The sequence below is a fragment of the Streptomyces minutiscleroticus genome (assembly GCF_014650875.1).
Classification (GTDB): Bacteria; Actinomycetota; Actinomycetes; order Streptomycetales; family Streptomycetaceae; genus Streptomyces; species Streptomyces minutiscleroticus.
Genome location: NZ_BMVU01000054.1, coordinates 1 through 44,168, shown reverse-complemented (window position 1 = coordinate 44,168; position 44,168 = coordinate 1). Strand labels below are relative to the sequence as shown.

Annotated in this window: 34 protein-coding genes; 16 read left to right on the top strand and 18 right to left on the bottom strand. The window is 71.8% G+C overall.

What is annotated here, in order from left to right; genetic code table 11:
• The 5 genes from IE271_RS33155 to IE271_RS33135 form a co-directional block, all read right to left on the bottom strand.
• Positions 1–357, bottom strand: a 357-nt coding sequence (locus IE271_RS33155; protein WP_190194193.1) for an adenylyl-sulfate kinase, incomplete at its 3' end; no start/stop codon positions are given.
• Positions 354–1,607 carry a glycosyltransferase family 4 protein gene (locus tag IE271_RS33150; protein WP_229919714.1) on the bottom strand — a complete coding sequence of 418 codons (1,254 nt, stop codon included), beginning with the start codon at positions 1,605–1,607 and terminating at the stop codon, positions 354–356. The genes IE271_RS33150 and IE271_RS33155, both read right to left, overlap by 4 nt.
• On the bottom strand, positions 1,604–2,038 hold the full coding sequence (locus tag IE271_RS33145) for a hypothetical protein (protein WP_190194192.1): 435 nt from the start codon (positions 2,036–2,038) through the stop codon (positions 1,604–1,606). Before IE271_RS33145 ends, IE271_RS33150 begins: the two co-directional genes overlap by 4 nt.
• Complete coding sequence (locus tag IE271_RS42500; RefSeq protein WP_229919713.1) at positions 2,035–2,310, bottom strand: sulfotransferase; 276 nt, start codon at positions 2,308–2,310, stop codon at positions 2,035–2,037. The genes IE271_RS33145 and IE271_RS42500 overlap by 4 nt, the downstream gene beginning before the upstream one ends.
• A 433-nt stretch (positions 2,311–2,743) precedes the next feature.
• A complete protein-coding gene (locus IE271_RS33135; protein WP_190194191.1) occupies positions 2,744–2,947 on the bottom strand; it encodes a DUF5999 family protein in 204 nt (67 codons plus the stop codon).
• Positions 2,948–3,255: 308 nt separating this feature from the next.
• Here IE271_RS33135 and IE271_RS33130 point away from each other — a divergent pair, with 308 nt between their 5' ends.
• Positions 3,256–3,726, top strand: coding sequence for a DUF6299 family protein (locus IE271_RS33130; protein WP_190194190.1), 471 nt, complete (start codon positions 3,256–3,258; stop codon positions 3,724–3,726).
• Positions 3,727–3,827: 101 nt separating this feature from the next.
• Here the strand turns inward: IE271_RS33130 and IE271_RS33125 are convergent, their stop codons facing one another.
• Together IE271_RS33125 and IE271_RS33120 are read right to left on the bottom strand one after the other, a co-directional pair.
• The gene (locus IE271_RS33125; RefSeq protein WP_190194189.1) at positions 3,828–5,357 is read right to left on the bottom strand and encodes a helix-turn-helix domain-containing protein; all 1,530 of its coding nucleotides are present in this window, start codon (positions 5,355–5,357) and stop codon (positions 3,828–3,830) included.
• Between the two features lie 63 nt (positions 5,358–5,420).
• Positions 5,421–5,618: a DUF4236 domain-containing protein gene (locus tag IE271_RS33120; RefSeq protein ID WP_190194188.1), complete on the bottom strand. Its 198-nt coding sequence runs from the start codon at positions 5,616–5,618 to the stop codon at positions 5,421–5,423.
• A gap of 288 nt (positions 5,619–5,906) precedes the next feature.
• On the opposite strand from IE271_RS33120, the gene IE271_RS33115 reads away from it, so the two are divergent.
• On the top strand, positions 5,907–8,756 hold the full coding sequence (locus tag IE271_RS33115) for an aconitate hydratase (RefSeq protein WP_229919712.1): 2,850 nt from the start codon (positions 5,907–5,909) through the stop codon (positions 8,754–8,756).
• A gap of 91 nt (positions 8,757–8,847) precedes the next feature.
• Here IE271_RS33115 and IE271_RS33110 read toward each other — a convergent pair whose 3' ends face one another.
• Both IE271_RS33110 and IE271_RS33105 read right to left on the bottom strand, forming a co-directional pair.
• On the bottom strand, positions 8,848–9,780 hold the full coding sequence (locus IE271_RS33110; protein WP_190194186.1) for an FG-GAP repeat domain-containing protein: 933 nt from the start codon (positions 9,778–9,780) through the stop codon (positions 8,848–8,850).
• 503 nt (positions 9,781–10,283) lie between these two features.
• Positions 10,284–14,090: a GH92 family glycosyl hydrolase gene (locus IE271_RS33105; RefSeq protein WP_190194185.1), complete on the bottom strand. Its 3,807-nt coding sequence runs from the start codon at positions 14,088–14,090 to the stop codon at positions 10,284–10,286.
• A 506-nt stretch (positions 14,091–14,596) separates the two neighbouring features.
• On the opposite strand from IE271_RS33105, the gene ngcE reads away from it, so the two are divergent.
• The 9 genes from ngcE (at position 14,597) to IE271_RS33060 (ending at position 26,922) form a co-directional block, all read left to right on the top strand.
• Positions 14,597–16,054 carry an N-acetylglucosamine/diacetylchitobiose ABC transporter substrate-binding protein gene (gene ngcE, locus IE271_RS33100; RefSeq protein ID WP_190194184.1) on the top strand — a complete coding sequence of 486 codons (1,458 nt, stop codon included), beginning with the start codon at positions 14,597–14,599 and terminating at the stop codon, positions 16,052–16,054.
• Between the two features lie 56 nt (positions 16,055–16,110).
• The gene (locus IE271_RS33095; RefSeq protein ID WP_190194183.1) at positions 16,111–17,037 is read left to right on the top strand and encodes a carbohydrate ABC transporter permease; all 927 of its coding nucleotides are present in this window, start codon (positions 16,111–16,113) and stop codon (positions 17,035–17,037) included.
• Positions 17,037–17,960 carry a carbohydrate ABC transporter permease gene (locus IE271_RS33090; protein ID WP_190194182.1) on the top strand — a complete coding sequence of 308 codons (924 nt, stop codon included), beginning with the start codon at positions 17,037–17,039 and terminating at the stop codon, positions 17,958–17,960. Before IE271_RS33095 ends, IE271_RS33090 begins: the two co-directional genes overlap by 1 nt.
• A gap of 227 nt (positions 17,961–18,187) precedes the next feature.
• Positions 18,188–19,387, top strand: a complete 1,200-nt coding sequence (locus tag IE271_RS33085) for an ROK family transcriptional regulator (protein ID WP_190194181.1) — start codon at positions 18,188–18,190, stop codon at positions 19,385–19,387.
• Between the two features lie 133 nt (positions 19,388–19,520).
• Complete coding sequence (locus IE271_RS33080) at positions 19,521–20,630, top strand: ABC transporter substrate-binding protein (RefSeq protein WP_190194195.1); 1,110 nt, start codon at positions 19,521–19,523, stop codon at positions 20,628–20,630.
• A gap of 205 nt (positions 20,631–20,835) precedes the next feature.
• Complete coding sequence (locus IE271_RS33075; RefSeq protein WP_190194180.1) at positions 20,836–21,624, top strand: ATP-binding cassette domain-containing protein; 789 nt, start codon at positions 20,836–20,838, stop codon at positions 21,622–21,624.
• Positions 21,621–22,916, top strand: a complete 1,296-nt coding sequence (locus IE271_RS33070) for a sugar ABC transporter permease (RefSeq protein WP_190194179.1) — start codon at positions 21,621–21,623, stop codon at positions 22,914–22,916. Before IE271_RS33075 ends, IE271_RS33070 begins: the two co-directional genes overlap by 4 nt.
• A gap of 360 nt (positions 22,917–23,276) precedes the next feature.
• The gene (gene dxs / locus IE271_RS33065; RefSeq protein WP_190194178.1) at positions 23,277–25,244 is read left to right on the top strand and encodes a 1-deoxy-D-xylulose-5-phosphate synthase; all 1,968 of its coding nucleotides are present in this window, start codon (positions 23,277–23,279) and stop codon (positions 25,242–25,244) included.
• Between the two features lie 160 nt (positions 25,245–25,404).
• Positions 25,405–26,922: an amino acid permease gene (locus tag IE271_RS33060; protein ID WP_190194177.1), complete on the top strand. Its 1,518-nt coding sequence runs from the start codon at positions 25,405–25,407 to the stop codon at positions 26,920–26,922.
• A 75-nt stretch (positions 26,923–26,997) separates the two neighbouring features.
• Here IE271_RS33060 and IE271_RS33055 read toward each other — a convergent pair whose 3' ends face one another.
• The gene (locus tag IE271_RS33055) at positions 26,998–27,378 is read right to left on the bottom strand and encodes a PIN domain-containing protein (RefSeq protein WP_190194176.1); all 381 of its coding nucleotides are present in this window, start codon (positions 27,376–27,378) and stop codon (positions 26,998–27,000) included.
• Positions 27,379–27,447: 69 nt separating this feature from the next.
• Between IE271_RS33055 and IE271_RS33050 the strand changes: the two genes are divergently transcribed.
• Positions 27,448–28,467 carry a PLL family lectin gene (locus IE271_RS33050; RefSeq protein WP_190194194.1) on the top strand — a complete coding sequence of 340 codons (1,020 nt, stop codon included), beginning with the start codon at positions 27,448–27,450 and terminating at the stop codon, positions 28,465–28,467.
• Between the two features lie 325 nt (positions 28,468–28,792).
• On the opposite strand, the gene IE271_RS33045 is transcribed toward IE271_RS33050, so the two are convergent.
• The 5 genes from IE271_RS33045 to IE271_RS33025 all read right to left on the bottom strand — a co-directional run bounded on the left by IE271_RS33045 (position 28,793) and on the right by IE271_RS33025 (position 36,160).
• The gene (locus IE271_RS33045) at positions 28,793–30,922 is read right to left on the bottom strand and encodes a 3-hydroxyacyl-CoA dehydrogenase NAD-binding domain-containing protein (protein WP_190194175.1); all 2,130 of its coding nucleotides are present in this window, start codon (positions 30,920–30,922) and stop codon (positions 28,793–28,795) included.
• On the bottom strand, positions 30,919–32,136 hold the full coding sequence (locus IE271_RS33040) for a thiolase family protein (protein WP_190194174.1): 1,218 nt from the start codon (positions 32,134–32,136) through the stop codon (positions 30,919–30,921). Before IE271_RS33040 ends, IE271_RS33045 begins: the two co-directional genes overlap by 4 nt.
• 573 nt (positions 32,137–32,709) lie before the next feature.
• Positions 32,710–34,002, bottom strand: coding sequence for a ribonuclease D (locus IE271_RS33035; RefSeq protein WP_190194173.1), 1,293 nt, complete (start codon positions 34,000–34,002; stop codon positions 32,710–32,712).
• Positions 34,003–34,084: 82 nt separating this feature from the next.
• On the bottom strand, positions 34,085–34,747 hold the full coding sequence (locus tag IE271_RS33030) for a response regulator transcription factor (protein ID WP_190194172.1): 663 nt from the start codon (positions 34,745–34,747) through the stop codon (positions 34,085–34,087).
• 747 nt (positions 34,748–35,494) lie between these two features.
• Positions 35,495–36,160 carry a DUF3000 domain-containing protein gene (locus tag IE271_RS33025; protein WP_190194171.1) on the bottom strand — a complete coding sequence of 222 codons (666 nt, stop codon included), beginning with the start codon at positions 36,158–36,160 and terminating at the stop codon, positions 35,495–35,497.
• Positions 36,161–36,375: 215 nt separating this feature from the next.
• Between IE271_RS33025 and hemE the strand changes: the two genes are divergently transcribed.
• Complete coding sequence (gene hemE / locus IE271_RS33020) at positions 36,376–37,455, top strand: uroporphyrinogen decarboxylase (protein ID WP_190194170.1); 1,080 nt, start codon at positions 36,376–36,378, stop codon at positions 37,453–37,455.
• 101 nt (positions 37,456–37,556) lie between these two features.
• Here hemE and IE271_RS33015 read toward each other — a convergent pair whose 3' ends face one another.
• A complete protein-coding gene (locus tag IE271_RS33015) occupies positions 37,557–38,375 on the bottom strand; it encodes a rhomboid family intramembrane serine protease (RefSeq protein WP_190194169.1) in 819 nt (272 codons plus the stop codon).
• Positions 38,376–38,474: 99 nt separating this feature from the next.
• Between IE271_RS33015 and IE271_RS33010 the strand changes: the two genes are divergently transcribed.
• The gene (locus tag IE271_RS33010; protein WP_190194168.1) at positions 38,475–38,840 is read left to right on the top strand and encodes a hypothetical protein; all 366 of its coding nucleotides are present in this window, start codon (positions 38,475–38,477) and stop codon (positions 38,838–38,840) included.
• 9 nt (positions 38,841–38,849) lie between these two features.
• On the opposite strand, the gene IE271_RS33005 is transcribed toward IE271_RS33010, so the two are convergent.
• Positions 38,850–40,241: an FAD-dependent oxidoreductase gene (locus IE271_RS33005; RefSeq protein ID WP_190194167.1), complete on the bottom strand. Its 1,392-nt coding sequence runs from the start codon at positions 40,239–40,241 to the stop codon at positions 38,850–38,852.
• Positions 40,242–40,341: 100 nt separating this feature from the next.
• Complete coding sequence (locus IE271_RS33000; RefSeq protein WP_190194166.1) at positions 40,342–41,514, bottom strand: DUF4349 domain-containing protein; 1,173 nt, start codon at positions 41,512–41,514, stop codon at positions 40,342–40,344.
• 226 nt (positions 41,515–41,740) lie between these two features.
• Between IE271_RS33000 and hemG the strand changes: the two genes are divergently transcribed.
• On the top strand, positions 41,741–43,237 hold the full coding sequence (gene hemG / locus IE271_RS32995) for a protoporphyrinogen oxidase (RefSeq protein WP_190194165.1): 1,497 nt from the start codon (positions 41,741–41,743) through the stop codon (positions 43,235–43,237).
• A 4-nt stretch (positions 43,238–43,241) separates the two neighbouring features.
• Entirely contained in the window at positions 43,242–43,973 is a 732-nt protein-coding gene (gene hemQ, locus IE271_RS32990) for a hydrogen peroxide-dependent heme synthase (protein WP_190194164.1), read from the top strand.
• The last annotated feature ends 195 nt before the right edge of the window (positions 43,974–44,168 follow it).

Below are 44,168 nucleotides of genomic sequence, written 5' to 3'. Positions count from 1 at the left end.
GACGGGGGTGGCGACGTGGATCTCCAGGTAGGCGGTGCCGCTGGCCTGGTGGCGCTTGCGCACGGCCTCGCGGCTGTCGGCGTACGGCGCGATGACGAGGACGACGCACAGCACGCCGTTGCGCGCGAGCACCTCGGCGACCAGGCCGATGCGCTGCACGTTGGTGTCGCGGTCCTCGCGGCTGAAGCCCAGGCCCGCGGAGAGGAAACGGCGGATCTCGTCGCCGTCGAGGACCTCCACCCGGTGCCCCTCGGTGCGCAGCCGCCCGGCGAGGACGCGGGCGATGGTCGTCTTGCCCGCGCTCGGCAGCCCGGTGAGCCAGATCGTGGCTCCCTCGGCCCTTGGCGTGCTGGTCATGCGTGCTGTCCTTTCGCGGCACCGGCGGCGCCGCCGTGCCGCCGGTGGTGGAGTTCGGTGAAGAGGGCCTCCCAGCGCGGGTGCACGGCGTCGGGGCCGTACGAGGAGGCGGTGAGGACGGCGGCGACGCCCATCTCGGCGCGCAGCGCCTCGTCGCCCATCAGCCGTCCCGTGGCGTCGGCGAGGGCGTCGGGGTCCTCGGGCGGGACCAGCAGGCCGTCCACGCCGTGCGTGAGCACGTCGGCGGGGCCGGTCGGGCAGTCGAAGCCGACGACCGGCAGCGCGTGGCTCATCGCCTCGATCATCACCATCGGCAGTCCCTCGAAGCGCGAGCTGGGCACGTAGAAGGAGGCCTTGGCGAGCTCGTCGTCGAGGCGGTCGGTGTGGCCCATCAGGAACACGTGGTTGTAGAGGTGGTGCTCCTCGATGAGCCGGCGCAGCTCCGCCTTCCTCTCGCCGCTGCCGTAGATCCACAGCTGCCAGTCGGGGTGGGCCCCGACGAGCTTCGCCCACGCGGGGATCAGCAGGTCGAAGCCCTTCTGCGGGGCGAGCCGCCCGGCGGCCACCGCGATCTTCGCGCTGTGGTCGGTGGGCACCTGGTCCAGGGAGTGAACGGCGTTCGGGATGCGCACGACCCGGGTGCCGGGCAGCAGCCGCGCGTACTCCTCGCGGTCGCGCTCGGTCAGCACGGCCACGGTGTCGAACCGCGGGTAGCAGGCGCGGATGCGCCGCTGCACGTCCGGCCGGTGCGTGCCGTGGTTCATGTGCTCCTGCGCGACGCGGACCACGCCGTTCGTCGCGTGCTCGGCCGCGAGGAGGTTCAGCGCGGGCCGGGTGGTGACCAGGATGCCGTCGCGCAGCCCGGACAGGTACGCGACGAGCTGCCGCTCCAGCCACCGGCTGAAGCAGCGGTAGCCGAACTCGCCCGCGGGGACGAGCCGCGCGGGCTGCTCCAGCAGCCGGGCGCGGCGCCGCTCCTCCCAGCGCCCGCGCAGTCCGGGGGGCGGGGTGTACGCGCCCTCGCGCAGGTCGACGACGGTGGACACGGCCACCCGTTCGTCGAGCGGGAACTGCAGGTCGTCCCGGCGGCGCACCGCGCTCACCAGTTCGACGTCCCAGCCCGCGGACGCCAGGGAGTTGGCCTGGTTCATCACGGTGCGGATGGTGCCGCCACGGCCGTAGGCGTGCAGCAGCAGGTAGCGGACCTTCGGGCGGGCGGGGGCGCCCGCGGTCCGGGGCGGCGGGGTCACGAGGGACCTCCCGCCCGGCACTCCAACGACAGGTTGTCCTTGACCGTGTAGTACGGCCGTACGCGGAAGCCACCGGCCTCCGGGACGCTCTGCTCGGGGAAGACCATGATCTTCTTCTTGCCGCGGATGTCGTCCAGCCGACGTCCGGCGCGCAGCCTCACCGTGCCGTCGGTGAGGTGGACGTCCCACTCCGCGACCGCGGCGGTCCCCGCCGTGCCGGCCGCCGCCAGGTCGGTGACGGGCAGTTCGCCCTCGAAGCGTCCGCCGCGCACGCGCACGGGGTGGCTGAGGCTGCGGCCCGTGTCGTCGCGGCGGACCAGCAGCAGCTCCCAGCCGCCGGCGGCGGGTCCGGTCAGGCCGTGGAACCGGCCGACCAGGCGGATGCGCCCGTCGCGCGGCCAGACCTCGTCCATCTCGGCGTGCGGCTTCACGAGGCGTGGCCCCAGGAGACGCACATGGGGCGGAGCAGGTCGGGTATCTCGTCGTCCTCCGGCAGCTCGCGCCCGGCCTGCACCCGGCCGGTGCGGATCTTGTCGCGCCAGTCGCCGAGCCCCTTGACCACCTGCGAGTCGTCCTTCCGGCCGTAGTCGAGCATCGACGGCTCGAAGCCGACCTCCAGGCGGCGGATGTGCAGCTCGTGCGGGGAGTGCAGCTCGGAGTGGGCGTCGAGGAGCATGCGCAGCAGGGTGGAGCCGGAACGCACGGGCGACATGATGAAGACCGGCCGCCGCAGCAGCCGGTCCGTGGCGAGCTCCTCGGGGCCGGGACACCGGTACGCGGGCGTGGCCTTCTCGGCGGGCCTCGGCGCCGCGGGCTTCGTCGCGGGGGGGTGCGGCGGGCGCGGCCTTCCGCACCTGCAGGCCGGTGGTCGCGGTCAGCGCCCGGTTCAGATTGCGCAACAGACTCATGCGCCCCGACGCTGAGCAGGGATTGTGAGAAGAGGCCCGGGGGAACCTGAGCGTTTACTTAGGCACCCCATGAGCAGCGGGAATCACATCGCGCAGCGTCGCGGCGTCTTCGCGCAGCGTTGCGTCCACGCTCCCGACGGCACCGGTACACCTGCGGAGACGGCCGGTTCCGCCGGTTCCGCCGTGCTCGTCGGCACCGGCGGTTCCGCGCCCCGCCGTGACGGTGCCTCAGGCGGCGACGGCCAGGTCCTCGGCCGGCACCCGGTGCGGCGCGACCACGCTGCCGTCGGGCAGCAGCGCCCCGGTGTCGTCGAAGAGGACCGTGCCGTCGGACAGCAGGTACCAGCCCTGCTCGGGGTGGGCGGACACGATGTGCGCGGCGCCGCGGGCGGCGTCGTCGGCGGACGGGCGCGAGATCCGGTGGGAACACATGGCGTACCTCCACGGGCGTGGGATCCGGGCGGCCGGTCCGCCGCCCCGCTGACACCTGTCCTCGACGATGCTCCCGCCGCCCGCGTGCCGCCAAGGGCCGTCCGCCGGATGTGACAGCACGCGGACACACCGGCGACACCGCCGCGACGCACGCCGCCGGACGCCGCGCCTCCGTGACGGGGCACCGGTACCTCCGGCGTCCTGTCCGCTCCTCCGACTCGCCCCGAAGGGGTGAGGGTCGCGCCCGCCGGGGACCCCGGCCGGTACCTGTGGGAGCCCAGCCCGAACCCCTCGATGGAGGTACTCCGATGTCCCTGCGCACGAGCCGCGCGCTGACCGGCGCGACGGCCGCCGCTGCCGCCCTGCTGACGCTGGCCGCGCCGTCGGCCGCGGCCGGCTCCGGCCCGTACGACCCCGCCGAGTCCGGCTCCGACCACGTCACCGTCGACGGGACCGGCCGGATCGCCCGGGACGGCACCCTCACGCTCTCCGGCGCCTACCGCTGCGCGGGCGGCTCCGGGCCGGTCTTCGTCGGCTCCAGTCTGCAGCAGGGCCGGGGCTCCTTCCGGCACGGCATCGGCGGCACCCGCGCGGTCTGCGACGGCGAGACGCACCGCTGGACGAACAGGGGCCGCCCCGGCGGTGACGAGGAGCGCCCCTTCAAGGCCGGTCCGGCCCGCGTGGAGGCGACCCTGATGGAACTGCGCACCACCGACGGCCTGCCCCTGCCCCGCCCGCGCGCGTCCCACAGCGAGGAGATCACGCTGACGGAGCGGTAGCCGGACGCCGGGCACGGGACCCGGGCACGCGGCGCCGCCTCCCGTTCGGCCGTGGGTACGGCACGGCGGGAGGCGGCGCGCGGAGCCGGCGGGGCCGGGGCCTAGATGTCCCGGAAGATCTCGATCTGCGCTCCCACGGAGTTCAGCCGCTCCGCCAGGTCCTCGTAGCCGCGGTTGATGACGTAGACGTTGCGCAGGACCGACGTGCCCTCGGCGGCCATCATGGCCAGGAGGACGACCACGGCGGGGCGCAGGGCCGGCGGGCACATCATCTCGGCGGCGCGCCAGCGGGTGGGGCCCTCCACCAGGACCCGGTGCGGGTCGAGGAGCTGGAGCCGGCCGCCCAGGCGGTTCAGGTCCGTCAGGTAGATCGCGCGGTTGTCGTAGACCCAGTCGTGGATCAGCGTCTTGCCCTGCGCGGAGGCGGCGATGGCGGCGAAGAAGGGGACGTTGTCGATGTTCAGGCCGGGGAACGGCATGGGGTGGATCTTGTCGATGGGCGCCTCCAGCTTGGAGGGCCGGACGGTGAGGTCCACCAGGCGGGTGCGGCCGTTGTCCGCGAAGTACTCCGCCGAGCGGTCGTGGTCCAGGCCCATCTCCTCCAGGACCGCGAGCTCGATCTCCAGGAACTCGATCGGCACGCGGCGGACGGTGAGCTGCGACTCGGTGACCACGGCGGCGGCGACGAGGCTCATGGCCTCCACCGGGTCCTCGGAGGGCGAGTAGTCCACGTCGACGTCGATGGTCGGCACGCCGTGCACGGTGAGCGTCGTGGTGCCGATGCCCTCGACCTTGACGCCCAGCGCCTCGAGGAAGAAGCACAGGTCCTGGACCATGTAGTTCGAGGAGGCGTTGCGGATGACGGTCGTGCCGTCGTGGCGCGCGGCCGCGAGCAGCGCGTTCTCGGTCACCGTGTCGCCGCGCTCGGTCAGCACGATCGGGCGGTCCGGGGCCGCCTTGCGGTCGACCTGGGCGTGGTAGAGCCCCTCGGTCGCGGCGATGTCCAGGCCGAACCGGCGCAGCGCGATCATGTGCGGTTCGATCGTTCGCGTGCCCAGGTCGCAGCCGCCCGCGTACGGCAGCTTGAACTGGTCCATGCGGTGCAGCAGCGGGCCCAGGAACATGATGATCGACCGGGTGCGGCGGGCCGCCTCCGCGTCGATGGCGGCCATCTCCAGCTCGGCCGGCGGCACGATCTCCAGGTCGACGCCGTCGTTGATCCACCGGGTACGCACGCCGATGGAGCCGAGCACCTCCAGAAGGCGATACACCTCCTCGATGCGCGCGACGCGGCGCAGCACTGTGCGCCCCTTGTTCAGCAGAGAGGCGCACAGCAGGGCCACGCAGGCGTTCTTGCTGGTCTTGACGTCGATGGCGCCGGACAGGCGGCGTCCGCCGACCACGCGCAGGTGCATCGGACCCGCGTATCCGAGCGAGACGATCTCGCTGTCGAGCGCCTCACCGATTCGAGCGATCATCTCAAGGCTGATGTTTTGATTGCCCCGCTCGATACGGTTGACAGCGCTCTGGCTGGTGCCGAGTGCTTCGGCGAGCTGCGACTGTGTCCAGCCGCGATGTTGACGGGCGTCACGGATGAGCTTGCCGATGCGTACGAGGTAGTCATCTGCCATGAGGCGAGGTTATCTCACATATGAGATTGCGCACCCCGGGGGGTTTGGTCGAGTGACACCTCCTCAGCGGCGCCTGGCGGTACGGGTGCGACGCCAGCCGAAGGGGCCGGGCAGGTCCATGGAGGTCGTGCGGCGCCCGGTGCTGCTGTGGGTGTGGCGCGGACCGTTCGCCCCGCCCGTGGTGATCGACCACGAGCGGCGGTTGATGTTCAGCCGCACCCCGGGAAGGATGCGGAAACTCTTGCGGAACGTCAGGGGCATGGAGGTCTCCTTCGGGTGTCTCCTTCCGGTGCCCGACGGGTACCCGGGACCGTGCGGGACATGGCCGGCGTGCGGCCGCCGGGCGGGAGTGGCCGGAAGTCGCCGCCGTCGCCGAAGGGAGCCGGGGCATGACCCGTCGGCCCTGATGTACTAGAGTTATCTCGACATCGAGATATCTGCCGAGGCGCACCGAAAGCCGCCACCCCGGTAAGGCTTACCTAACTTAGCCTTACCTTAGCGGATCGTCGAGACGCCGTGGCGGCACGATGCGGTGGTAAGCGCACATATATGAAGGAGACTGTCGTGTCGGCGAACAGCTTCGACGCCCGCAGCACGCTGCAGGTGGGCGACGAGTCGTACGAGATCTTCCGGCTGGACAAGGTGGAAGGCTCGGCGCGCCTTCCCTACAGCCTCAAGGTCCTGCTGGAGAACCTGCTCCGCACCGAGGACGGCGCGAACATCACCGCCGACCACATCCGCGCCCTCGGCAACTGGGACTCTCAGGCCCAGCCCAGCCAGGAGATCCAGTTCACGCCGGCCCGCGTGATCATGCAGGACTTCACCGGTGTGCCCTGCGTCGTCGACCTCGCCACCATGCGCGAGGCCGTCAAGGAGCTCGGCGGCGACCCGGCGAAGGTCAACCCGCTCTCCCCGGCCGAGCTGGTCATCGACCACTCCGTCATCGCCGACAAGTTCGGTACGCACGACGCCTTCGCGCAGAACGTCGAGCTGGAGTACGGCCGCAACCGCGAGCGCTACCAGTTCCTGCGCTGGGGCCAGACCGCCTTCGACGACTTCAAGGTCGTCCCGCCCGGCACCGGCATCGTCCACCAGGTGAACATCGAGCACCTGGCCCGTACGGTCATGGTCCGGGGCGGCCAGGCGTACCCCGACACCCTCGTCGGCACCGACTCGCACACCACCATGGTCAACGGCCTCGGCGTGCTCGGCTGGGGCGTCGGCGGCATCGAGGCCGAGGCCGCCATGCTCGGCCAGCCGGTCTCCATGCTCATCCCGCGCGTCGTCGGCTTCAAGCTGACCGGTGAGCTCAAGCCCGGCACCACCGCCACCGACCTCGTCCTCACGATCACCGAGATGCTGCGCAAGCACGGCGTCGTCGGCAAGTTCGTCGAGTTCTACGGCGAGGGCGTCGCCGCCACCTCCCTCGCCAACCGCGCCACCATCGGCAACATGTCGCCGGAGTTCGGCTCCACCGCCGCGATCTTCCCGATCGACGGCGAGACCCTGAACTACCTCAAGCTCACCGGCCGCTCCGAGCAGCAGGTCGCGCTCGTCGAGGCGTACGCCAAGGAGCAGGGCCTCTGGCTCGACCCGGCCGCCGAGCCCGACTTCTCCGAGAAGCTGGAGCTCGACCTCTCCACGGTCGTCCCGTCCATCGCCGGCCCGAAGCGCCCGCAGGACCGCATCGTGCTGGCCGAGGCCGCCGAGCAGTTCAAGGCCGACGTCCTCAACTACGTCGAGGCCGGCGTCACCGGCGGCGACGACCGCAAGCCGGGCGTCCCGCAGCAGGAGCAGCCGCACGGCGTCGAGTCCTCGGTGGACGAGGCCGGCGCCGAGTCCTTCCCGGCCAGCGACGCCCCGGCCTACGGCCACGACGACAACGGCGCCGGCGCCCCGCAGCACTCGGCCGTCGTCCCCGGCGCGGGTCCGTCGAACCCGGTCACCGTCACCGCCCCCGACGGCTCCACCTACGAGCTCGACCACGGCGCCGTGACGGTCGCGGCCATCACCTCCTGCACCAACACCTCGAACCCGTACGTCATGGTCGCCGCCGCCCTGGTGGCCAAGAAGGCGGTCGAGAAGGGCCTGACCCGCAAGCCGTGGGTCAAGACCACCCTCGCCCCGGGCTCCAAGGTCGTCACCGACTACTTCGACAAGGCGGGCCTGACCCCCTACCTGGACAAGGTCGGCTTCAACCTCGTCGGCTACGGCTGCACCACCTGCATCGGCAACTCCGGCCCGCTGCCGGAGGAGGTCTCCAAGGCCGTCAACGACCACGACCTCGCCGTCACCTCGGTGCTCTCCGGCAACCGCAACTTCGAGGGCCGGATCAACCCCGACGTCAAGATGAACTACCTGGCGTCCCCGCCGCTGGTCGTCGCGTACGCCATCGCGGGCTCCATGAAGGTGGACATCACCACGGAGGCGCTCGGCACCGACCAGGACGGCAACCCGGTCTTCCTGAAGGACATCTGGCCCTCCGAGGCCGAGGTCAACGACGTCGTGGCGAACGCCATCGGCGAGGACATGTTCAGCAAGTCCTACTCCGACGTCTTCGCCGGCGACGCCCAGTGGCAGTCGCTGCCGGTCCCGACCGGCGACACCTTCGAGTGGGACACCGAGTCCACCTACGTCCGCAAGCCCCCCTACTTCGAGGGCATGCAGATGGACCCGGAGCCGGTCGGCGACATCTCCGGCGCCCGCGTGCTCGCCAAGCTCGGCGACTCGGTCACCACCGACCACATCTCCCCGGCCGGTGCGATCAAGGCCGACACCCCGGCCGGCAAGTACCTCACCGAGCACGGTGTGGAGCGTCGTGACTTCAACTCCTACGGCTCGCGCCGAGGCAACCACGAGGTCATGATCCGCGGCACGTTCGCCAACATCCGCCTGCGCAACCAGATCGCGCCGGGCACCGAGGGCGGCTACACCCGCGACTTCACGCAGGAGGGCGGCCCGGTCTCCTTCATCTACGACGCCTCGCGCAACTACATCGAGCAGGGCATCCCGCTCGTCGTGCTCGCGGGCAAGGAGTACGGCTCCGGCTCGTCCCGCGACTGGGCCGCCAAGGGCACCGCGCTCCTCGGAGTCAAGGCCGTCATCGCCGAGTCCTACGAGCGCATCCACCGCTCGAACCTCATCGGCATGGGCGTCCTGCCGCTGCAGTTCCCCGAGGGCCAGAACGCCGAGTCCCTCGGCCTGACCGGTGAGGAGACCTTCTCCGTCTCCGGCGTCACCGAGCTGAACGACGGCACCACCCCGCGCACCGTGAAGGTCACCACCGACACGGGCGTGGAGTTCGACGCGGTCGTCCGCATCGACACCCCCGGTGAGGCGGACTACTACCGCAACGGCGGCATCATGCAGTACGTGCTGCGCAGCCTGATCCGCAAGTAGGCGGCGGCGCACAACGGTCGAGGGCCGCACCCCCGTTCCCGGGGGTGCGGCCCTCGCGCGTGCCCGCCTCGAAGAGGCGTCGCGTACGCCCTTAGAACATCAGGCGGTACGTGTTCCAGCCGCCGCTGCCGATCTTCACCCGGGACCCGTACGGGGCGGCGGCGTTGCCGGTGCCCTTGTACAGGTACAGCGCGCCGTTCTTGTCGCGCGCCACCAGGTCGGGGGTGCCGTCGATGTCGATGTCGCCGACAGAGACGATGTTGTTGTACGTGTTCCAGCCACCGCCGATGCGGGTGCGGGAGGAGAACGGCGCCTTGTAGTCGCCGGTGCCCTTGTAGAGCCACAGCACGCCGGATGTGTCCTTGGCGACGATGTCGTCCTTGCCGTCACCGGTCAGGTCGCCCTTGCCGGTGATGTGCGTGTAGGCGTTCCACCCGCTGCCCACCCTGTAGCGCTGGGTCAGCTCGCCGTTGCCGTAGCCGAGGTACAGCCACAGCACGCCGGAGCTGTCCCGGGCGAGCAGGTCGTCGGCGGCGGCGCCACCGACGTTCGCGGGCGAGAAGACCTGGTTGTAGATCTTCCATCCGTTGCCGATGAAGATGTGCTCGTCGTTGTTCCAGGGGCCGTAGTAGAGCTGGCCCTCGGACGTGACGTGCCAGATGCCGTCCGAGAAGCCGTCGGCGTCCTGGTCGACCTGCGTCATGGCACGGGCGGTCTGCCAGCCGTATCCGGCGTTCCAGCGAGCGTCCAGTCCGCCTTCGAAGTCGGGTTCGTAGCTCCACAGGTCGCCCGCGCTGTCCACACCGAACAGCGGGTTGATCTGGGCGTCCCCGGGCAGGGCGGTGACGCTGAACTTCTCTGTGCCCGACGGCTTGACGTCGAGGTGCGGCCGGGACGCGGTGGGTCCCGGCTCGTCGGCGGCGACGGCGGCGCTGGTACCGGTCGCCACCAGTGCGGCGGTGAGCGCCGCAGCCGTGGCACGCGCCAGGGCGCGACGCGTGTTCAGGCCGGAGCTTATGGCCACGTGGGTCCTCCATTGGTCATGCGGAAGGGATCGCGGAGCGAGGTACGGCGCACAGCAAGATCCCGATAACTCCGTGATCCTTACACATGGCCTTTACATGTCAATTGGATTACATGAAATTGATACGGGAAGGCATCGCAAACACACCGAAAAGGCAAGGAAGTCGCCTCAGTCGGCCCTCCGCGCACGCGCCGCGACCAGGGCGGCGAACCGCCCCCAGGTCGCCCCCGCTTCGCCGCGCACCGTGTCCACGAGCTGCCCGGGCCGGGATCGTGAGCTGGGCCGGTGCCGCCGTCGCGAACGGGGACCCGCCGCCGTCAGCGCCCTGTGACCAGTCCCGTGACGCGTGTGCCGGCCGTCCGCGCGTGCTCCCCTGGCGACGCGTGACGCGCCCCCGGCGGCACCCGCCGGGCCGGCGCATGCCCCGGCCCGGGGGACGGGGCGGCACAGAAGGGCGGCGGGTTTCGGCCGAGGCCCCGACCCGCCGCCCGCCCGTCGTCCGCCTACGCCAGCAGCTCCACCTCGGCGAGGGCCGACTCGCCGTCGAGGACCAGCCGGTAGTGCCCGTACGCCTTCGGCGACTTCACCGAGAACGCCCGGGTCTGCCGGTCCCAGGCGAAGGACTCACCGGAGCGCTTGTCCAGCGTCTTCCACTTCTTGCCGTCGGACGAGCCCTGCAGGGTCCAGCCCTTGGGCGCCTTGGTGCGGTCCGACGAGGTCAGCGTGTACTGGACCGCCTTGACGGCCTTCGCGACCGGCAGCTCGACGGTGGCCGCGGTGGCGGCGGTCGCCGAGGTGTCGTCGAAGAGCGCGCCCTCGCCCTCGATCGCGTCGGAGCGCGGCGAGGGGACCTTGTCGTCCTGCGTGATGGAGACCGGCGCGTCCTTCTTCCCGGTGCCCCACGAGGACGGCTTCGCGCCCATGTCGAACTCCAGGACCCCGCCCTTGGCGATCAGCGCGTGGGGCAGCGAGGTGGAGGTCCACTTCTTGCCGTTGACCCTCAGACCCTGCACGTAGATGTTCTTCGCGCTGTTCTTGGGGGCCTTGACCACCAGGTCGCGGCCGTTCTCCAGGTGCACGGTGGCCTTGGTGAACAGCGGGGAGCCGATGGCGTACTCGCCGCTGCCCATCACCAGCGGGTAGAAGCCGAGCGAGGAGAAGAGGTACCAGGCCGACTGCTCGCCGTTGTCCTCGTCGCCGTGGTAGCCCTGCCCGATGTCGCTGCCGGTGTAGAGGCGGGAGAGCACCTCGCGGACCTTCTCCTGCGTCTTCCAGGGCTGCCCGGCCGCGTCGTACATGTACGTCACGTGGTGGGCGACCTGGTTGGAGTGGCCGTAGTTGCCCATGCGCACGTCGCGGGCCTCGGTCATCTCGTGGATGACGCCGCCGTAGGAGCCGACGAACTCCGAGGAGGCCGTCTCCGGGGTGGAGAAGTACGTGTCCAGCTTCTGGGCCAGGCCCGACTTGCCGCCGTAGAGGTTGGCGAGGCCCCGGGAGTCCTGCGGGGCGGTGAAGGCGTAGCCCCAGCCGTTGGTCTCCGTGTAGTCGTAGCCCCACACGCGCGGGTCGTACTTCGAGGACTCCACGCGCCACTTGCCCTTCGCGTCCTTGCCCTGGAAGAAGCCGGCCCCGGAGTCGAAGAGGTTGACGTAGTCCTGCGCGCGGTTGAGGAAGTACTCGGACTCCTCCTTGTAGCGCTTCTCGCCGGTCTTCCTGTGGAGCGCCTTGCCCATCTGGGCGATGCCGTAGTCGTTGAGGTAGCCCTCCAGCGCCCACGACAGGCCCTCGTGCGTCTCGGAGCTGGTGTAGCCGAGGAACGGCGAGGTCGCCATGCCCTTGCGGCCGACGCCCGAGGACGGCGGGACGACGGTGGCGTTCTTCACCGCCGCGTCGTAGGCGGCCTCCGCGTCGAAGTCGACGCCCTTGACGTAGGCGTCGGCGAAGGCGACGTCCGAGGAGGTGCCGGTCATCAGGTCCGCGTAGCCGGGCGAGGACCAGCGCGAGGTCCAGCCGCCGTCCTTGTACTGCTGGACGAAGCCGTCGACCAGCTCACCGGCCTTCTTCGGGGTGAGGAAGGAGTACGCGGGCCACGTGGTGCGGTAGGTGTCCCAGAAGCCGTTGTTGACGTACACCTTGCCGTCGACGATCTTCGCGCCGGTGTGCGTCGGGGTGTCCTGGCCGGTCATCGCCGTGAAGGGCGAGGCGTACTGGTACTTGTTCCCGACCTTCTCGAAGCCGGAGTTCGGGTACAGGTACAGCCGGTACAGGTTGGAGTAGAGCGTGGTCAGCTGGTCGGGGGTCGCGCCCTCGACCTCGACCTTGCCGAGCAGCTTGTCCCACTGCTGCTGGGCGCGCTTCTTCACCGTGTCGAAGGACGTGCTCCCGGGGATCTCCTGGCGCAGGTTGTCCTTGGCCTGGTCGACGCTGATCAGCGAGGTGGCCAGGCGCAGGGTGACGGTGCGGTCGGAGCCGGCGTCGAAGCGCAGGTGGCCCTTGACGCCCGAGGAGGCGCCGTCCTTCACCGGCGCGTCGAAGACGCCGTAGACGAAGAGGCGGGTGGCACCGGTGGACAGGCCCGACTTCACGTCGGAGTAGCCGGTGAAGGTCCCGTTCTCCTTGTCCAGGGTCAGGCCCGCCTGGTCGGTGACGTTGTCGAAGATCACGCTCGCGTCGTCGCCGGGGTAGGTGAAGCGCATCACCGCCGCGTGGTCGGTGGGCGCCATCTCCGCCTTGAGGCCGTTCTCGAAGGTCACGCCGTAGTAGTACGGGCGGGCCGTCTCGTTCTCGTGGCGGAAGGCCAGCTCACGGGCGTCGCGGCCGGTGTCGGGGGTGCCGGACGCGGCCGACGGCATGACCTGGAAGGTCTGCCGGTCGCCCATCCACGGGCTGGGCTCGTGGCTGGCGCTGAACGCCTGGACGGTGGGCAGGTTGTCCGCGTTGTTGCCGCGCGCGTAGTCGTACAGCCAGCTCAGGGAGCCCGCGTTGGTGGCGGGGGTCCAGAAGTTGAAGCCGTTGGGCACGGCCGTCGCGGGGATGTTGTTGCCGCGCGAGAAGCCGCCGGTGGAGTTGGTGCCGCGGGTGGTGACCGCGTAGTCCGACAGGTGTGCCTTGGGCTTCTCCGGCGCGACCTGCCTCAGCGCGACGTCGTCCACCCAGCCGCGGAACTTCGCCGGGCCCTTGGGGGAGTCGTACGCGACCAGGATGCGGTCGACCGTCCTGCCGGCCGCGACCGAGCCGATGCGCGAGGCGACGCTGTTCCACTGGTTGACGTACAGCGTCTTGGCCGCGCCCTGGCCCTGCGGGGTCAGCGGGAAGCCGTGCTGGTCGGTGGCGCGCAGGTCGCTCAGGTAGGTGCCGTCGGTGAAGGCGAGGTCGACGGAGACGTTCGTGGCGTCGTAGTCGAGGTCGCCGTCCGCCATCGACGGGAAGACCTTGTAGGACAGCTCGGTGTTCCGGCCGACCGCGACGTCGACGTCGAAGACCTTGTTGTACGAGTAGGCGCGGCCGTCGGCCTTGTGCGAACCGGCGTAGCGCAGCGCCCGCTTGCCGGTGAAGCCCGCGCCCGCCTTGGCGGTCGGCGAGCCGCTCGGGCCCTTGTCCACCAGCGACAGCATGTCCGGCGGCGTGGTGTCGCCGCCGTCGTCGCCCGTGGAGAACTGCACGTCGGCGAGTTGGGTGGCGTCCGAGGCGCCGTTGTTCTTCGTGAACTCGATCCGGAAGTGCCGGTACTCGGCCGGTTCGGCGAGGTCGTACGTCTTCGTCTCGAACCGCTTGGCGAAGGTCTCGCCGCTGCGGCTGTCGACCGTCGTCCAGTTCTCGCCGTCGGACGAGCCCTTGAGCACCCAGTCCCTGGGGTCGCGCTCGTCGTGGTCGTTGGCCGAGGTGAGCGCGTAGGTGGCCAGCTTCACCGGTGCGTCCAGGTCGAACTCGACCCAGCCGGTGGACGCGAAGGTGAGCCACTTGCTGGTCGGCTCGCTGTCGACGAGGTTCTCCTTGACCTCCCCTGAGCCGGAGTTCTCGCCGCTGGCCCGGACGTCGGTGACGTGGTCGGTGACGCCGCCCGGGATGCCGCTGCTGTAGCCGCCGTCCACGCCGGAGGCGCGCTTGGCGCCCTTGCGGTCCGTGTCCACGGTGCTGAGCCAGTCCGGTGCGGGGTCGTCCTCCTCGAAGGAGGAGGCGAACTCCCGCTCAGGGGCCTTCGCCTGCGCGGGCAGGGCGACGGCCGCGCCCTGCGACCCCACCGCCAGGGCGAGTGCGGCCGCCCCCAGCACCGTCGTGGACTGCCATCTGTGCCTTGCTCTGTGCCGCATGCGCCAGCACCCTCCCATGCGCGTGGACAACGTTGTCAGATTTGTTGCGCAGGTTAAGTAGGGGTCAAGTAAACGGCAGTGTCAAGGGTGTTGGGTGGGGCAGGAAACGACAAAAGCCGCATGGCGGGCGATCGGGTGGCCGTGCGACTCCGGCCGGAACGGGTCGTCCGGACGGAAAGGGAATGCACGGCCGCCGCATATTCCCGCCAGGTCTCAACTCGGAAAAGACCCTTGGTGAACCCTGTATTCGATCTTGCCCAGTCGGCCGGAAGTGGACTATACCTGTCGGCGTCCGTGAAGCCGTTCAATCCGGCCGCGGACAGGCCCGAGGAGGGGCGGAAAGAGGTGGTGCGGTGTGCCACCCGCACCATTCCGCGCGTATTCCACATGATCCCGGAACCTCCCGCACGGCGCTTTTCTTCACGCACGACCCCAGCTTGACCGAACGCGGTGCCGGGGAGGTTCCGGTGCACCGCATGAGTCCTGGAGAAGGCGAGGACTTGAGCATGGGATCCACTTCCGCCGAGCACGACGGTCCGCGCGGCACCGGCCGGCGCGATCTGATCAAGCGTTCCGCGGCACTCGGACTCATTTCCGTGCCGACGATGAGTTTCCTCGCCTCGTGCGCGAGCGGCGGCGGGGGCGGTGACGAGGACAAGGCCGAGGCCGGGAAGAAGACCGCGAAGAACCCCCTCGCGGTCAACGAGACCGCGCAGCTGGAGTTCGTCCTCTTCGACGGCGGTTTCGGCAAGGAGTACGCCACCGACGCGATCAAGATCTACGAAAAGAACTTCCCGAAGGCCCCCGGGGTCAAGTTCTCCGCCACCCAGAAGATCCAGTCGACCCTCCAGCCCCGATTCAACCAGGGAAATCCGCCGGACCTGATCGACAATTCCGGTGCCGAGCAGATGGACATGGGCGTCCTCGTCGGCAAGAAGCAACTCGCCGACCTCACCCCGCTGCTCGACGCCCCCTCCTACGACGACCCCGCGAAGAAGGTCCGCGACACCCTGCGCCCCGGCATCGTCGAGATGGGGCAGTTCGACGGCGACAAGGTGTGGATCCTGTACTACGCCTACACGGTGTACGGCGTCTGGTACTCGCGCAGGCTCCTGGACTCGCTCGACGCGCGGTACCCCGAGACCTGGGACGAGATGCTGGCGGTCTGCGAGAAGGCCAGGAAGAGGGGCATCGCGCCCTGGACGTACGCGGGCAAGTACCCGTACTACATCCCCTTCTCGCTCTACCCGATGATCGGCAAGGTGGGCGGCCGCGAGGTCCTCGACGCCATCGACAACCTGGAGCCGAACGCCTGGAGGCACCCGGCGGTCAAGGCATGCTTCGAGGCGTACTACGAGCTGTACAGAAAGGGCTACATCCTCAAGGGCACCCCTGGGCTCGACCACATCCAGTCGCAGACCGCCTGGACCAAGGGCGACGCGCTGTTCATCCCGAACGGCTCCTGGGTGGAGAACGAGGCATCGAAGACCCTGCCGGCCGACTTCGACCTCGCCGTCTCCGCGCCCACCGGCCTGGACGCCTCCGACAAGCTGCCGTTCGGCACCCTGTGGGCCTCCGGCGGCGAGCCGTTCGTCGTCCCGGCCAGGGCGAGGAACGCCTCCGGCGGCATGGAGCAGCTGCGCATCATGCTGGGCGAGGCGTCCTCGAAGAACTTCACCGCCAAGGTGAAGTCGCTGACCGCGTTCGACGGCGGCACCGACGGGATCGAACTCACCCCCGGCCTGAAATCCGGTGTGGCCGCGCTGGAGAAGGCCGGCGAGAACGTACTCAACCCGCGCCTGCAGGACTGGTACGTGCAATTGCAGAAGGAGAAGATCGGCGTCTCCGGCCTGGGCGAGATGATGGCGGGCCGACTCACCCCGGCCGAGGCCATCAAGCGGATCCAGGGATTCGCGGACGAAGCCGCCAAGGACTCCTCGATCCAGCACTACAAGCACCAGTAGGCACGGATGGACACGCGTCGCCGGCGGCATACGCGCCGAGAACGGGGTCGGTAGCAATGCAGCACGGCAAGTACCGGTTCATCGTGGGATTCCTGGCGATTCCCCTGGGGCTGTACGCGCTTTTCGTGATCTGGCCGTTCGTCCAGTCCATCTACTACTCGTTCACGGACTGGACCGGACTGAGTCCGGACTTCCGTATGGTCGGCCTCGACAATTACGCCCGGATGCTGGACGACGACGTCTTCTGGAAGTCCCTGCGGCACAGTCTGCTGTTCGCACTGCTGCTGCCGCTGGTGACGCTCGGCCTGGCGCTGTTCTTCGCCTTTATGATCAATGTCGGCGGGCGGCGCAGGAAGGGCGGTCCGGTGATCTCCGGCGTACGGGGATCGTCCTTCTACAAGATCGTGTATTTCTTTCCGCAGGTGCTCTCGATCGCCATCGTGGCCCTGCTCTTCGCCTTCGCCTTCAACCCCGACAGCGGTGCGATCAACTCGGCCCTGCGCGCGGTGGGCCTGGACGGCGTGCAGCCCCTGTGGCTCGGCGACCCGGACCTGGCCCTGTGGTGCGTGATGGGGGTGCTCGTCTGGTCCACCGTCGGCTTCTTCGTGGTCCTCTTCTCCGCCGGCATGGCCTCCATCCCGGCGGACCTGTACGAGGCCGCGCTGCTCGACGGCGCCGGCCGGGCCTCGACCTTCTTCCGGATCACCCTGCCGCTGCTGTGGGACACGGTGCAGTCCGGCTGGGTCTACATCGGCATCCTGGCGCTGGGCGCCGAGTCGTTCGCAGTCGTACAGATCATGACCACCGGACCCGGCGGCCCCGACTACTCCACGACCGTGATGGTCCTGTACGTGTACCAGAAGGCCTTCCGCGACGGTCAGGCCGCCTACGCCACCACCATCGGCGTCGCCCTGCTCGTGGTCACGCTGGCCTTCGCGGCCGTCGTGATGCGGCTGGGCCGCCGCGAGCGGCTGGAGTACTGATGACGAGGACGACCGACACCCCGCCGCCCGCCGACGCCGTCGCCGAGGGCCCCGCGCCCGTGGCGAAGGAGCCCGCGAGGGGGGAGCGGGAGAAGAAGGAGGGCACCGTCCTCAACGTCTTCTCCCACGGCATGCTCGTCCTGTGGGCCTTCATGGTCGTGCTGCCGCTGCTGTGGGCGGTGATGACGTCCTTCAAGGACGACAACGCCATCTTCGGCTCGCCCTGGTCGCCGCCGGACCGGCTGCACTTCGAGAACTGGGCGCGGGCCTGGACCGACGCCGACATGGGCGACTACTTCCTCAACACGGTCCTGGTGGTCGGCGGCTCGCTCCTCGGCACGCTGGTGCTGGGCTCGATGGCGGCGTACGTGCTGGCCCGGTTCGACTTCCCGGGCAACCGCCTCGTCTACTTCCTCTTCATCGGCGGCATGAGCTTCCCGATCATGCTGGCGCTGGTCCCGTTGTTCTACGTCGTGAACAACATGGGACTGCTGAACACCCTCCACGGCCTGATCCTCGTCTACATCGCGTATTCGCTGCCGTTCACGGTGTTCTTCCTGACCGCGTTCTTCCGGACGCTGCCGACCTCGATCGCGGAGGCCGCCTTCGTCGACGGCGCCTCGCACTCCAGGACCTTCTTCCAGATCATGCTGCCGATGGCCAAGCCCGGTCTGATCAGCGTGGGGATCTTCAACTTCCTGGGCCAGTGGAACCAGTACATGCTGCCGACCGTACTCAACACCGAGCCGGACAAGCGGGTCCTCACCCAGGGCCTGGTGCAGCTCGCCGCCAGCCAGGGCTACAAGGGGGACTGGTCGGGCCTCTTCGCGGGTCTGGTGATGGCGATGCTGCCCGTCCTCGCCGCGTACATCGTCTTCCAGCGCCAGGTGGTGCAGGGCCTGACGGCGGGCGCCCTGAAGTAGCCCGCCGACCGCTTTCGCCGGCGCCGCCTCCGTGAACCGGAGGCGGCGTTCGCATGTCCGAACAATGGCCGACCTCTTGGCTCCGATTTCCGTCAAGGACTTGACTGCGGTAACGCATTCGGCAGAGCTTGGAGTTCACAACTTGTAAGTGCCTGGGTTCCGCTGCTGTGACCTGGGCCACGGGCGGCACCGCAGCCGCCCGGCTGAGGGCAGGAGTGGATGAGTCGATGGAGACTCCGGGGTCGCAGTCGTCGCTGCACCGAGCCAATCTCGAACGGGTCGTACGCGCGGTGCGCCTGGCCGGATCGCTCACGCAGGCGGAGATCGCCAGGACGACGGGCCTGTCGGCGGCCACGGTCTCCAACATCGTCCGGGAGTTGAAGGACGGCGGGACCGTCGAGGTGACGCCGACCTCCGCGGGCGGCCGCCGGGCCCGCAGCGTCAGCCTGAGCGGCGACGCGGGCATCGTCATCGGGGTGGATTTCGGACACACGCATTTGCGCGTCGCGGTCGGGAACCTCGCCCACCAGGTGCTCGCCGAGGAGTCCGAGCCGCTGGACGTGGACGCCTCCGCCGCGCAGGGCTTCGACCGGGCGGAACAGCTGGTCAGCAGGTTGCTCACGGCGACCGGGGTGAACCGCGCCAAGATCGCCGGCGTGGGCCTCGGCGTCCCCGGCCCGATCGACGTGGAGTCCGGCACGCTCGGCTCCACCGCCATCCTGCCGGGCTGGACCGGCACCCGGCCCGCCGAGGAGCTGCGGGGACGGCTCGGCGTCCCCGTGCACGTGGACAACGACGCCAACCTCGGCGCCCTGGGCGAGCTGGTCTGGGGCAGCGGCCGGGGCGTGAAGGACCTGGCGTACATCAAGGTCGCCAGCGGCGTCGGCGCGGGGCTGGTGATCGACGGACGCATCTACCGCGGACCCGGGGGCACGGCCGGGGAGATCGGGCACATCACCCTGGACGAGTCCGGGCCGGTGTGCCGCTGCGGCAACCGCGGCTGCCTGGAGACCTTCACGGCGGCGCGGTACGTGCTGCCCCTGCTCCAGTCCAGCCACGGCACCGATCTGACCATGGAGGGCGTGGTCCGCCTCGCGCGGGACGGCGACCCGGGGTGCCGGCGGGTGATCGCCGACGTCGGCCGCCACATCGGCAGCGGCGTCGCGAACCTCTGTAACCTTCTCAACCCCAGCCGCGTCGTACTCGGCGGCGACCTCGCCGAGGCCGGCGAGCTGGTGCTCGGGCCCATCCGGGAGTCCGTCGGGCGGTACGCGATCCCCAGCGCGGGGCGCCAGCTGTCCGTGCTTCCCGGGGCGCTCGGCGGCCGCGCCGAGGTGCTCGGGGCGCTCGCGCTCGCGCTCAGCGAGATGGGCGATTCGACCCTTTTGGACGGCACGATGTCCGCGGCGACCCCTGCCTTCACTTAGAGAACGCATGACACCGTTGCCATCTCGTTAAGGATTTACTCCTTGACGCCCACGTTGCGGCCGAGTTGACTTCCAGCCACCTCGGCCGCAACGACGCGGCCTCGTCAGGGAGGTTTCTGAAGTGAACACGCGTATGCGTCGTGCCGCCGTTGCCGTTGCCGCCGGTGCCATGGCCGTCTCGCTCGCCGCCTGTGGCAGCGCCGCCGAGTCCGGTGGCGACAAGAGCGACTCCCCGGGTTCCGGCGAGAAGAAGGGCGACGCGATCACGGTCGGCCTGCTCCTTCCGGAGAACCAGACCGCGCGCTACGAGAAGTTCGACAAGCCCTTGATCGAGAAGAAGGTCAAGGAGCTCACGAACAACAAGGGCAAGGTCGTCTACTCCAACGCCAAGCAGGACGCCACCACCCAGAACCAGCAGGTCGACACGATGGTGACCAACAAGGTCGACGTGCTGATCGTGGACGCGGTGGACGCCAAGGCGATAGCGGGCTCGGTCAAGAAGGCCAAGGAGGCCGGCATCCCGGTCGTGGCCTACGACCGCCTGGCCGAGGGCCCGATCGACGCCTACACCTCCTTCGACAACGAGGAGGTCGGCAAGGCGCAGGGCACGGCCCTCCTGGAGGCCCTGGGCGACAAGGCCAAGGACGGCCAGATCGTCATGATGAACGGCTCCGTCACCGACCCCAACGCCGCCGACTTCAAGAAGGGCGCCCACTCCGTCCTCGACGGCAAGGTGAAGATCGGCAAGGAGTACGACACCAAGGAGTGGAAGCCGGAGAACGCCAACGCCAACATGGAGGGCGCCATCTCCGCCCTCGGCAAGGACAAGATCGTCGGCGTCTACTCCGCCAACGACGGCATGGCGGGCGGCATCATCACGGCCCTGAAGGCCGCCGGTCTCTCCAAGCTCCCCCCGGTCACCGGCCAGGACGCCGAGCTCGCCGGCGTGCAGCGCATCGTCACGGGTGAGCAGTTCATGAGCGTGTACAAGTCGTACCCGCAGGAGGCCGACATCGCCGCGCAGATGGCCGTCGCGCTCGCCAAGGGCGAGAAGCTCGACTCCATCGCGAAGGACACGGTCGACAGCGCGACCACCAAGGGCGTCCCGTCCGTCCTGGTCCCGGTCGTCTCGCTGACGCAGGAGAACATCAAGGACACCGTCATCAAGGACGGCATCTACACGATCGACGAGATCTGCACCGCCAAGTACAAGGCGGCCTGCGACAAGATCGGTCTCAAGTAAGCGACGCACAGGTCCCGGCCGCGGGGATCCGCCGATGATCCCCGCCCGGCCCCGGTGATCCCCGGGCCCGTACGGGACCCGCTCGCCCCCTGCTCCTCCGGCGCCCCGCGCACTCGTCAGCCCCGCAAGCTCGGCCGGGGCGCCGGACGGAACACCCACCCACATGCTTCTGCACAACCTCCCGCCGGGTCAGGCGGCGAAGGAGATGGTTCACGTGTCCGCTACGCCCGTGCTGGCGTTGCGCGGGGTCTCCAAGCGGTTCGGTGCCGTCCAGGCGCTCACCGACGTAGAGCTTGAGGTCCACGCCGGTGAAGTGGTCGCCCTGGTGGGCGACAACGGCGCCGGAAAGTCCACGCTGGTCAAGACGATCGCCGGCGTGCACCCGATCGACGAGGGGTCGATCGAATGGGACGGCAAGGTCGTCCAGATCAGCAAGCCGCACGACGCCCAGGCGCTCGGCATCGCGACGGTCTACCAGGACCTCGCGCTGTGCGACAACATCGACGTCGTCGGCAACCTCTACCTGGGCCGTGAGCTGAAGAAGCGCGGCGTCCTGGACGAGGTCGAGATGGAGCGCCGCTCCCGCGAGCTGCTGGACACGCTGTCCATCCGCATCCCCAGCGTGCGCATCCCGATCGCCTCGCTCTCCGGCGGCCAGCGCCAGGTCGTGGCCATCGCCCGCTCCATGCTCGGCGAGCCCAAGCTGGTCATCCTCGACGAGCCCACCGCGGCCCTCGGCGTCGAGCAGACCGCCCAGGTCCTCGACCTGGTCGAGCGGCTGCGCGAGCGCGGTCACGCCGTCATCCTCATCAGCCACAACATGGCCGACGTGAAGGCCGTCGCCGACAAGGTGGCGGTGCTGCGGCTCGGCCGCAACAACGGCGTCTTCGAGGTCAAGTCGACCTCGCAGGAAGAGATCATCTCCGCCATCACGGGCGCCACGGACAACGCCGTGACCCGTCGCGCGGCCCGCAACGGGGAGGCTCAGAAGTGAGCACCGACAAGACCTCCACCACCGTCACCAAGACCCCGGCGGCGGAGAACACCGAGGCGGCCGCCCAGGCCGTCACCGCCGTCGACCCCCGGCTGCTGGTGCGCGAGCAGGGCTTCGCGGGCTACCTGTCCGAGTTCAAGCGCAAGATGAAGGCGGGCGACCTCGGGTCCATCCCGGTCGTCCTCGGCCTCGTCGTCATCTGGATCATCTTCCAGAGCCTGAACTCCAACTTCCTCACCGCCGGCAACCTCTCCGACATCTCCGTCGCCATGGTCGGCACGGGCATGATCGCCGTCGGTATCGTCTTCGTGCTGCTGCTCGGCGAGATCGACCTGTCGGTCGGCTCCGTCAGCGGTGTCGCGGGCGCCACCTTCGCGGTGCTGAACGTCAGCCACGGCATGAACGAGTGGCTGGCCTTCCTGCTGGCCATCCTCACCGGCACGGTCGCGGGCGCGATCCACGGCTTCTTCTTCGCCCGCATCGGCGTGCCCGCCTTCGCCGTCACCCTGGCCGGTCTGCTCTTCTGGAACGGCTTCATGCTCCAGATCCTGGGCGACAACGGCACCATCAACCTCGACTCCGACGGTGTCGTGGCCAAGCTGACCAGCTACTACTTCACCGACGTGGCCGCCGCCTACGGGCTCGCGCTCGTCGCCACGGTCGCGTACTTCCTCAGCTCCTTCTTCGGCAACCGCCGCCGCGAGGCCGCGGGCGTGCCGTCCCGGCCGCTGAGCGAGACGATCCTGCGCACGGTCCTGCTGGCCGTCCTGGCCTTCGCCGTGGCGATCGTCTACAACCAGTACAAGGGTCTGCCGCTGGCCGTCGTGATCTTCCTGGCGGTCCTGCTGATCACGGACTTCGTGCTCCGCCGCACCTCCTACGGCCGCAAGGTCTTCGCCCTCGGCGGCAGCGTCGAGGCCTCCCGGCGCGCCGGCATCAACGTCGAGCTGATCCGCATCTCGGTGTTCGCCATCGCCGGCACCTTCGCCGCGATCGGCGGCCTCTTCATCGCCTCGAAGATCGCCTCCGCCAACCAGGGCGCCGGCGCCGGCGACCTGCTGATGAACGCGATCGCCGCGGCCGTCATCGGCGGCACCAGCCTCTTCGGCGGCCGGGGCCGCACCTGGAACGCCCTGCTCGGTGTGCTGGTGATCGTCTCCATCCAGTACGGCCTGGCCCTGCAGGGCATCGCCTCGCCGGTCCAGTACATGATCACCGGTGGCGTCCTGCTGGCGACCGTCGTCATCGACGCGGTCACCCGCAAGACCCAGAAGACGGCGGGCCGCGCCTAGCGGCCCCCGCGGTGGGAGGCGCAGGCCGCCTCCCGCCCCGAGACGAAGTGCCCGGTACCAACGGCGGTACCGGGCACTTCTCCGTGCGCGGGCGGAATGCGGCGTAATGCTCCGTAATGCGCCGGTACCCGTCTGCGTGCGGAATGCCTCCGTCCGCCCCCTGGGGCGATCGTGCGCGAGGATTCGCCCGTACGCGCGGTTCCGTGCATCGTCCAAGGCCTGCGGGGAACACCTGTACGCGGCGCACCACCCCCGTACACGTGACGCAGAACGCATGGCCCGGGCGCCGTTGTCGCGGACGGAACATTAGACTCGACAGACCCGGCAAGGCTCGAACAGCTCTACTGCAAGGAGGCACGGGTGCCGCTGCTGACCCGCATCAGGGGACCGCGCGATCTGGACGGGCTCGGACCGGAGCAGCTCGATCAGCTGGCCGACGAGATCCGCGCCTTCCTGGTCGACGCCGTCTCCAAGACCGGCGGCCACCTCGGCCCCAACCTCGGCGTGGTCGAGCTCACGATCGCCCTGCACCGCGTCTTCCACTCGCCCAAGGACCGCGTCCTGTGGGACACGGGGCACCAGTCCTACGTCCACAAGCTGCTCACCGGGCGCCAGGACTTCTCGAAGCTGAAGATGAAGGGCGGCCTGTCCGGCTACCCCTCGCAGGCGGAGTCCGAGCACGACGTCATCGAGAACAGCCACGCCTCCACCGTCCTGGGCTGGGCCGACGGCCTCGCGAAGGCCAACGAGGTCCTCGGCCGCGAGGACCACCACGTCGTCGCGGTCATCGGCGACGGCGCGCTCACCGGCGGCATGGCCTGGGAGGCGCTCAACAACATCGCCGAGGCCAAGGACCGCCCGCTCGTCATCGTCGTCAACGACAACGAGCGCTCCTACGCGCCCACCATCGGCGGCCTCGCCAACCACCTGGCCACCCTGCGCACCACCGACGGCTACGAGCGCTTCCTGGCCCGCACCAAGGAGATCCTCGACCGCACCCCGGTCGTGGGCAAGCCGCTCTTCGACACCCTGCACGGCGCCAAGAAGGGCCTGAAGGACTTCATCGCCCCGCAGGGCATGTTCGAGGACCTCGGCCTGAAGTACGTCGGCCCGATCGACGGCCACGACATCGAGGCCCTGGAGTCCGCGCTGACCCGCGCCAAGCGGTTCGGCGGCCCCGTCATCGTGCACTGCCTCACCGAGAAGGGCCGCGGCTACCAGCCCGCCCTCCAGGACGAGGCGGACCGCTTCCACGCCGTCGGCAGGATCCACCCCGACACGGGCCTGCCGATCGCCACCTCCGGCGCCGACTGGACCTCCGTCTTCGGCGAGGAGATGGTCAGGCTCGGCGAGGAGCGCGAGGACATCGTCGCCATCACCGCCGCCATGCTCCAGCCCGTCGGCCTGGACCGGTTCGCCAAGGCCTTCCCGCACCGCGTGTACGACGTCGGCATCGCCGAGCAGCACGGCGCGGTCTCCGCGGCGGGCCTGGCCACCGGCGGCCTGCACCCCGTCTTCGCCGTCTACGCCACCTTCCTCAACCGCGCCTTCGACCAGGTCCTGATGGACGTGGCCCTGCACAAGTGCGGCGTCACCTTCGTCCTGGACCGGGCCGGCGTCACCGGCACCGACGGCGCCTCCCACAACGGCATGTGGGACATGTCGATCCTCCAGGTCGTGCCCGGCCTCAGGCTGGCCGCGCCGCGCGACGCCGACCAGGTCCGCGCCCAGCTGCGCGAGGCCGTCGAGGTCGAGGACGCGCCGACCGTGGTCCGCTTCTCCAAGGGCGCCGTCGGCCCCGCGGTGCCCGCCGTGGGCCGTGTCGGCGGCATGGACGTCCTGCGCGCGCCCGGCACCGACACGCCGGACGTGCTGCTGGTCTCCGTGGGCGCGCTCGCGCCCATGTGCCTGGAGATCGCCTCCCTCCTCGACCACCAGGGCATCTCCACGACGGTCGTCGACCCGCGCTGGGTCAAGCCCGTCGACGAGGCGATGGCCCCGCTCGCCGAGAAGCACCGCGTGGTCGTCACCGTCGAGGACAACTCCCGCGTCGGCGGCGTCGGTTCGGCGATCGCCCAGGCGCTGCGCGACGCGGGCGTCGACATCCCGCTGCGCGACTTCGGCATCCCGCCGCGCTTCCTCGACCACGCCTCGCGCGCGGAGGTCCTGGCCGAGATCGGGCTGACCGCGCCCGACATCGCCCGCCAGGTCACCGGGCTCGTCGCCAAGCTCGACGGGCTGCCCGCCTCCCGGGGGCGCGCGAACGGATCCGAGCGCGCCCCGGCCCAGGCCGTCGACGTCGACTCGGTGGAGCCCGCGCGCGACTGACCCGCCGCCGCGCGAGCCCGCGCACTGCTCCGACGGGCCCATGCCGCGACCCAGGACGGGTGGCGGCACGGGCCCGTCCGCGTGAATCCGCCCGCGCCAGGGCAATCGGAGCCCAGGCACCCCCGAACATGTCGGGGACGACGAGCGCGGGAGGACGACCGTGGCCCACAGCCTCTTCAGAACCAAGAACGTCGAACAGTCGATCTCGGACACCGAGGAACCGGAGCACGCGCTCAAGAAGTCGCTGTCCGCGCTCGACCTGACCGTCTTCGGCGTCGGTGTCGTCATCGGCACCGGCATCTTCGTGCTCACCGGCCAGGTGGCCAGGGAGAACGCGGGACCGGCCGTGTCCCTGGCGTTCGTCGTGGCGGGCGTCGTCTGCGCGCTCGCCGCGCTGTGCTACGCGGAATTCGCCTCGTCGGTCCCGGTGGCCGGCTCGGCGTACACCTTCTCGTACGCCTCGCTCGGAGAGCTGCCCGCCTGGATCATCGGCTGGGACCTGGTCCTGGAGCTCGCGCTCGGCACGGCGGTGGTGGCCGTCGGCTGGTCCGGCTACATCCGGTCCCTGCTGGAGAACGCCGGGTGGCACCTGCCCGCGGCGCTGAGCGGCCGGGACGGCGCCGAGGGTTTCGGCTTCGACGTCTTCGCCGCCGGGCTCGTGCTGGTCATCACCGCCGTCCTCGTGGTCGGCATGAAGCTGTCCGCGCGGGTCACCTCGATCGTCGTCGCCGTCAAGGTGGCCGTGGTCCTGATCGTCATCGTCGCGGGGGCCTTCTTCGTCAAGGCGGACCACTACGACCCGTTCGTCCCGCCGTCCGAGCCGCAGGAGGCGGGCGGCAGCCTGACCGCGCCGCTGGTCCAGCTGCTCTTCGGCTGGGCGCCGTCGAACTTCGGCGTGATGGGCGTCTTCACCGCCGCCTCCGTCGTCTTCTTCGCCTTCATCGGCTTCGACATCGTCGCCACGGCCGCCGAGGAGACCCGCAACCCGCAGCGCGACCTGCCGCGCGGCATCCTCGGCTCCCTGGCCATCTGCACCGTCCTGTACGTGGCCGTGTCGATCGTCGTCACGGGGATGCAGAAGTACAGCGAGCTGTCCGTGGAGGCCCCGCTCGCCGACGCCTTCAAGGCCACCGGGCACCCGTTCTTCGCCGGTGTGATCAGTTTCGGCGCCGCCGTCGGCCTCACCACCGTCTGCATGATCCTGCTGCTCGGCCAGACCCGCGTCTTCTTCGCGATGAGCCGCGACGGCCTGCTGCCGCGCTTCTTCTCCCACGTCCACCCGAAGTACCGGACCCCCCACCGCCCGACCGTCCTGCTCGGCGTCGTCATCGCGGTCGTGGCGGGCTTCACCAGCCTCAGCGAACTGGCCGAGCTGGTGAACATCGGCACGCTCTTCGCCTTCGTCGTCGTCGCGGTGAGCGTCGTCATCCTCCGCCGCACCCGCCCCGACCTGCCGCGCGCCTTCCGCACCCCGCTGGTGCCGCTGGTCCCGGCCCTGTCGGTGCTCGCCTCCCTGTGGCTGATGCTCAACCTGCCCGCGGAGACCTGGCTGCGCTTCGCGATCTGGATGGCCATCGGTTTCGCGGTCTACTTCCTGTACGGCCGCAAGCACAGCCGGCTGGCGCACGGGCGGGCAGCCGCGGAGGGTTCCACGACGCGGAGCGACCTCACGAAGTGACACGGGACGGGGCGGGCGGCCGGGGAACGCGGCCGGTCCCGGCCCGGCACTGTGCGCGGAGCAGGCGGGAAGGGTTCAGCCCCGGACCGGCAGCGTGCGCGGCCCCGCCACCTCGGCGCCCAGCGCGCGCACCCGCTCGCGCAGCTCCCGGTCGGCGGTGACGACGAGGCGGCGCCGGTCCGGCGCCCGGCCCGCCAGCTCCACCATCGTGTCGTCCCCGCTGCCGGGTGCCCGCACCACCCGTACGCCCGGCACGGACTCCACGTCCCGTGCGGCGCCCTCGACCACGAGCACCAGCTCCACGGGGCCCGGGTGACCGGGCAGTCCCTCCTCGGCGTACGGCGCCAGCCGGTCCCGCAGGCGCTCGGCGGCGCCCCGCCGGTCGCGCCACCACCCGTCGGGCACGGACCCCACCACGTTGGCGGCGTCGACGATCACGAGAAGCGGCTCCTCCATGACCCACAGGGTCGCACGGAGCGGCCGGAAGGGGCCCATTAGAGTGGGGGAGTGTCAATGGTCCGTACAGTGAATGGCGACTGGCTCATACGCGGCAGGGACGGTCGGCTCAGCGCCTATGCCCCCAGGGACGAAGCGGCATGGTGCTGGGCGGAACGGCTGCCCGGCGGTGACTGGCTGCCGCCCCGCGTCGTGGGCGGCAGCCAGCGCCTGCACCCCGTCCTGGCCGTCGGCCGCGGCGCCGACGGCTACGCCCACCTGGTCTCCTGGCGCCCCACCGTCCCGGGCGAGTCGGGCCTCGTCCACTCCACGCACTTCCGCGGCCACCTGGCCGCCCTCGACTGGATCCCGATCGGCCACCCCAACAAGAAGGGCGACCGCACGGGCGTCCCCGCCGTGACCGTCGACGCCGAGGGCCGCGCCCATGTCTTCGTCCGCAACAAGGGCGGCGGCGTCAGCATGCTCGGCCAGAAGCAGCACGGCGGCTGGGGTCCCTGGCGCGACCTCAAGGGGAAGGAGGTGCACGAGGAACTGGCCGCCGTGACGGGCGAGTCGGGCCGCGTGGAGGCGTACGCCGCCACTCCCGACCGGATCCTGCACTGGCGCCAGGAGGAGCCGGGCTCGGTTCCCGTGGCGGACGAGCCCCTCGCGGTGAGTGCCCGTCCCGGCACGCTCACCGCGCTGCCCACCTCCGAAGAGCACACGACGCTCTTCTTCACGTCCCAGGACGGCACCCTGCACGCCTGGCGCCCCGGCACGGCCCCGGTGCCCCTGGCCGCCGCCGCGGGCCCCGGTCCCGTGGCGGCCACCCGCTGCGTCATCGAGGGCACCGACTGCACACTCCTCGCCCAGCGCGCGGCCTCGGGCCGCGTGGCCTTCGCCGCGTACCCGACGGAGCAGGAGCCGGCGGGGGTGTGGTGGACGGAGTCGGGACCGCAGCTGCCGGCGGACGCCGGGGTGTCGCTGGTGGTGGACCGTGAGGAGCGGGTGGTGGCGGCGACGCTGACCCCGTCGACCGGACAGCTGCTCCTGACCCGCCGCAAGGACGAACCCGGACTGGCGTTCACGGCCTGGGAACCCGTCGGCTAGGCCGCGCCCCGCCCCCCGCGCCGTACGGGCCGGCCCCGGGAGCACGGCGGGTTCCCCGGTTCGCCCCCGGTGGCCCCCGCCGGCAGCCGGTCCTGGGACCCGGGCCGGGACCGGACCGCGGGTGCGCACGTCGTCGACGTTCTCGCCGTCGACGCCTCGGGCGCCGGATCCCCGGCCACCCGGGCTCCGTTCACCCTGATGGGCGCCTCGGCCGGGCGGCCGCGTACTGCGGCGGGACGTACCGAGGGCTCTCGGCGCCCACCGGCGGGAAGCACGAAGAGGGGCCCTCCGCGCATCGCGGAGGGCCCCTCTCACGTCACAGCGGCTACGCCGGAACGCTGGCCACCCCAGCTCCCAGGAACCGCTTCCCGTTCACCCGTTCGCTGACGCCCTCGCGGTCCAGGTACGGCGTGATGCCGCCCAGGTGGAAGGGCCAGCCGGCGCCGGTGATCAGGCAGAGGTCGATGTCCTGGGCCTCGGCGACGACGCCCTCGTCGAGCATCAGGCCGATCTCCTGGGCCACCGCGTCCAGGACCCGGGCGCGCACCTGCTCCTCGGTCAGGACGGTGTCGCCCTGCTTCAGCAGCGCCGCGACCTCCGGGTCGAGCTCCGGCTTGCCGGAGTCGTAGACGTAGAAGCCGCGCTTGCCGGCCTCCACGACCGCCTTCAGGTTCGGGGACACCGTGAAGCGGTCCGGGAAGGCGCCGTGCAGCGTCTGCGAGACGTGCAGGCCGATCGCCGGTCCGACCAGTTCGAGCAGGACCAGCGGCGACATGGGCAGGCCGAGGGGCTCGACGGCCTTCTCGGCGACCTCGACCGGCGTGCCCTCGTCGATGACGTTCTGGATCTCGCCCATGAAGCGGGTGAGGATGCGGTTCACGACGAACGCCGGGGCGTCCTTGACCAGCACCGCCGTCTTCTTCAGCTTCTTGGCGACGGCGAAGGCCGTGGCCAGCGAGGCGTCGTCCGTCCGCTCGCCGCGGACGATCTCCAGGAGGGGGAGGACCGCGACGGGGTTGAAGAAGTGGAAGCCGACGACCCGCTCGGGGTGCTTGAGCTTCGACGCCATCTCGGTCACCGACAGGGACGAGGTGTTCGTCGCCAGGATCGCGTGGGCCGGGGCGACCGCCTCGACCTCGGCGAACACCTGCTGCTTGACGTCGATCCTCTCGAAGACGGCCTCGATGACGAAGTCGGCGTCGGAGAATCCCTCCGCCTTGTCCAGGACGCCGGTGACCAGGGCCTTGAGGCGGTTGGCCTTGTCCTGGTTGATGCGGCCCTTGCCGAGCAGCTTGTCGATCTCGGCGTGGACGTAGCCCACGCCCTTGTCGACGCGCTCCTGGTCGATGTCCGTGAGGACGACCGGGACCTCCAGGCGGCGCAGGAAGAGCAGGGCCAGCTGGGAGGCCATCAGGCCCGCGCCGACGACGCCGACCTTGGTGACCGGGCGGGCCAGGTTCTTGTCCGGGGCGCCCGCGGGGCGCTTGCCGCGCTTCTGGACGAGGTTGAACGCGTAGAGGCCCGCGCGCAGCTCGCCGCTCATGATCAGGTCCGCGAGGGCCTGGTCCTCGGCGTCGAAGCCCTGCTGCAGGTCGCCGTTCCTGGCGGCGGCGATGATGTCCAGCGCGCGGTACGCGGCCGGGGCCGCGCCGTGCACCTTGCCGTCGGCGATGGACCGGCCGCGCGCGACGGCCTGGTCCCAGGCCTCGCCGCGGTCGACGGCGGGGCGCTCGACGGCGATCTCGCCCTTGAGGACGGCCGCCGTCCAGATCAGCGACTGCTCCAGGAAGTCCGCGCCCTCGAAGATCGCGTCGGCGATGCCCAGCTCGTAGACCTGGTCGCCCTTGAGCTGCTTGTTCTGGTTGAGGGAGTTCTCGATGATCACCGAGACGGCCTTGTCGGCGCCGATCAGGTTCGGCAGCAGGGTGCAGCCGCCCCAGCCCGGGACCAGGCCGAGGAAGACCTCGGGCAGCGAGAACGCCGGCAGGGCGCGCGAGACCGTACGGTACCGGCAGTGCAGGCCCACCTCGACGCCGCCGCCCATGGCCGCGCCGTTGTAGTACGCGAAGGTCGGCACGGCCAGCGTGGCCAGGCGCTTGAAGACGTCGTGGCCGCCCTTGCCGATGGCCAGCGCGTCCTCGTGCCGCTTCAGCAGCTCGACGCCCTTGAGGTCGGCGCCGACGGCGAAGATGAACGGCTTGCCGGTGACGCCGACGCCGACGATCTCACCGGCCGTCGCCTCCCGCTCGACCTGGTCGAGGGCGGCGTCGAGGTTCGCCAGCGACTGCGGCCCGAAGGTGGTCGGCTTGGTGTGGTCCAGGCCGTTGTCGAGCGTGATGAGCGCGAAGCGCCCGGCGCCCGCGGGCAGGTCGAGGTGGCGTACGTGCGCCTGGGTGACGACCTCGTCGGGGAAGAGCTCGGCCGCGCCCTTCAGAAGTTCGGCGGTGGTGCTCACTTGTCCCCCTCGAAGTGCGGGTTCTCCCAGATGACCGTCGCGCCCATGCCGAAGCCGACGCACATGGTCGTCAGGCCGTAGCGGACGTGCGGCTGCTCCTCGAACTGGCGGGCCAGCTGCGTCATCAGGCGGACGCCGGAGGAGGCCAGCGGGTGGCCGAACGCGATGGCGCCGCCGTACTGGTTGACGCGCGGGTCGTCGTCCGCGATGCCGTAGTGGTCCAGGAAGGCGAGGACCTGGACGGCGAAGGCCTCGTTGATCTCGAAGAGGTTGATGTCCTCGATCGACAGACCGGCCTTGGCCAGCGCCTTCTCCGTGGCCGGGATCGGGCCGTAGCCCATCACCTCGGGCTCGACGCCCGCGAAGGCGTACGAGACCAGGCGCATCTTGACCGGCAGGCCGTTCTCGCGGGCGAACTCCTCGGAGGCGATGATCGAGGCGGTCGCGCCGTCGTTCAGGCCGGCGGAGTTGCCCGCCGTGACCCGGCCGTGCGTACGGAACGGGGTCTTCAGGCTCTGCAGGCCCTCCAGCGTGGTGCCCGGGCGCATCGGCTCGTCGGCGGTGACCAGGCCCCAGCCGGTCTCGCCGGCCTCGGCGTTCGTGCGGCGCACCGAGATCGGCACCAGGTCGGCCTGGATCTTGCCGTTGGCGTACGCCTTGGCCGCCTTCTCCTGCGAGCGCACGGCGTACTCGTCGGCGCGCTGCTTGGTGATGTGCGGGTAGCGGTCGTGCAGGTTCTCCGCGGTCATGCCCATGAACAGGGCCGACTCGTCGACGAGCTTCTCCGACACGAAGCGCGGGTTCGGGTCGACGCCCTCGCCCATCGGGTGGCGGCCCATGTGCTCGACACCGCCCGCGATGACGGCGTCGTACGCGCCGAAGGCGATGGAGCCGGCGGTGGTGGTGACGGCGGTCAGCGCACCCGCGCACATGCGGTCGATGGAGTAGCCCGGCACGGACTCCGGCAGCCCCGCGAGGATGCCCGCGGTGCGGCCGATGGTCAGGCCCTGGTCGCCGATCTGCGTGGTCGCCGCGATGGCGACCTCGTCGACCTTCTTCGGGTCCAGACCCGGGTTGCGGCGCAGCAGCTCCCGGATCGCCTTCACGACGAGGTCGTCGGCGCGGGTCTCGTGGTAGACGCCCTTCGGGCCCGCCTTGCCGAACGGGGTGCGGACGCCGTCGACGAAGACGACGTCCCTGACGGTACGAGGCACGATGGCTCTCCTCCAGGTGCGGGACGGCACTGCTGCGCGGCGCACGCGCTGAGCGTGCGCTCACCCTCATGCTACTTGCGGGTAACCATGCTGCACAGTCCCCCCGCCGGGAGCGGTGAAGGTCACATCCGGGCGACCGCGGGCAGGGGGCGCGGCGGGGGTGCGCGATGGCGTGAACAGGACCGTGGCCATGCCCGTACGGGCCTGAGCGGTCCCGTACGGGCAGGAGGTGGGCCTGCGCCGCCTCGAAGATCTTGGCGCGATATCGACGGCGTCCGTCATGCCCGTCACGCCGGACGGAGGGCGGCGGACGGCGGGCGGCGGAGAGGGGGCGGAGAGGCGAGCGTCCGCTTCGTCCGTCCGCCGCCGGGTGCGCGGCGCGGAGAACGGAGGGGGGACGCCTCTGCGTCACCAGGGGCGCTCCTGCGTCACCAGGGACGGCCCCGGCGTCACCGGAGCGCTCCTGCATCATCGGGGCGCTCCTGCGTCACCGGGGCGACCCCTCACCGCCCGCGGGCGCCCGGCCGCCGCCCGCCCGGCCGCCGCCCGCGCGACCGCCGCGCGCGGGGCGTCTCACGCCGTACGCGGTGACCGCAGCGCCTCCGCCAGGGCCGGTGCGACCTGCTCGATCTGCCAGGGGCGCGCGCCGTGCAGGGCGAGCGCGGCCGCGACCGAGGCGGTGTCCGGGGCCGCGGGCGGCTCCCAGCACACCCGCCGGACCGCGTCCGGGGCGATCAGGTTCTCCTGCGGCATGCCCAGCCGCTCGGCCAGGGCCGACACGGCCGCGCGCGCGGCGGAGAGCCGGGCCGCGGCCGCCGGGTCCTTGTCGGCCCAGGAGCGCGGCGGCGGGGGACCGGTCACCGCCTGGCCGGGCTGCGGCAGCTCCGACTCGGGCAGAGCCTTCGCGCGGTCCACGGCGGCCTGCCACTGCTCCAGCTGGCGCCGGCCCATGCGGTGCCCGAAGCCGTTCAGCGCGGCGAGCGCGTGCACGTTGGGCGGCAGGGCGAGCGCGGCCTCGACGATCGCGGCGTCCCCGAGCACCTTGCCGGGGGAGACGTCGCGGCGCTGGGCGACCCGGTCCCGGGTCTGCCACAGCTCGCGCACGGCGGCCATCTGCCGGCGGCGGCGCACCTTGTGCATCCCGGACGTACGGCGCCAGGGGTCCTTGCGGGGCTCCGGCGGCGGCGCGGAGGCGATCGCGTCGAACTCCTGCCGGGCCCACTCCAGCTTGCCCTGGCGGTCCAGCTCCTTCTCCAGGGCGTCGCGCAGGTCGACCAGGAGCTCCACGTCGAGCGCCGCGTAGCGCAGCCAGGGCTCGGGCAGCGGCCGGGTGGACCAGTCGACCGCGGAGTGTCCCTTCTCCAGGACGTAGCCGAGCACGTTCTCGACCATCGCGCCGAGGCCGACCCGCGGGTACCCGGCCAGCCGGCCCGCCAGCTCGGTGTCGAAGAGACGGGTGGGGACCATGCCTATCTCGCGCAGACAGGGCAGGTCCTGCGTCGCGGCGTGCAGCACCCACTCCGCGCCGGAGATCGCGTCGCCCAGCTCCGTCAGGTCGGGGCAGGCCACGGGGTCGATCAGGGCGGTGCCCGCGCCCTCGCGGCGCAGCTGCACCAGGTAGGCGCGCTGGCCGTAGCGGTAGCCGGAGGCGCGCTCGGCGTCGACGGCGACGGGGCCGGTGCCGGCGGCGAAGGCGGCGATCACCCGGGCGAGGGACTCCTCGTCCGCGATCACGGGCGGGATGCCCTCGCGGGGTTCCAGCAACGGGATCGGCGCCCCTGCGTCAGATGATCCGCCGTCGTCCGGAGGGGCGCCTCCGGTGGTGCGCAGTGGACTGTCTGCTGCGGTCTCTTGGGCGTCGGTCACCTGTCAAGGGTATCCGTGGATGGACTACGCCCGCCGACGTAACGTTCCGTCGACGGGCGTTCCAGGTCGGAAACCGGTCAGGTCAGTGAATGATCCCCGTACGCAGGGCGACGGCGACCATACCGGCGCGGTCGCCCGTGCCGAGCTTGCGGGCGATGCGGGCCAGGTGGCTCTTGACGGTCAGCGCGGACAGCCCCATCGAGACGCCGATGGCCTTGTTCGACTGGCCCTCGGCGACCAGGCGCAGGACCTCGACCTCGCGGCCGGACAGTTCGCGGTAGCCGCCCGGGTGGCTCGGGGCACCCGGGGGGCGGCGGTGGATACGGGCGGCCGCCGAGCCGATGGGGGCGGCGCCGGGGCGGGTGGGCATGCCCACGTTGGTGCGGGTGCCGGTGACGACGTAGCCCTTCACACCGCCGGCGAGGGCGTTGCGGACGGCGCCGATGTCGTCGGCGGCGGACAGGGCCAGGCCGTTGGGCCAGCCCGCGGCTCGGGTCTCGGACAGAAGGGTGAGGCCGGAACCATCCGGCAGGTGGACGTCGGCGACGCAGATGTCGCGGGGGTTGCCGATGCGGGGACGAGCCTCCGCGATGGACGAGGCCTCGATGACGTCGCGCACTCCGAGGGCCCACAGGTGGCGGGTGACGGTGGAGCGGACGCGGGGATCGGCCACGACCACCATGGCGGTCGGCTTGTTCGGGCGGTAGGCGACCAGGCTTGCGGGCTGCTCGAGGAGAACGGACACCAGGCCTCCTGGGGATGGGGGACGGGGAACCGGCTCTGGGGATCAAGCCGGGGCGAACCGTGCTTTCAAGGTCACAGAGGTCTTCGGCACCACACCCGTGCGCCTTTAGGGGATGATCACGATTTGGTGAATGATTCCGTGCGATTCGGACGCGCGATCGATCACTGATAGATCGAAAGAGGTCCGCTCTGCGTCGTAACGAGCCCGAAAGTGGCCGAATCGACAAATATGCAGAGCACCGGCGGGTGACGTCGTCGAGGGGATGTGCGGACGGAGCGCGGACGCGGGGGGAACGTGCGGCTGTTCCGGACGACCGCAAGTGTGCGACCGGTCCATGCGGCGGCAGGCGTGCGACGAGGCCCGGACGACGGCAGGCGTACGGCTGCTCCGGGCGGCGGCAGGGGTGCGGCCGGTCAGAGGCGGCGGCAGAGGGCGGCGAGGCTTGGGGGGCGGCAGGCGTGCGGCCGGTCAGAGGCGGCGGCAGGGGGGGCGGCTGCTCCGGGGACGGCAGGCGCGCGGTGGGGCCCGGACGACGGCAGACGTGCGGCCGGTCCAGAGGTGGTGGCAGGCGTGCGGCCGGTCAGAGGCGGCGGCAGGCGCGCGGCCGGTCCGGGTGGTGGCAGACGTGCGGCGAGGACCGGGCGCGGGGTGTCGCGTCCGGACCTCGCCGTCTCCCGTCTCGCCGTTCCGCGGTGCGATGGGGCGCGGTGCGGTGCTCTTCGGCGGGCCGTGCGCGGGCCCCCGGGCTCAGCGGGGCTGTGGGCCTCTGCGCTGGGGGAGGGTGAACACCGACGCGTCGCCGCCCGCGCCGGCCGGCGGCAGGCCCGCCACCTGGCACAGGAGGTCGCACCAGGCCGCCAGGTGCGACGCGGTGTCCGGTACGCCGCCCAGGCCCTCCCGCGGGGTCCACGAGGCGCGGATCTCGATCTGGGAGGTGGGCGGCCGCTCGGACAGGCCCCCGAAGTGGTGGGAGCTCGCACGCGTGACCGTGCCCCCCGGCTCGCCGTACGCCAGCCCGCGCGCCTGGAACGCGCCGGTCAGCCAGGCCCAGCACACGTCCGGCAGTAAGGGGTCGGCGGCCATCTCCGGCTCCAGCTCCGCCCGCACCAGCGTCACCAGGCGGAAGGTCCCGTGCCAGGCGTCGTGCCCGGCCGGGTCGTGCAGCAGGACGAGACGGCCGTCCGCCAGATCCTGGTCGTCCTGGACGACCGTGGCCTCCAGGGCGTACGAGAACGGCGCCAGCCGCTGCGGCGGCCGCGTCGCCTCGACCTCCACCTCGGAGCGCGGCCGTGCCGTCCGCAACGCCTCGACCGCGGCGCGGAACGGCAGCGGAGCCGCGTCGCCCCCGCCCCGTCCCCCCTGCGTCCCGTCGCCCATTCCGCCGTCCGAAAGTCGTCCCTGAGCCCCAGCCATGCCGGGAAGGTTAAGGGGAACGAGCCCTTTGCGCAGGGAGAGACACCCGGCCGACGGCCCACTGTCCGTATTGCCGGGAGCGAACGGGCGCCAGGGGGCGCGATCGCGGGGCGGACTGCCGGGAGCGGACGGATCCCCGGCCGCGCCGGCCGGGCGCGGGGGCCGGGCCGGGACCCGGGCCCGAGGGGTGCGCGCGGCGTGCGAGACTTTCCGTCGTGAGTGCCAACGACCTCCCCGCCCCGGGCCAGCCGACCACGACGCGCGACGCCGTCCAGGACTCCGCCTTCCTGAAGGCGTGCCGGCGCGAACCCGTGCCGCACACGCCGGTGTGGTTCATGCGGCAGGCCGGTCGCTCCCTGCCCGAGTACCGCAAGGTCCGCGAGGGCATCCCGATGCTGGAGTCGTGCATGCGGCCCGAGCTGGTCGCGGAGATCACCCTGCAGCCGGTGCGGCGGCACGGCGTGGACGCGGCGATCTACTTCAGCGACATCGTCGTACCCCTGAAGGCCATCGGCGTCGACCTCGACATCAAGCCCGGTGTGGGCCCCGTGGTGGAGCGGCCCGTCCGCAGCCGCGCCGACCTCGCGCGCCTGCGGGACCTCACGCCCGAGGACGTCTCCTACGTCACCGAGGCCATCGGCCTGCTCACCGCCGAGCTCGGCGCCACCCCGCTCATCGGCTTCGCCGGCGCGCCGTTCACGCTCGCCAGCTACCTCGTGGAGGGCGGCCCGTCCCGCAACCACGAGCACACCAAGGCCCTCATGCACGGCGACCCGCAGCTGTGGGCCGACCTGCTGGACCGCCTGGCCGACATCACCGCGGCCTTCCTGAAGGTGCAGATCGAGGCCGGCGCCAGTGCCGTGCAGCTCTTCGACTCCTGGGTCGGCGCGCTCGCGCCCGCCGACTACCGCCGCTCGGTCATGCCCGCCTCGGCGAAGGTCTTCTCGGCGGTCGAGTCCTACGGCGTGCCGCGCATCCACTTCGGCGTCGGCACCGGCGAGCTGCTCGGCCTCATGGGCCGGGCGGGCGCCGACGTGGTCGGCGTCGACTGGCGCGTCCCGCTCGACGAGGCCGCCCGCCGCGTCGGCCCCGGCAAGGCGCTCCAGGGCAACCTCGACCCGGCGGTCCTGTTCGCCGGCGAGGAGGCCGTGCGCGCCAGGACCGACGAGGTCCTGGAGGCGGCCGCCGGCCTGGAGGGCCACGTCTTCAACCTCGGCCACGGCGTCCTGCCCAGCACGGACCCCGACGCGCTCACCCGCCTCGTGGAGCACGTGCACACCCGCACGGCGCGCTAGGACCCGCGGGCGCTTACGGACCCGCGGGCGCGGAAGCACGGAAACACCGGAGGGCCCGCCGGCCGTCGTGGACGTCACGACGGCCGGCGGGCCCTCCCGTCTCACCAGGTGTGGCGGGCCCGCCTGCCGAACAGCAGGCCGCGCGGTTCCGGGGGCTGCGGGGTGCCCGGGCGCAGCGGCCAGGCGAGCAGCATGCCCGCCAGGAAGCCGACGACGTGGGCGACGTACGCCACCGTCCCGGCCGCGGTGCCGCCGCCGTAGGAGTACACCGCCTGCAGCGCGAACCAGAAGCCCAGCACGATCCAGGCGGGCAGGCGCAGCGGCAGGAAGACCAGGAACGGGACGAGGACCCACACCCGGGCCCGCGGGAAGAGCACCAGGTACGCGCCCAGGACGCCGGCGATCGCGCCGGAGGCGCCGATCAGCGGGTCGCCCGAGCCGTCGTTGAGGAGCGCGAAGCCGTACGCCGCCGCGTAGCCGCAGACGAGGTAGAACAGCAGGTAGCGCAGGTGTCCGAGGCGGTCCTCGATGTTGTTGCCGAAGATCAGCAGGAAGAGCATGTTGCCCAGCAGGTGCGCCCAGCTGCCGTGCAGGAACATCGCGGTCAGGACCGAGAGCGCGGGCGACTTGTCGTAGCCGGGCGGGCCCACCACGCAGCCGGGGCCCCGCGGCCCGACGCCGGTGCCGCCCGTGGGGACGAGGTCCGGCAGCTGACCGTGGATCAGCTCCCTGGGGACGGCCGCCCAGTGGTCCAGGAAGGCCTGGAGGTCGCAGAGCCGGGCCAGGCCGGTCTCCTCGCCGACGAGGGAGCCGACGACTCCCGGCGTGAGCACGAAGACGACGACGTTGGCGGCGATGAGGCCGTACGTCACCCAGGGCGTACGGCGTACCGGATTGATGTCATGGACGGGGATGACCACACGCAATGAGTGCCCCGGATGCGCCGTGCGAATCGGTGAACACATCCGCGCGGTCGCGCGTATGTCCCGGCAAGGTCCGCGATCCGAGGAGAACAGGTCATGAACGACCCGGGCATGCCGTCGCTGCACGCCACACCGGACGGCGAGGCGGAACTGGCCGTGGTGCTCCGCCTCGCGTGGGAGGACGTCGCCGCGCTCGGCCAGGAGGCGTCCCGGCTCGCCGCGAGCGCGCAGCGGCCGGTGACCCTCGACGAGGCCGCCAGCCACCGGCTGCGCCGCCACAGGCCCGGCGCCGCGCACGCGCGGCCCCAGACCGCGCCCTCCCCGGTGGCGTCGCTGCCCCGCTCGCCGGCCGACACGGCGCGCCAGGCGATCGACAAGATCAACGGCACCGCCGGGCCCGCGTCGGCGCAGACCGGACCGACGTCGGCGCAGACCGGGCCGACGTCCGCGCAGGGGGCGTGACGGGACGCCTCAGCCCTGCCGGGACCGCACCGCCGCCACCGCCTTGCGGGCCGCGACCAGGACCGGGTCCCACACCGGGGAGAAGGGCGGGGCGTAGCCGAGGTCCAGGGACGTCATCTGCTCCACGGTCATGCCCGCCGTCAGGGCCACCGCCGCGACGTCGACCCGCTTGCCCGCGCCCTCCCGGCCCACGATCTGCACGCCGAGCAGCCTGCCGGTGCGGCGCTCGGCGAGCATCTTCACCGTCATCGGCGCGGCGTCCGGGTAGTAGCCCGCGCGGCTGGTCGACTCGATCGTGACCGCCTCGAACCGCAGGCCCGCGCGGTGCGCGTCCTTCTCCCGCAGCCCGGTGCGGGCGATCTCCAGCTCGCACACCTTGCTGACCGCCGTGCCGACGACGCCCGGGAACGTCGCGTAGCCGCCGCCCACGTTCGCGCCGATGACCTGGCCGTGCTTGTTGGCGTGGGTGCCCAGCGGGATGTGCCGCTCGCTGCCGGAGACGAGGTCGAGGACCTCCACGCAGTCGCCGCCCGCCCAGACGTTCTCGTGCCCGCGCACCCGCATCGCCCGGTCCGTCAGCAGCCCGCCGTGCCCGCCCAGCGGCAGCCCCGCCGCCTTCGCCAGCGCGGTCTCGGGCACCACGCCCATGCCCAGGACGACCACGTCCGCCGGGTACTCGGCGTCCTTCGTGACCACCGCGCGGACCCGCCCGTCGTCCCCCGTGAGCAGCTCGGTGACCTCGGCGTCGTTGACCATCGTGATGCCCATGCCCTCCATGGCGCGGTGCACCAGGCGGCCCATGTCGGGGTCGAGCGTGGCCATCGGCTCCGCGCCGCGGTTGACGACGGTCACCTCGTAGCCCCGGTTGATCATGGCCTCGGCCATCTCCACGCCGATGTAGCCGGCGCCGACCACGACCGCGCGCCTGCCGGGCGTGGCGGCCAGCGTGTCGAGCAGGGCCTGCCCGTCGTCCAGGGTCTGCACGCCGTGCACCCCGGGCGCGTCGATGCCCGGCAGGTCGGGGCGGAGCGGACGCGCGCCCGTCGCGATCACGAGGTCGTCGTACGGCGTCCACTCCTCGGCCCCGGACTCCAGGTCCCGCGAGCGCACCCGGCCGCCGTCGACGTCGATCTCCGTGACCTCCGTGCGCATCCGCAGGTCGATGTCCCGTGCCCGGTGCTCCTCGGGCGTCCGCGCGATCAGCGCGTCCCGGCCGGGGACGTCGCCGCCGACCCAGTACGGGATGCCGCACGCGGAGAAGGAGGCGAAGTGGCCCCGCTCGAACGCCACGATCTCCAGCTCGCCGGGGCCCTTCATGCGGCGCGCCTGGGACGCGGCGGACATGCCCGCCGCGTCCCCGCCCACGACCACCAGTCGCTTCTTCGTACGGCTCATGTTCATGGGGACACGCTAAGGGGGCCGCCGGGTTCCCCTCCCCGACGGCCGTCCCTCCCCGTCGCCCGTCCCCTCGGGGGCGCCGGCCCGTTCCCTGCGCTCCGGCTCAGTCCCGGCGCTCCGGCTCGGGCCCGGGGCCCGGCTCGCCGTCCAGCGCCGGCACCGGGGGCAGGGTCTGGGTGTCGTCCTGGTCGGGCCCCGGCTGCTCGTACCGCGCGCCGCGGGCGCGCCGGACCCGGACGATCCGCCGGACCAGCCAGCCCAGGAGCGCGGCGAGCACGAGGAACGGCAGCGCCGCGAGGAGGCCGACCCCGATCCAGCGGAACGTCGTGGCGAACGCGTCCCAGCCGCCCTCCAGCGCCTCCTCGAAGCCGGGCCCGTCGTCCTTCTGCGGCGTCCCCGTCTCCTTCGGGGGCGCCGTCGTCAGCGTCAGCGTGATGGTGGAGGTACCGGTGCGCGCCTTGAGGGACGCCTGCTGGGCGAGCAGGGCCTCCAGGTCCGCCTGGCGGGTGCTCAGTTCGCCCTCCAGGGCGACCACGTCGCTGAGCTTCTTGGCCCGCTCCATCAGCTCGCGCACCCGGGCCACGCTGGCCCGCTGCGTGCTGACACGGCTCTCCACGTCCACCACCTGCGACGTGACGTCCACCGCCTCGGCGGACCGCCTGACGAGCCTGCCGTACCCCGCCAGGTCGTCGAGCACGTCCTCGTACGCCCCGACGGGCACCCGCAGGACGGCCCGGGAGCGCTCGCGGCCCCGGCTGTCGCGGGTGGTGTCCTCGTCCCCGACGAACCCGCCGGCGTTCTCGGTGCGCGTGCGGGCCTCGGCGAGGGCCGCGCCCACGTCGTGGACCTCGACGGTCAGCGAGGCGGTGCGGACGACGTAGGCGCCGGCCCGCGCCGGAGCCGTGGCGGCCCGGTTCCCGGCGTCGGTCCGGCCGTTCCCGCCCGCGCGCTTCGCGCCGTTCGCCCCGCCCGCCTCGTCCGCCCGGCCCGCCTCCTGCCGCTGGGGGGCGGAGGCGGCCCTCGCCTCGTCGGCCGCCGAGGAGCCGCCCGAGGCGCTCCCCGAGCATCCGGCCAGGGCGAGCGCGGCGGCCAGCGCCAGCGCGGACAGGGACCGGACGGGGCGGCGGCGCCGCGCGGGGCGCGGGGGGCGTACGGGATGCGGGTGCGGTGGGCGGCGTACGGGACGGCCGGGCCGCGGGCGGGTGCCGGGCCGCGCGGGGCGTTCGGCTTCCGTGGACCGTACGGATCGGTGCTCGGACGTGTGGCGCGTCTGCATGCCGGCGTACCCCCGGAGGTGTCGTGAAGGCTGACGCACCTTCGACGCCCGGGCGGCGCGCCGCGTTGGGGGAATCGGGTCCCGATGCGGTCACGGTACGGACTCGCGACGGCCACTTGGTTCCGACGGGACGATCCGGGCCGCGCCGCACGCGCCGGAGCGTGGCCGGAAGCGGCGGGCGTGCCCGCCCCGAAGGGGTGCCGGCGGGGTCTGAAAGAGTGGGGACATGCGCGAAGAGACAGAAACGGGCACCGGCCGGGTCGTCGTCGTGGGGGGCGGCATCGCCGGTCTGGCCGCCGCCCACCGGCTGCTGGACGGCGGCGCGCGCGTGACCGTCCTGGAGGCCTCGGACCGCGTCGGCGGCAAGCTGCTCCCCGGTGAGATCGCGGGCGTCCGCGTCGACCTCGGCGCCGAGTCGATGCTCGCCCGGCGGCCCGAGGCGGTCGGTCTCGCCCGCGCGGTGGGGCTCGGCGGGAAGCTCCAGCCGCCGGCGACGGCGAGCGCCTTCCTGTGGACGCGCGGGGAGCTGCGGCCGATGCCCAAGGGCCACGTGATGGGTGTCCCCGGGGACGCCTCCGTGCTCGCGGGCGTGCTCTCCGAGGAGGGCCTGCGCCGTGTCGGGCGGGACCGCGAGCTGCCCCGCACGGAGGTCGGCGACGACGTGGCGGTCGGCGAGTACGTCGCGGCGCGACTGGGCCGCGAGGTGGTGGACCGCCTGGTGGAGCCGCTGCTCGGCGGTGTCTACGCGGGCGACGCGTACCGCATCTCGATGCGCTCGGCCGTCCCCCAGCTCTTCACCGCGGCCCGCACGCACGCGTCCCTGACGGAGGCGGTGCGCGGCATCCAGGAGCGCGCGGCCGCGGCCCGGCAGACCGGACCGGTCTTCACGGGGATCGACGGCGGCGTCGGCACCCTGCCGCTCGCGGTCGCGGAGTCGGTCCGCGCGCGCGGCGCCGAGATCGTGACCGGCTCACTGGTCACCGAGGTGCGGCGGACCGGGGCCGAGGCCGCGGCCGACGGCGGGGCGTCCTGCGGGGGGCGAGGGCGCTGGCGGGTCGTCGCCGGGGACCGCGTCCTGCACGCGGACGCCGTCGTGCTCGCCCTGCCCGCCCCCGCGGCCGCCCGGCTGCTGGCCGCCGAGGCGCCCGCCGCCGCGGCCGAGCTGGCGGCCGTCGAGTACGCGTCCATGGCGCTGGTCACCCTCGCCTACCGCCGGGGGGAGGCCGCCCTGCCCGAGGGCAGCGGCTTCCTGGTGCCGCCCGTCGACGGCCGGTCCATCAAGGCCTCGACGTTCGCGAGCCGCAAGTGGGGCTGGATCGCGGACCAGGACCCGGACGTGACGGTGGTGCGCACCTCCCTGGGGCGCTACGGCGAGTCGGAGGTCCTGGGCCGCGACGACGCCGAGCTGGTCGCCCTGTCCCGGCACGACCTGCGCGAGGCCGTCGGCCTGACCGCCGAGCCCGTGGAGACCCGGGTGACCCGCTGGTACGACGGGCTGCCCCAGTACCCGGTCGGCCACCACGCGCGCGTGGCCCGCGTCCGCGAGCACCTCGCCGAGCTGCCGGGCCTCGCCGTGTGCGGCGCGGCCTACGACGGCGTGGGCATCCCGGCCTGCGTCGCGAGCGCGTACGCCGCGGTGGACGCCCTCGGCGGGGACCTCCGCGGCGTGCGGGAGCTCACCGCCCACCCGGTGCAGAGCCTGCACGGCGGAGCGGGAGAATGAGGCCATGAGCGACAATGCCCCCGCCACCGACCCTGCCCGCATCCCGAACAAGGGCAAGCTGGCCAAGGACCTCAACGAGGTCATCCGCTACACCCTGTGGTCCGTCTTCAAGCTGAAGGACGTGCTGCCCGAGGACCGCGCCGGCTACGCGGACGAGGTCCAGGAGCTGTTCGACCAGCTCGCCGCCAAGGACGTCACGGTCCGCGGCACCTACGACGTGTCCGGCCTGCGCGCCGACGCGGACCTGATGATCTGGTGGCACGCGGAGACCGCCGACCAGCTCCAGGAGGCGTACAACCTCTTCCGGCGCACGAAGCTGGGCCGCGCCCTGGAGCCGGTGTGGTCGAACATGGCGCTGCACCGCCCCGCCGAGTTCAACCGCTCGCACATCCCGGCCTTCCTCGCCGACGAGACGCCCCGCGACTACGTGAGCGTCTACCCCTTCGTCCGCTCCTACGAGTGGTACCTCCTCCCCGACGAGGAGCGCCGCACGATGCTCGCGGACCACGGCAAGATGGCCCGCGGCTACCCGGACGTGCGCGCGAACACGGTCGCCTCGTTCTCGCTCGGCGACTACGAGTGGATCCTCGCCTTCGAGGCCGACGAGCTGTACCGCATCGTCGACCTCATGCGCCACCTGCGCGGCTCCGAGGCCCGCAGGCACGTCCGCGAGGAGGTCCCCTTCTACACCGGCCGCCGCAAGTCGGTCGCCGAGCTGGTGGCCGGCCTGGCGTAGGACCGCGGGGCCGGGGCGGTCCGGGCGGGACCGTGCCCCGCGAGGCCCGCGGAGCCGTGCCGGGCGCCGTGAGCCGGTGAACCTCTCCGGTCACGGCACTAGGGACCGTATTGAGTTCCGATCAAGGGGTGGCTCGGGTGAGGTCCCTGAGCCAGATCATCGAGGCGCGTAGGTGGAGGCCGGCGAGGTAGCTGT

Bases quoted from the DNA above. Each gene is read 5' to 3' on its own strand.
- IE271_RS33135 (WP_190194191.1), bottom strand. From the start codon at position 2,947: ATGTGTTCCCACCGGATCTCGCGCCCGTCCGCCGACGACGCCGCCCGC.
- IE271_RS33130 (WP_190194190.1), top strand. From the start codon at position 3,256: ATGTCCCTGCGCACGAGCCGCGCGCTGACCGGCGCGACGGCCGCCGCT.
- IE271_RS33125 (WP_190194189.1), bottom strand. From the start codon at position 5,357: ATGGCAGATGACTACCTCGTACGCATCGGCAAGCTCATCCGTGACGCC.
- IE271_RS33120 (WP_190194188.1), bottom strand. From the start codon at position 5,618: ATGCCCCTGACGTTCCGCAAGAGTTTCCGCATCCTTCCCGGGGTGCGG.
- IE271_RS33115 (WP_229919712.1), top strand. From the start codon at position 5,907: ATGAAGGAGACTGTCGTGTCGGCGAACAGCTTCGACGCCCGCAGCACG.
- IE271_RS33105 (WP_190194185.1), bottom strand. From the start codon at position 14,090: ATGCGGCACAGAGCAAGGCACAGATGGCAGTCCACGACGGTGCTGGGG.
- ngcE (WP_190194184.1), top strand. From the start codon at position 14,597: ATGGGATCCACTTCCGCCGAGCACGACGGTCCGCGCGGCACCGGCCGG.
- IE271_RS33095 (WP_190194183.1), top strand. From the start codon at position 16,111: ATGCAGCACGGCAAGTACCGGTTCATCGTGGGATTCCTGGCGATTCCC.
- IE271_RS33090 (WP_190194182.1), top strand. From the start codon at position 17,037: ATGACGAGGACGACCGACACCCCGCCGCCCGCCGACGCCGTCGCCGAG.
- IE271_RS33085 (WP_190194181.1), top strand. From the start codon at position 18,188: ATGGAGACTCCGGGGTCGCAGTCGTCGCTGCACCGAGCCAATCTCGAA.
- IE271_RS33080 (WP_190194195.1), top strand. From the start codon at position 19,521: ATGCGTCGTGCCGCCGTTGCCGTTGCCGCCGGTGCCATGGCCGTCTCG.
- IE271_RS33075 (WP_190194180.1), top strand. From the start codon at position 20,836: ATGGTTCACGTGTCCGCTACGCCCGTGCTGGCGTTGCGCGGGGTCTCC.
- IE271_RS33055 (WP_190194176.1), bottom strand. From the start codon at position 27,378: ATGGAGGAGCCGCTTCTCGTGATCGTCGACGCCGCCAACGTGGTGGGG.
- IE271_RS33025 (WP_190194171.1), bottom strand. From the start codon at position 36,160: ATGGCTGGGGCTCAGGGACGACTTTCGGACGGCGGAATGGGCGACGGG.
- IE271_RS33010 (WP_190194168.1), top strand. From the start codon at position 38,475: ATGAACGACCCGGGCATGCCGTCGCTGCACGCCACACCGGACGGCGAG.
- IE271_RS33005 (WP_190194167.1), bottom strand. From the start codon at position 40,241: ATGAACATGAGCCGTACGAAGAAGCGACTGGTGGTCGTGGGCGGGGAC.
- IE271_RS33000 (WP_190194166.1), bottom strand. From the start codon at position 41,514: ATGCAGACGCGCCACACGTCCGAGCACCGATCCGTACGGTCCACGGAA.
- hemG (WP_190194165.1), top strand. From the start codon at position 41,741: ATGCGCGAAGAGACAGAAACGGGCACCGGCCGGGTCGTCGTCGTGGGG.
- hemQ (WP_190194164.1), top strand. From the start codon at position 43,242: ATGAGCGACAATGCCCCCGCCACCGACCCTGCCCGCATCCCGAACAAG.